Raw genomic sequence first — 57,671 nt, 5'->3', positions numbered from 1 at the left:
CGTATGGGCAATTATCCCAAAACATCTTTACTAAATAAATGGAATCAATTGCATCACTGTAAAAATGTGTTTGTAACTGACGGTGCAGAAATGACATCGACAGGAACTCAAAATCCATCACTTACTTTTATGGCATTGACGGCTCGTGCAGCAAATTACGCCATGGATGAGATGAAAAAGGGAAATCTTTAATTGGTCAAAAGTTTTAAAAAGTAAGCCTCTTAATTTTTAGATTAAGAGGCTTACTTTTTAAAGACTACCTAGGCAGTCTTTAAAACATTTCTATACGTATACTTTGGATATATATGACGTTTTGCATGACGCGCTGGCGAATCTGCATTTATCAGTTTTATGTATTCGTTTTTAGTAACATTAAAATATTCATATTTACTTCCATCAGCGAAAGTGATGCTCAAGATATGACCTTTCCAATCAAAGTCAGCGATTGAAGATGATTCAATTGTATTCTTATATATCGGAAGTTGGCTTTCAAGTGTCTCAGGACAGATACTTACTAAGAAATGATATGCTTCGATCATTTCTTTACTTTTTTCTTCTGCGGCTTTTAAACCTTCTTCGTCATTCACAAATCTATCAGGATGACATTCTTTCATTATTTGGCGGTAACGCGACTTTAAAGTGCTCAAATCTACTTTATTATCTACGTCCAAAAGTTTTCTATAATCCGCAATTTTTTTCATGGCGCAAAGGTAGTGATTATTATTTAGTTATGAAGTGAAAGTTGTAATAGTAATATGTATATTTTTCATATTTTTTCCAAAAATAAAAATGGCCTACAGGGGATGTAGGCCTTACTAAACAAAAACTACCAGTTTACTACGGGTATGTCGTTACGACTTTACTCACTTTCCAACCTTCGTCGGTTTTGTTTAAAGTGATATGGTCGACTCTTGTGAAATTTTTAAAAATACTTGTTGCTTTCGCAAAACAAGTCTTACCAGTTTCGTCCAAAATTTGATAATCTGTTTTAGCATCAAATTTTAAACCTTTATTAGTTTTTAAGAATTTCAAGTATGCTTTTTTATTGAACGAATCTTCATTCGCTGTATTGATATATTCAAAGTCTTCTGTTAACAAATATTTGTTGTAAATATCTGACCCTAATGTCGTTGCTTCGATGTAGGTTAGTACGATAGCTTTTGTATCCATGTTTTTTAATGGATTCACAGTTGGCAGAGCAAATGAGCTTAATGATATAATCATTATTAATGCTGTTGCGATGGTTGATAATGTCTTTTTCATTGTATTGGTTGTTAATATTTTTAAACTTAATTAGTTGTTTTAATTTCTTTTGATACTCCAAAATTATATGGTTTTGTTGCGCTGTAAAACACGATTTAGATTAGTGACATGGGTTTTTCGGTGAAAATGGAGATTAAATCGGTAAAAATAATTACAATGTTTTACCGATATAAATTATTTGATGAACACTCTTGTCGGCTTTCTGAAAAACAATAAAGTTTAAACAGAAAATGAAAAAAGGCTTACCATTCTGGGTAAGCCTAATATTCTTTATAGTATTTTAGTTTTAAGGATACGTGGTTACTACCTTGCTAACTTTCCAGCCATCAGAAGTTTTATTTAATGTTATATAATCTACACGTGTGAAATGAGCAAATTTCATAGTTGCTTTAGCTACACATGACTTTCCTGATTCATCTAACAATTGATAGTCTGTTTTGCAATCAAATTGACATCCTTTAGTATCTTTTAAAAATTTGAGGTATTGTTTTTTGTTAAACTTGTCTTTATTGGCTGTGTTGCTATACTCAAAATCATCGCAAAACAAATATTTGTTATAAATATCAGACCCTAATGTGATTGCCTCGACATAGGATGTGATGATTACTTTACTGTCCTTTTCTTTTAGAGGATTTGCGAATGAGCTTAATGATATAATCATTAATAACGCTGTAGCGATTGTTGATAATGTCTTTTTCATTTGAATATTTTTACTTTAGTTGTTATAAAATTGTTGATTCAAAGGTAAAAGGAGAGGCTCTAGGAAAGAATTGGAAATAGACAAATAATAGGAAAAAATCGGCTAGTGATTGATTGTGCTCGGTAAAAATATACCACTATGAAAGAATAACTTGTAGCGCAATATCCGCAAGGACAATTAAAATGCAAACAATTCAAATAATATATTGTTAATCATCTGTATGTTTATTTTTCTAAAGTTAAAAAACAAATATTATGAGATTAAGAAATGTCATTACTTCAATTGCATTATCAGGCTGTATAGCTTTTAGTGCAATTTCTTGTAAATCAAAAGTTTCAGATGCAGACTTAAAGGCTAAAGTTGAAAATGTAGTAAGCAACACCAATGGTGTAATCGTCGATGTAAAAGATGGAATTGTTACACTATCTGGGACAGTTAGCAGTCAGGCGGAGCGCGAAGCAATAGAAAATTCAGCAAAAGCTGTAGATGGTCAACATATAAAATCTGTTGTTAATAATATTGTGGTTCAAGTACCCCAAATAGATGTAAACACTGACGATGTTGATTTGTCAGCTAAAGTAGTGGATGCGACCAAAGATTTCCCCAATGTGCAGACTACTGTAAAAGATGGAATTATTACAGTAACTGGTACTGTGGAGCAATCTAGACTACAAGTGTTGAAACAATCTTTGGATGCACTTTCACCAAAGAAAGTTGATTTATCCGCAGTAGTTACAAAATAGTCTATTACTTTAAATCAGAAAAAAATGGCTTTAACAACAAAATATCAAGGTTTAATTGATGTTGCAAATAGTTCAGGAATTGAAAATTTGCAAATCGCTGAACAAGAAGGTGTCTTGCATATACGAGGTACTGCACCAAGCGCTGATGTGAAAAATAAATTGTGGGATGTATACAATCAATTAGATCCAAATTATTTATCGGGAGATGTGGTAATGAATGTAGATGTGTCTACAGCAATTGCCGGAAGTCAAGTGCGTGTAATTACGCAAAACTCAAATTTGAACATTAGAAAGGGGCCTGGAACCGATCAGCCTATAGTCGGCAAAGCTGCAAAAGATGAAATTATAACGCTGATAAGTCGAGCTAATGACCAATGGTGGTTAGTGCGCACAAATGATGGGGAAGAGGGATATTGTTATGCACAATACTTAGAACCTATTGCGTAAAATATAAGTTCTTATAATCGAAATCGGATCTTCTAAAAATAGAAGATCCGATTTTTTTTACGAGCGGTTAGAGTATAGTATTATTTAAGTCCCTCTAGTGTTTTCCTTTTTTGATCCAGCTGATGCTCCATTACTAAATCGTAATCTGATCTATTTTTGTCAGATTTACTCAACAAAACAAACAACTCTAAGGATATCAAAAATGCTAACAAGATGACGTAAAAAATTAATGCTACAGTACTTTCTTTTAAAATTTCCAACATCGCGTTTAATTCTTCTAAAAATCCTTTCTTAGATTTAAGTTCTGCGCGTAGACTTTCTTCCGCTTTTAATTTACTTTGACTATATTCTTCGTGCTGTTTTCTTAACTGTATTAAATTATTATTATTTAGATCAGCCTCTGATCCTGTATTCAATGAGTTGATATATGCTTATAAGTATGATGGTAGAAGAAGATTAATAGAGAAAAAGATACCAGGCAAAGGCTGGGAATGGATAGTTTACAATATCAATGACCAAGTTGTTTTAACGCAAGATGCTGTACAACGCGCAAAAACTAGCAAAGAATGGAGTTACACAAAATATGATGCCTTTGAACGAGTGACAGAGACAGGAATCTATAGCAACAATGCGCTCACGACGCTAGCCTTAGCTCAGTCAGCAGTAGATGCAGTTACGCAATATTGGGAAACCAGAGGACAGAATGCAAATTATAACAATGTTACTTTTCCTGTTAATAATAAAATATCTTTGACCACCAACTACTACGATGATTATACCTTTGATGGAGGAACTACAGCCTCATTACAAGCTGTAGGCATCACCAAATCAACTAAAACCAAAACATTACTCACGGGTACAAAAGTCTACAAGGACGATGGAACAGCACCATTGTTAACCATCAACTATTACGATGATAGAGCAAGGTTAATCCAATCAGCTAGTCAAAATCATCTTGGAGGTACGGATTATGTGACCAACACCTACAATTTTGTGGGGGAACTGTTAACTAGCAAAAGAGAGCATAAAGCCTCTCCAAGTGGTGCAGTGACTACTTTGTTTAGTAAGAATGAATACGATCATGTAGGAAGGCTGAAGGAAGTCAAACACAAGGTTAATACGCAGACTGAAGTTATTATAGCCAGAAATGAATATAACGAAATCGGTCAACTCAAATCCAAGAAACAACATGATGACATCGGTCAACAATGTAGAGATAGCCAATGGCTCAAGTAATAGAGCTGATGAGAATGGCAGCTATATTATTTGGAATCCTGCAGGACGGACCAGTGCGCCAGATCAAAATGGAAGTATTCAGCGCCCGTCTTATGTCGGACTTGGTCACGAAATGGCGCATATTCAAGATGTCTGGAACGGTACTTTTAATAATGGGACTTGGCAGACTGTCTCTTTGCAGAATGGTAGAACAAGAAATATAAAGAAAGCAGAAATTTATGCAACTCATATAGAAAATAGGATAAGAGCGGAAAATGGTTTGCCATTAAGGATTTCCTATGGAGTGGATGGTTCAGGGAATGCAGATCCTTCAACAAGAATTATAAGGTCGGGTACGAACCAAAGTTTATATTATAATAACCCGTTGTGCATTATGATTTAGGGATAAAAAAGGAGAAATAAGTTGCTCATTACGCTGATAATCAGTAAATTGTTTTAACTACAAAACGATTTAGAATGAACAACTTAAGAGCAAATTACGAAAGAATATTGGAAGTTTTAAGAAAAATATCAACAGAGCGGCAATTACCCATGCAACGCAGACGTCCAGCTATGAGCGACCTTGAGGTCATCAGCCTGAGTTTAACAGCTGAATATATGGGGATCGACAGTGAGAACGACCTTTTCCGAAATCTTCCTTCCTGTTTGCAGGGTAAAATAGAGCGCACTGTATACAATAGAAGAAAGCGGAGATTGATGCTTTACCAGAATGCTATCCGTCTGGAACTTGCAGAATCGTTTAATGAATGCGAAGACGTATTTATTGTGGATAGTATGCCTTTGGAAGTCTGTAAAATTGCTCGCAGTTCCCGCTCAAAAATATGCAGAGAGGAACTTTACAGCATGCCGGCCAAAGGGTACTGTGCCTCGCAAAAGATGTACTATTATGGTTATAAACTTCATGCGGTTTGTTCGTTAAAAGGTGTATTTCAGGCTATTGACCTTACTCCGGCAAATGTTCATGATATTCATTATCTGAATGATGTCAGCGATCAGCTCTCGGATTGCACGCTGCTGGGCGATAAGGGATATCTGTCCGCAGCGGTACAGCTAAGCCTTTTTGAACACGCCAATATCAGGCTGGATACGCCAAAAAGAAATAACCAAAAGGGATGCAAACCTCAATTCAGCTTGTTCAGAAAATCCAGAAAACGAATTGAAACCTTGTTTTCGCAAATGTGCGACCAGTTTATGGTAAGACGCAATTATGCCAAGTCCTTTGATGGTTTCAAGACCAGAATACTGACGAAAATTACAGCCATGACGATTGTTCAATACATCAACAAAAATATATTCAACAGGAATATCAACAATTTAAAAATTAGCATTATTTAAAATGCACAACGGGTTGATATAATAAAAAATTATTATCAGCATGAGTTGAAAGTTATAAACAGATTTTTTAAACGGTATGCACTGTACTACCAATATTATTTGGCTGACGACAACAGTAGAGATAGGGAATTTTTCTTAAGAAGGAATTTGAAATTCTTACCAGCAGAACTAAAACTCACTGTTATCCCAAATAGTTTTTCAAGTAGTTTAGACTACCTATTTGCCAAATTTAAAGCCTACGAAATGTTACGTGATTGTCTAGTACGAAAAGTAAAACATTTAGACAAAAGGAACGATATAGATAGAATGGAAAAAGAGTTATTATTACAAAGACGCTGGTGGTCTGGAAATAAAATTGAACTTGTAGAATTAGCATATGGATTATAACACTCTAAGAGAATAAATGGGGGAAATGCAGAACTTGGAGAAATTATATCCTGGTTAGAAAGTAGCTTAAATACGGATTTAGGTCAAGCATACCGTATGTTTATTGATATCAGTAGACGAAAATTAGTTAGTCACACAAAGTTTTTAGATGAAATGAAGGTGACTTTAATATCTCATATCCATAAAAGCTTTGGTGAAAAAGTAGGGTAAAATACTTTTAAAATTTTGAGATTAAAAAAATGGTTAAATATAGAATGTGATACTCCCATTTAGTTGGACAACTATTTTCAAACTTAATATATAATCTTCAATTTTTGACTGCACTTGCTGATATTTTTCCTTTTTCAAATCCCCTCCCCAAAGGGATCGAGGGTGTTTGAAAAAGAGGGAAATATTTCATTTATCACCGGCTCAATTTATTGCACCAGCCTTTTACGAGGCCTTTTTTGCAGCATAGAGACTATCTGGAGTCTCATTGTTAATGGAATCATGATGTCGCACCGTGTTATAGAATTGTATATATTCTTTCACTTTCTGATAAAGATCCATCCCTCCATTGGGTGGATTTAGATAGATTTTCTCTCTTTTGAGTGAGCCCCAGAATCTTTCGATATATACATTGTCCAGTGCACGGCCTTTGCCATCCATCGAGATCTGAACTTCAGTATCCTGTAGTGCTTTAACAAAGATACTGGAAGTAAACTGGGAACCCTGATCCGTGTTAAATATTTCTGGCTTTCCATGCGCTGCAATCGTATCAAGCATGATATCTCTGCACCACTCGGCATTCATCGTATTAGAAACTCCCCAGCCCATGATCTTGCGGCTGTAAACGTCGATGATGGCAAACATGTACATAAAACCCCGGAACATGGGGATATAGGTGATGTCAGCCTGCCAGACCTGATTTATTCGTTCTATCTCGAGATTCCTCAGTAGATATGGAAACTTATAATCGGCTTTGTTCGCCCAGCTCAGGTTCTTCTTGGGATATATCGTCTTTAGGTTCATGAGCTTATACAGCCTGCGCACCCATTGGGAGCTTACCAAATGTCCCAGGTCCTTACGCCGGTGGACTCGCATACGCTCTACGCCGTAAAAAGGACAATCCAGAAACTTGCGGTCTATAGCCTTCATCAATTGCTGGTTGAAGATAGATTCCCCTTTGGGCTTGAAATAATAACTACTATGTGGCAATCCAATCACCTTGCATTGCTGGTGCACACTCATATTCCTGTAGGAAGGGCAAATAAGCCCACGTTTCTCTGATGTGCTCATTTGCCCAAGACTTTTTTTAGGAAATCAACCTGTATCTGTAGCTCTCCGATCTTGGAGTATAATTCTTTCTCCTTGGAGTCATCTTTCCAGGAGGCCTTCTCGGACGTAAACGCAGCTTCTGCATTATTTAGAAATTCCCGCTTCCAAGTATTGATCTGGCTCGCCTGAACTTCGTATTTGGAGGCCAACTCGTGAATGGTTTCCCGTTCCTTAATCGCTTCGATAGCTACTTTTGCCTTGAAGCTTGCACTAAACTTTCTTCGTGATTGTTTCATTTCAAACTGCTAATTTAAACATTTATGCAGTTGTCCAGTATTTGGGAAGTATCATACAAGGGAGTTACTACCCTTCTGCAGTAAGACGTGTTGAAATTCCTAAAGACAATGGGTCAACGCGAATGCTGGGCATCCCAACAGTAGTTGATCGGCTCATCCAGCAGGGCATTAGTCAAATCCTGACACCAATCTACGAACCTGAATTCAGTGACCACAGCTATGGTTTTCGTCCGGGTCGCAACGCGCATCAAGCGCTTCTCAAATGCAAGGAGTACATTCAACAGGGGTATAATTATTCCGTAGACATGGACTTAGAGAAGTTCTTCGATACGATGAATCACAGTAAACTGATTGAATTATTATCACGCACGATCAAAGATGGAAGACTGATCTCACTTATCCATCGATACTTGAGAGCAGGTGTAGAAATAAACGGAAGGACTAAAGTAACTACAGAAGGTGTACCTCAAGGAGGCCCACTAAGCCCACTTTTGAGCAATATCATGCTTAATGAACTGGACAAAGAACTGGAATCTCGAGGACACAAATTTTTACGTTACGCTGATGACCTTATTATATTGTGCCGTAGTAAACGGAGCGCCTCACGAGTGATGGAATCCATCACAAAATTTGTTGAAGGTAAGCTGATGCTTAAGGTCAATAAAGAGAAAAGTGTTGTTAGTTATGTATCCAAGATTAAATTTCTAGGCTATAGTTTCTACAATTACAGAGGGGAGTCGCGCTTACGTATTCACCCTAAAAGTCTAGGGAAGATGAAAGCTAAGATTAAAGTATTAACTGGTCGTAGTCGGGGTTGGAGCGATGAACAGCGAATTCTCTACTTGAGGGAATATCTCACAGGCTGGATGCACTACTTTAAACTAGCGGACATGGGGACGAAACTGGGGCAACTGGATATGTGGTACCGTCGTAGGTTACGTATGGTCAAATGGAAACAATGGAAACATAGCAAGTCTAAAATTAGGAACTTGGTACAACTAGGCGTGAGTAAGTACAAGGCGTACGAATGGGCACATACAAGGAAAAGTTACTGGCACACAGCAAAAAGCTGGATACTGACAACAACCCTTTCCAACGACTATCTTAAACAACTGGGATACCCATCTTTACTGGCAGAATACAAGCGAGTTTGTGTTACAACTTAGGGAAGCGCCGTATACCGAACGGTACGTGCGGTGCTGTGGAAGGTCGGAACGGGAATTAATCCCGTTCCTCCTATCCGATTAATTTAATTTTACCAAAACGTGGTAGATTTGAATAATGTGTGGTCATTTTTACAATTTGCTAATCTCTTATATTTCAATAAACTATATTTGAGCTTAATCTAAAACAACCGTGAAAAAAGCTCATTTATTATTTTTATTTCTATTCAGTTTTTTAGTTGCTTCAGCTCAAGATATTACCTTGGTAGGAACTATCAAAGAATCTGTTTCAAAGGAACGTATTGCGCATACTAGTATTTCATTAATTGATGAAAACAAAAAGTTAATCGCTGGAGCGATGAGTAATAATACTGGTGAATTTGAAATAAAAAAATTAAAATTGGGTACTTATTCTTTAAGCATTAAGTTCATTGGGTATGCGCAAAAAGATACACTAATTCACCTATCAAAAACTGGCAAGCATAATTTGGGTGATATATTCCTAGTTGCTGGACATCAAGATATAGACGAGGTAAATGTCACAGCATCCAATTCAGTACAACAACATCAAAGTGATAGACAAGTTTATCAAGCGAATCTATATAAATCTGCAGTAGGAGGTACGGCATTGGATATCGTCAAAAATTTACCTTCCATTACTCTAGATGGGAACGGAGAACTTCTTGTTAGAGGTAATAAAGGTTTGATTGTGCTTATAAATGGAACGCCTACACTGCTCGATGCACAAACTATATTAACGCAAATAGCTGCGAATGATGTAAAAGAAGTTGAATTTATAAGTAGCCCTCGTGCACAATTTGATCCAGATGGGAAAGGAGGGTTGATAAATATTAAAACAAGTAAGCCTTCACGTGATGGTTTTGCATGGTTGATGAATTTTCAATATGGATTGCCAAGTATCGATGATTATGATAATGTGGAAAGACAGAAACGCTTCGGTTCAGACGTATCCTTTCAATACAGAATGAATAAATTGGATATTCAAGGTTCACTTAATTATTTGCGCAATGATAATGCGGGGTTTCGTGACGGCGATGTATATACGATAATAGGCGACAAAAAGACGATGTTTCCATCACAAGGTGAACGTAGTTTCAATAAATATAATTATGGTGTTCGTCTTAATACAACGTATAAACTGACAGAAAATCAGAAAATTCAATTAGGGCTTTTGGCATCTAAGAAATTTCAAGACCGATTGGCAGATATTTATTACGACAATCAATCCATTTCCACTGTAGATGGTTCTACAATTCATAGATTGCAATACTTCAATCCTAATTTGCAGAACAAACAGGGTAAATTCTATTTAATGGATTTGAGTTATCAATTGTCGTTGAATAAAAAGAACAGTCTAGATTTTGGCGTAGTGTATGAACATGCGGATATCTATGGTTCGACCAATAATGGAAATATCGAGAATGGGAATGATACCATTCAATGGACTCGAAATAACTATACCAATCCACTAAATGGTGTAAGAGCTTCAGCGCAACATCAAGTGAAGTTAACGGACAATTCTGAACTTATTTCAGGCTACCAGATTCGTAAGGATGGTCAGAAAGGCGATTTTAAATATAACAATAAAGAATTTGAACAGGGAGATTTTGATGTGATTCCAGAGTTTTCAGGGAAAATGAATGCCAATAATTTAGTGCATGCTTTATTTTCACAATATAACCGTACCTACACCAATACCAATATTGCTTTTGGACTTCGATACGAATTCTACAAGCGCGATGTGTTGTTGGTCGATACCAAAGAAGAATATCCGTATCAAACGCATCAACTTTATCCGAGTGTGGATTTAAAACATAAACTTGATAAAGGTTGGGAATTGAAAATGTCGGCTTCGCGAAGAGTGCAACGCAATAATAATTTTGAGTTGAATCCTATTCCAGAGCGCGAACACTCGGAAACATTGGAGCGTGGAGACGCTGAATTATTGCCTGAATTTGTAACTAATTTTGAAACTGGAGTAATAAAAAAGTTTACACAAGGCTTATTCTTTTCGAATGTGTATTACCAACATAGCAAAAATCCGATTCAGCGTGTGAATTCAGTCTATGCAGATACGATCCTTCATCGAGTATTTACCAATGCAGATTACGCTAGACGTTATGGGCTTGAAATTGGTGGAGAGTGGAAACCTAGATCATCTTTAAAACTATTATTTGGAGCGAATACGTATAACTACAAGATAGAAGGTGATGTATTAGATTATGTAAATACCTACAAAAATTCAGATTGGGTATACTCTTTCAATGCTTCGGGTATTGTTAATTTGCCTCGCCAATGGACTGCTGCGGTAGATGTAAACTATTTGGGTGAAAGACCGACATTACAAGGCGTAGATAGTCGTTTTATTACACCAAATTTTAGTTTGTCCAAATCCTTTTATCAAGGAGCGGTAACGGCACTGGTACAATGGAAAAATATTGAATTGGGGAATTGGGGAGTGAATGAACAACGTATTACGACCTTCGCAAATGATTTTTTTACGACAACAAATTATGTGTACGAAAAGAATATCATTTTGTTGAATTTGAATTTCAATATCAAAAAATTGAATAATATTCTTCGATTACCGAAAAGTGAATTTGGTGAAAAGGAGTTTTAGTTAATTGTTTGCTTAAAAGCTTTGGGCGTGTGTCCGGTGCGCTTTTTGAAGTATTTGGAAAAATTTGATTTATCCGAGAATCCAAGTTCATGCGCAATTTCGGACATACTTTTTTGGGTGTAATAGATTAGCCTTTTCGCTTCTTTAATGATTTGATTTGCAATAATTTCTGAAGCGGATAAATCAGTGTATTTCTTGCACGAGGCATTTAGGTTTTGTGGTGTTGTATGCAGAATATTTGCGTAATGAGCAACACTATTGATGATTTTTGGCTCATCTAAGAGTAAGTCCATAAAACTGTCATACAAAGACAAATTAACATTCTGCTTACTTTCTGTTGGAGAATTACTTTCTATTGTTTTGGCTAGCAAACTTTTGAAGAGACCTTCTATGACAATTGGATTCTGTTCTGTAGTTAATATTTCCAGAATCGATTTTAAAGTAGTGATGTTGTGCAATTTTAGGTGATCTATCTTCGCGATTTTTTCTATTAGTTTTGCTATTTCTAAGTCCAAACTATTAGCAATAAATTCATTTTTTAGAAGAATCACAAACCCTACTACTGGCGTTGTTAATGTCCATTGATGAACATCATTTTTCCGAATCACTAGCAAGCAAGGATTTTGAATTTCTCCTCTTTTTCCATCAATTTCGTGTGTTCCTATAGTAGAAAAAAGATATACTAATTCAAGGTAACCATTATGTTTGTGCGCTTTCGTGCTGTGTTTTGTGTTGTCAAACGGTACTATTTTGATAAGCTTGCTTTGTGTAAGCTTGTCTTTAATAGGAATGCTTTTCTTCGTAGTCATTAGGAAATATCTTTCCGCCAAATTAGCGATTATTTAACTAATCAAAAACGCCACTTTGTAACAAATGTAACTGTAGGCTTCCTCTCTCTTGCTGACCTTTGTATCAACAAATTAGAAAAGTCATGGAAATAATTGCATATGTAGCAGCCATTTTGATTGGAGTATTATTAGGGTTAATTGGAGGTGGAGGAAGCATCCTAACCGTACCTGTTTTGGTCTATATGTTTGCGGTATTGCCCGTTACTGCTACAGCTTATTCGCTATTTATTGTAGGTGCGACTAGTGTTGTCGGGTCAATTACTTATTTCAAAAAAGGATTAGTCAATATAAAGACGGCCACCGTTTTTGGTATACCATCTATCTTTGCGGTCTTCTTGCCAACGATACCATATAGATTATTTACACTGCCTGGATTCGAATTGACTAAAGATATTTTTCTGATGATCCTTTTTGCAGTATTGATGGTTGTGGCGGCTTATACGATGCTAAAAGGCAAAAAGTCAGATACTACAACTGTTGTACAACCACAAAAGTTTAATTACCCGATGATTTTATTAGAAGGTTCGTTCGTCGGGGTATTTACAGGATTGGTTGGAGCTGGAGGTGGTTTCTTAATTATCCCTGCTTTGGTATTATTTTCTAAGTTGCCGATGAAAGAGGCTGTGGGCACTTCACTAGCCATTATAGCGGCAAAATCATTAATAGGATATACAGGAGAATTGGGAAATGCAACATTAGATTGGACGTTTTTATTGACGTTAACTTCATTGTCCATTCTGGTAATATTTATAGGATCTTATCTAACAAGATTCTGATCATGTACAAGAGTTGTGGAGTAGCTAAAAAATAATCGGATATTTGGATAGTTATATTATTCAGATGCACGATTCATTTAAAGCTTTAATGCCTCTTATTATTCCAGAAGGGGTTTCCGATTATTTTGAAATGACCCATTATTCAAATTTTGTACATGATCCACTTTTAGGAGTATTTTTGAAAGTTATGGTGAGGTTTAAAATAAAAAAGCCTGCAAATACAATGATTTGCAGGCTTTTTAGAAGTTTTTTTGAGCTTTTTTAAAAGCTTTTAAAAGTCTTGGCGGAGAGAGTGGGATTCGAACCCACGGTACCGTTTCCAGTACGACAGTTTAGCAAACTGTTCCTTTCGGCCACTCAGGCATCTCTCCGGGTTTCGACACTGCAAACATAAATCAAAAAATCGATTCTACAAACTTTAAAACGACTTTTTTATATATTTTTTTGTTGTTTATTATTAACAATCTGAAAGTCAATAATAATAGTTTTTAGCTTGATTGCTCTTTTCGTTTTGTGATATCATAGTCAATGCGCACATGGTAAATACTCATAAGCATATTTTTGAAAATAGTGCTTACATCAGAGATATCCTTTAGTGTAATATCTGCATTGCTGAATTGCTTTTGAGACAATTTATGGTCAACAATTTTGTCTACAAGATTGCTAATTGATTCTTTAGTTGGTTCTTTTAGTGATCGGGCTGCAGCTTCAACAGAATCGGCCAACATTAACACGGCGGTTTCTTTTGAAGAAGGAATAGGTCCAGGGTAATGAAATAACGTTTCGTCGACTAATTTATCAGGATTATTTTGAATAAATTCATTGTAAAAATAATCCACGCGAGTGGTACCGTGATGCGTTTTGATAAAATCAATAATCACATCAGGCAATTGGTGACGTTTCGCAATCTCAATTCCTTTGAGTACATGCGAAATAATGATTTGTGCACTTTGTTCGGAAGTCAATTCCGTATGGGGATTCGTACCCGTTTTTTGGTTTTCAATAAAGTAAAGCGGATTTACAATTTTACCGATATCGTGGTATAGCGCACCTGCACGAACCAGTAATGAATTACCTCCGATTTTATAAATTGCAGCTTCCGCAAGATTAGCAACCTGCAAGGAATGTTGGAAAGTTCCAGGAGCTTTTAATGAAAGTTCGCGTAGTAATTTCGAATTGGAATTTGTTAATTCCATTAAGGTCAAATCTGAGACAATACCAAAAAGCTTTTCAAATGCATAAATCAAAGGATAAGCGAGCAATGTCAAACCGACACTGACAAAGAAGGGAAGGATATCTCCCCAATAAATACTGCCCAAGGAACCATTACGTGTCAAAACTAAGCCGATGTGCCCGATAATATAAGTCGCTAAAATCAGTAAGCTGGAAATCAAAAACTGCTCGCGTTTCACCATTGTCTTGATACTATAAATCGCAACTAACCCCGACATAAATTGCAAGAACACAAAGTCGTAACTATTTGGTACAAACAATGCAGTAATCAATACCATTAAGAGGTGAATGTTCAGTGCGACACGCGTGTCAAAAAGTATTCGAAATATGATAGGTACGCCACAATAGGGGATAAAATATAAACTAGAAACGCGCAAATGCAAAGCCCAAGAAAACACACCCAACATTCCGATTATGACAATGTAAATAATCGCTAGCAAACGGTTATTGTTGTAAATGTTTTTTCGGAAAAAGTATAAAAACACCATCAATAAGCTCATTGCCAGTCCGACGACTAAAAAATGTCCAAAAGCTACATAGGTTTTGTCACCTGAAATACGTGCTTCATCTTCAAATATTTTACGTAGTGATTCGAGTTTCTGGTAAGTGTCATTATTGACGATTTTATCCTTTTCGGCTATTAATTCACCTTTCTGCACCATTCCACGCGTGGTAGAAATATTGCTCAGCGCAGTTTGTTCTATTTTATTGGTTAATGACTCATTGAAAATATAATTGACCGTAATGTAATTTTTCAAAACCTCCTCGAGCCAACGCTTTTTGACAATAGTAACGTCTTTTGAAAGTGCATTGTGTGTATACTCGATAGCTGATTCAATGGTGAAACAATCTGCTGTATTTTTTTGCGTAGCAAGATTATTATCTATCAGTGTGAAATTATAGTTTGCTTCGGTATCGCTAACTTTCTCGGTATCCTCACCTTTATTTTGATACCTGTTATTTAGCGATAGCACACCACGATTGTAGATGTACGTTAAGAGCTCAACACCTTTTGCTTTATATTTTTGGATATCCAATGTTGGGACAGTATCCATCTGGCTACTTTGCCATTTTTCGGCGATGTCAGTTGTGAAAAGATCGATTTGTTCTTTCCTTGCAGTTTGATGTAGATTGTAGACAGGTTGAACTGTTTTCAGGATGTGTTGTCTATCGCGATCTAATTCTTCCTTGGTCTTATTAATCGCAAAATTATAAGGAGATACTAGATTGTCATGATTCCAGGCTTTTCCTTTTTGAAATTCGTATTCAAATCGAGGTTGTTTTGGTAAAAACAAACAAATTAGAAAAACAGTCAAAACGAGCATTCCATATTTTAGTATGGGGGAGTCGCTTTGTAATTTATTATCAATGTAGTTGATTTTGAGCTTTGCCACGTAGTATAAAATTTGATTATTATACGATTATATAAACAAAAGTAACTATTTCTGTCCTTAGTTTAAGTAATCCGAATGGATTATTAATCCAATGTCAATAAGTATATTTTGTTTGAAATAGGGAAATTTTAGGGCTATCTTTGTGCAAAATTTTAATAAAGATATTCATGTCAAATACTAAACATTTAATTGCTCCTTCAGTTTTAGCGGCAGACTTTGGGAATCTAGCGAGAGATGTTCAAATGGTCAATGCGAGTGAGGCAGATTGGTTTCACATCGATATTATGGATGGCGTTTTTGTGCCAAACATTTCTTTTGGTTTTCCGGTGATGAGTGCTATTGCCAAGCATGCGCAAAAACCTTTGGATGTACATTTGATGATTGTAGATCCAGATCGTTACTTAAAAACGTGTAAGGATAATGGTGCTGAGGTGATTACCGTTCATTATGAGGCATGTACACACTTGCACCGTACATTAGCGGCGATTAAAGAGTTGGGTTGTAAAGCAGGGGTGGCGTTGAATCCACACACATCAGTTCAGTTGTTGAAAGATGTAATTCAAGATATTGATTTAGTGTGTCTGATGTCTGTGAATCCGGGATTTGGTGGGCAGAAATTTATTCCACATACATACACCAAAATCAAAGAATTGAGAGCGTTAGCTTCAGGTGTGAATGATAATTTATTGATAGAAATTGATGGTGGGGTAACTACCGCAAATGCGTCACAACTTTTGGAGGCTGGTGCAGATGTGTTAGTAGCAGGTTCTTTTGTATTTACTGCCGAAAATCCTATTGCAACCATAGCTTCGCTGAAAGCTGTTGATATTGCATTAAAACAAGCATAAACAAAAAATAAAGGCGACTATTAAGTAATATGTCGCCTTCATTTTTAAAAGTAAAAAGTTACTATAAATTATTTTGTTTAGAATTATTCCAAATTGTATTTGTGCGTTTGTGTGGTTATTATTAGCAGTTGATTTTTAGTACTTTTGATCCCGAATTTATTTGCTGTTTAAGGATAAATTATTCAGTATTAGTGGGTAGTAGGAGCTATAAGTTGAAACGTAATGTTCAATATAGTTATAGCTTATTTTATTAAACTTACGGTAGCGACGGATAACCGAACCTACCTTTAATTAAGAAAATTATATATGAGTATTTACAACGAATACGTACAAGAGGTTGTAGAACGCGAAGGACAAGGATTAAATCCAAAGCCGATTGATGGAGCTGAGCTTTTGAGCGAAGTAATTGCGCAAATTAAAGATGTTAATAATGAACACAGAGTTGAATCTTTGCGTTTATTTATTTACAACACATTGCCTGGTACTACACCTGCGGCAGCTGTGAAAGCTCAATTCTTAAAAGAAATTATTTTAGGCCAAGAAGTAGTTGCGGAGATTACGCCAACTTTCGCATTTGAGTTATTGTCTCATATGAAAGGTGGTCCTTCAATTAAAGTTTTGTTGGATATCGCATTGGGTACTAATGAAACTATTGCAAAGCAAGCTGCTGAAGTTTTGAAAACACAAGTTTTCTTGTATGATGCAGATACAGCACGTTTAAAAGAAGCTTACGATGCAGGAAATGCAATTGCAAAGGATATTTTAGAGAGTTATGCAAAAGCTGAATTCTTTACAAAATTACCTGAAGTTCCGGAAGAAATTAAAGTTGTAACATATATAGCTGCAGAAGGTGATATTTCTACGGATTTATTGTCTCCAGGAAATCAAGCGCACTCGCGTTCGGATCGTGAATTGCACGGTAAATGTATGATTACGCCAGAAGCTCAAGAGGAAATTAAAGCTTTACAAGCACAATACCCTGATGCTAGCGTAATGTTGATCGCAGAAAAAGGTACAATGGGTGTTGGTTCTTCACGTATGTCAGGAGTGAATAACGTTGCACTTTGGACAGGTAAACAAGCTTCTCCATACATTCCATTCGTGAATATTGCTCCTATTGTAGCAGGTACAAATGGCATTTCACCAATTTTCTTGACGACAGTTGACGTAACTGGTGGTATCGGTATCGATTTGCAAAACTGGGTTAAGAAAACGGATGAGAATGGTAACGTAGTTCGTGATGAGAACGGTGATGTAGTTTTAGAACAAGCTTATTCGGTTGAGACAGGTACTGTATTAACTATTAATACTAAAACTAAAAAATTATACAACGGTGGAGTTGAACTGAAGGATATTTCTAAATCTTTCACACCACAAAAATTAGAATTTATCAAAGCTGGTGGTTCTTACGCTATCGTATTTGGTAAAAAGATACAAACATTTGCAGCACAAACTTTAGGTATCGAAGCACCTCAGGTATTTGCTCCAGCAAAAGAGGTTTCAGTAGAAGGTCAAGGCTTGACTGCTGTTGAGAAAATCTTCAACAAAAATGCAGTAGGTGTTGCTCTAGGTAAAACATTGCACGCTGGTTCTGATGTTCGTGTGAAAGTAAATATTGTAGGTTCGCAAGACACTACAGGTTTGATGACAGCACAGGAGTTAGAGTCTATGGCAGCGACTGTTATTTCTCCAAGTGTAGATGGTGCTTACCAATCTGGTTGTCATACTGCATCAGTATGGGATAAAAAAGCGCAAGCGAATATTCCTAAATTGATGAAATTCATGAATGAATTTGGAGTAATCACAGCACGTGACCCTAAAGGTGACTACCATGCGATGACGGACGTTATTCACAAAGTATTGAATGACATTACAGTTGACGAATGGGCTATCATCATCGGTGGTGACTCGCATACACGTATGTCTAAAGGTGTTGCTTTTGGTGCTGACTCTGGTACTGTAGCCTTAGCTTTAGCGACAGGTGAAGCGTCTATGCCAATTCCTGAATCTGTGAAAGTTACTTTCAAAGGTCAAATGAAAGAGCACATGGATTTCCGTGATGTGGTACATGCTACACAATTACAAATGTTGCAGCAATTCGATGGCGAAAACGTATTCCAAGGTCGTATCATCGAGGTGCACATCGGTACATTGTTAGCGGATCAAGCCTTTACATTCACTGACTGGACTGCAGAGATGAAAGCGAAAGCGTCTATCTGTATTTCTCAAGATGAAACATTAATCGAATCATTAGAAATCGCTAAATCACGTATCCAAATCATGATTGATAAGGGTATGGATAACCATAATCAAGTTTTACAAGGTTTAATTGATAAGGCAAACAAACGTATTGCTGAAATTCGTTCAGGTGAAAAACCAGCATTACAACCGGATTCTAATGCAAAATATTATGCTGAAGTTGTAATTGATTTGGATATCATCGACGAGCCAATGATTGCGGATCCAGATGTAAATAACGCCGACGTTTCTAAACGTTATACACACGATACTATTCGTGACTTATCGTTCTACGGTGGCGACAAGAAAGTTGATTTAGGTTTCGTAGGTTCTTGTATGGTGCACAAAGACGATTTAAAAATCGTTTCGCAAATGTTGAAAAATGTAGAAGCACAAAAAGGTTATGTATCATTCAATGCTCCATTAGTAGTTGCTGCTCCGACTTATAATATCATTGACGAATTGAAAGCTGAAGGTGATTGGGAATTTTTACAAAAATACTCAGGATTCGAATTTAACGATGCAATGCCAAAATCAGCAGCACGTACAGAATACGAGAATATTCTTTACTTAGAGCGTCCTGGATGTAACTTGTGTATGGGTAACCAAGAAAAAGCAGCAAAAGGTGATACAGTAATGGCTACTTCAACACGTCTTTTCCAAGGTCGTGTAGTAGAAGATAGAGATGGTAAAAAAGGTGAATCTTTATTAGCATCTACGCCAGTAGTTGTATTGTCAGCTATCTTAGGTCGTGTTCCAAGTATTGAAGAATACAAATCAGCAGTTGAAGGTATTAATTTGACTAAATTCCAACCGATCTCTACGAAGTAAGTATTTGATCTTTATATAATATAGTAATGAGGCTATTCTAATTTTAGAATAGCCTCATTTTTTATAACTAAAGTTTAATTTGATTGTTGTTTATCAAGGAGTGATTAGTACTAATTATGGTAAATATTAATTAATCTTGATACTTAGAATTATTTTAAATTAGGTATATGACATTCACACAACCTATTTTTTAGAAATAAATAGTAAATTGTAGTGTCAATTTTAGAATTAAATTATAATAATACAGATATGGCTTTTGATATAGACATGATCAAGAAAGTTTATTCCCAATATGATGAGCGCATTAATGCTGCACGTCAAGTTGTGAATAAACCGTTGACACTTTCAGAGAAAATTTTGTACGCTCACCTTTGGGATGGTAATGCGATAGAAGCTTACGAGCGTGGAAAATCTTATGTGGATTTTGCGCCAGACCGTGTTGCTATGCAAGATGCAACTGCTCAGATGGCATTGTTGCAATTCATGCAAGCCGGTCGTGCAAAAGTAGCAGTACCTTCTACCGTGCATTGTGATCACTTGATACAAGCAAAAGAAGGTGCGGAGAAAGATTTGTCACGTGCAAAGAACGAAAGTTCGGAAGTATTCAACTTTTTAAGTTCTGTTTCAAACAAATACGGTATTGGTTTTTGGAAACCTGGTGCGGGTATTATTCACCAAGTCGTATTAGAAAATTACGCTTTTCCGGGTGGTTTAATGATTGGTACGGATTCTCATACTGTAAATGCCGGTGGACTTGGCATGGTGGCTATTGGTGTCGGTGGTGCTGATGCGTGTGATGTGATGGCTGGATTACCTTGGGAACTTAAATTTCCGAAGCTTATCGGTGTAAAGTTGACGGGTAGATTATCAGGTTGGGCTGCACCCAAAGATGTTATCTTAAAAGTTGCAGGTATATTGACTGTTAAAGGTGGTACTGGCGCTATTGTAGAATATTTTGGTGATGGTGCGGAATCATTATCTTGTACTGGTAAAGGTACAATTTGTAATATGGGCGCAGAGATTGGCGCAACAACTTCAACTTTCGGTTACGATGAATCTATGGAACGTTATTTACGTGCTACAGGGCGTGCTGAAGTTGCTGACGCGGCAAATTCAATCAAACACCATCTAACAGCTGACGTTGAAGTTTATGCAAATCCAGAGCAATATTTTGATCAAATAATAGAAATCAATCTTTCGGAGTTAGAACCATCATTGAATGGGCCTTTTACACCAGATTTATATACGCCGGTTTCGCGTATGCGTGAAGAGGCATCTCGAAATGGGTGGCCTACGAGAGTAGAATGGGGCTTGATTGGTTCGTGTACTAACTCTTCTTACGAGGATTTGGCACGTGCTGCTTCCATCGCTAAACAAGCTATAGATAAAGGCTTGGTGACAAAGGCTGAATTTGGTATCAATCCCGGTTCAGAACAGGTGCGTTATACTGCAGATCGTGATGGTTTGTTGAAGACTTTCGAAGATTTGAATGCAACTATCTTTACGAATGCATGTGGTCCATGTATTGGTATGTGGGATCGTGCAGGAGCAGAGAAGCAAGAGAAAAACACAATTGTACACTCTTTCAATCGTAACTTTGCGAAGCGCGCCGATGGTAACCCAAACACGTATGCATTTGTTACTTCTCCAGAAATGGTTGCTGCTATTGCTATATCAGGAGATTTAGGTTTCAATCCTGTTACAGATACATTGACAAACTTAAATGGTGAACAAGTGAAATTGGATCCACCTACAGGCGATGAATTGCCTGCAAAAGGATTTGATGTAGAGGACGCAGGCTATCAAGCTCCAGCGGAAGATGGTTCTTCGATTTCGGTAGATGTATCACCAACTTCTGATCGCTTGCAATTGCTAGAGCCATTTGCAGCTTGGGAAGGTACAGACTTGACTGGTTTGAAATTATTAATCAAGACCAAAGGAAAAACTACTACAGATCATATTTCAATGGCAGGTCCTTGGTTAAAGTACCGCGGTCATTTGGATAATATTTCCAACAACTTATTAATCGGTGCTGTTAACTTTTTCAATGATAAAACAGATAATGTTAAAAATCAATTAACAGGTGAATACGGTGCAGTGCCTGCTACACAACGTGCGTACAAAGCTGCTGGCATAGGTTCAATCATTGTTGGTGATGAAAACTATGGTGAAGGTTCTTCACGTGAGCATGCTGCAATGGAGCCACGTCACTTAGGCGTCCGTGCTGTTTTGGTGAAATCATTTGCACGTATCCATGAGACAAACTTGAAGAAACAAGGTATGTTGGCGCTTACGTTTGTAAACAAAGATGATTACGACAAAATCTTAGAAAATGATTCTATCGATATTGTAGGATTAACATCTTTCACTCCCAATACACCATTGACACTTGTGCTTAATCATGAGAATGGTACGAAGGATGAAATCTTAGCTAACCATACGTACAATGCACAGCAAATCGAGTGGTTTAAAGCTGGTGGCGCATTAAATATTATACGTAGAAATCAAGGTTTATAAAACTTTTCTATATACACAAAAAAGCCCGATGGAAATTTTTCATCGGGCTTTTTTATTAATTTTGAATTTTTTAAGCTTCCTGCAGAATTTCGGAAGTTTTCAATTTGGGAGTTGAGTTTTTCAACTCTACTTTCACCAAAAATACATACGTTAGAATTGCGCCGATACTAGCCATGACAACACCAACTAAAGATGGATAATTATATGTAAAACCATAAATAATTGGAATTGCACCTAAATACGCACCAATAGAATTTCCAATATTAAATGCTGCTTGTCCTGCCGATGCAGCAAAAGTTTCAGCGCCTTTTGCATTATTAATAAGCATCATTTGTAAGGATGGCGCAATACTAAACGCAATCATACCTGTAATAAATGCCATTGGATAAGCAAGAATCGTGATATGTGCAATGAAGAATAGAACAAGTAAGCATGTAGCCATTGCTAAGAAACATGCAATAGCTGCTTTACTAGGTGAAAGTGTGTCAGCTACCTTACCACCTAAAAGATTTCCGACGCACATCCCAGCGCCTATCAATATCATAATAATTGAAACATTACCTTCGGCAAGGCCAGAAACAGTAGTCACTAATTTTGCAATATAACTTATCCAAGCAAATAAACCACCCGTTCCAATTGAAATAATAGCAATAATAAGCCAAGCATCCCAGCGTTTGAAGTAGTTGATTTGTTTCTTGATGTTACTGGTTTTATCTGCTGGAAAATTTGGCATCCATAAATAAATCGTTAAGAATGTAAGAAGACCAAGCAGACTAATCACCCCATAGGTGATTCGCCAGTCGTAATAATGACCAATATAAGTACCTAAGGGTACGCCCGCGAGATTAGCTAAAGTCATTCCTGTGAACATTATGGATATGGCTTGTGCTTCTTTTCCTGGTTTTGCTAATTTAGCAGCTACAACTGAACCAATTCCAAAAAAAGCTCCATGAGGTAATCCAGAGACAAATCGTGATACAAACAAGCTCCACTGATTTGGTGCAAAGGTGAATATTGCATTGAAAATGAAGAACAAAAGCATTAAAAAAAGCAAAACATTTTTAGCAGGATATTTTGAGGTAGCTGCCACAAGTGTAGGGGCGCCTACAACTACACCCAATGCATATAAACCTATTAAATTACTTGCTGTGGGGATATCGATATTGACATCTTTTGCAATATCCGGTAGAATACCCATCATGGTAAACTCTGTCATTCCGATGGCCAAGCCACCAAATGCTAGAGCTATTAACCCTTTGTTAATTGACATATAAACTATTTTAGACGCTACAAAGGTAGGGAATTAATCTGAAATAATTGTGTCACAAAGGTTTACTTATTGTAAAAAGTACACTTAGTAATTCTTGAATTAGATACCATGAAAAAGTCAATTCTATATTAAGAATTGACTTTCAATTAATATTTAATAATTACTTTCCAAACATTCCGGCTAAGGAATCCAAAATAGAACCTTTTTTACTGTTATCATTTCCTTGGTTGAAAAATTCTCCCGCCAAATCCGCTAAACCACCTAGATCTCCCGAAGAGGTTGATTGATCTTTATTGCTGCTGCCTCCCAATACACTTCCAATAATGGATCCTAAAATTCCACCACCACCAGAAGAGCTGGATTGGCCTCCACCTAATACATTACCTAACAAATCACCAATTCCGCCACCCGAAGATTCTTGTTGTTTTTGCTTACCCAAATAGCCCATTACGATAGGAGCGAGAATTGCTAAGGCTCCACCTATTTTATCTGTAGAAAGCCCTGTTTTGGTAGCTAAATTGTCTTTAACTACTTCTGTGTTTTTTCCAAACATGTGGTTCACAATTTTATTGTCATCCTCAGAAGGGCCATTTCCAAATAAGTTTCCAATCTGATCTAAAATGCCGCCGTTGTGTTTTTCAAGAGCTTGATTTATGCCCTGTTCTTTTTCTTTGCTTTTTTTAGAATTGTAATTCAATGCTGCAATCATTAATGGCACTGCTGCTGCTACAACCCATTTTGCCTTACTTTCGTCAATGTTTAGCGTTTTAGCAACAAGGTTAATAGCTTTTGATCCTATTCCTCCAGTAATCAAATCCGTAATATTCATGTTTTTAGTTTATAAAATTGTTTATACTTTTATTATTGTCATTAACACATAAATCTAACAAATGAAAATTCAAGTTGTTTCCGCTTTTGCCATTACCGTCTCATTATCTTTTTTCAGTTGTAGTCAAAATCCTGCAACATCAGTATATAATTCAGATTCGACGAGTGTTTTAACGCTGACACAAGAGCAGGCAAAAGGAATTTTTGAGTTGCCTATACATTGTCTAGAGGTAGAATATCCCAATAAATTAGGACAAGTATTAGGTTCTGATACTGATTTAAAATCTCCGAAGAAATTGCGCCCAATATTTTACGGTTGTTTTGATTGGCATTCGTCGGTTCATGGGTATTGGTCGATAGTTGAGTTGATGCAAAAATATCCTGCGTTAGATGCTGATGGTAAAGTTAGAAAAGTGCTTAATGCGCATATTAATCCTGAAAATGTTGCGATTGAAATGGCTTTTTTTAACGATTCAAATAATAAAAATTTTGAACGTACTTATGGTTGGGCATGGTTATTCAAATTACAAGAGAGTCTGTCGAAATGGAATGATGCTGATGCCCAACGATGGAAGTCTAACTTACAGCCACTTGTAGATTTATTAGTCCAACGTTATAAAGAATATTTACCAAAACTAGTTTATCCGATTCGCGCAGGACAACATGACAATTCAGCTTTTGGATTGTCTTTATCTTTGGATTATGCACGTTCGGTAGGAGATCGTGAATTTGAAAATGTAATCCTAGAACATGGAAAACGTTTATTCAAAAAAGATGTGAGTTGTGATTTAGCTTATGAACCAAGTGGGTATGATTTTCTTTCGCCATGTCTTGAAGAAGCCTATTTTATGTCAAAAGTGTTGGAAGGAGATATTTACAGAAATTGGTTGAAAAAATTTATGCCATCATTGTTTGCTAAAGATTTTGAGCTCAAGCCGGCAATCGTAAAAGATCGTTCGGACGGAAAATTGGTTCATTTGGATGGATTAAATTATAGTAGGGCAGCATGTCTATTTGGTATTAGTCAAAAAGTCGGGGAACTTGCTCATTTAAGAAAAATAGCAAATGAGCATATTAATTTTTCATTGCCGAATCTTTCTGCACAAGATGATTATATGGGTTCGCATTGGTTAGGAACTTTTGCGTTGTACGCTTTATCGCATGGGAATTAAAAAATAAAATTAAAAAGTAAAATTAAAAAAAGTATTGAGCAATGAGTGTTGAGTATTGAGGAATTTGAAATAGCATTTCAGAAGTAATGTCGTAATTTTTATTTCTCAATTAAAAATTCTCTATTGTCAACAAAAAAGAGACGAATTGCGTCTCTTTTTGCATAATCTTCTGGCAAAAGATTTTAAAATTATTAATGTAGAAATATTTAATAAGCTAATGGAACAAGTGTATTATCTTCCAAGCGTACAGGGACAGATTTCACGGTTGTGAAACCATCGTCTTTGGATATAATTTGTGATAAATCAATTCCTTTGCGCGAAAAGGCGGTGATAATAGCTGTTCTAAATGTTGCTTTTGCTGAACCCCAACCTTGACCTTTTACGGTTTCATTATTAAGCTGAATAAGTTCTTCAATCGAATAATTACTAAATTTTTCGATTAAGTGTTGATACAAGTGGACTGTTGTGTTTGACATACAATTTAAAATTTAAAGGGTTAAACCATAAATTGTATCCAGAAACTCTAAGGGTAAATAAGCGTTGTGAAAAACGTTTATTTTGGCACGAAAACCCGTATTATCTTACCACCGCGGTGACTGCACTCGGTTGGTATTGCACGCTGCAATTCTGAATACTCTACAAATATAGTAGACTTTATTTTGTTTTCAAAAAAATATTTAAATTTAAGAATGAAAAGTTTTCTTTTATTGGGTGTTATGTTATTCCTGTTCTTTAATGCTTTTGGACAAAGGATTAAAATTGATACGATTACAAAGATGAGTATGGAATTTCCTCCACAGCCGAAGGAGGGACTTGAAAATTTTAAAAATTACATGCTTAAAGAATTTAAGATATCAAAGGAAATGAATAAAAGAAGCCTTAAGGGACAGATAATCTGTTCTTTTATAGTAGAAAAGGATGGTAGTTTTTCAGATATTAAAGTTTTAGAAGATCCAGGTTGTGGTACAGCTAAAGAAGCTATTCGAGTATTACAAAAATATTCATCAAATTATAAATGGATTCCTAGGATACTAGGAGGTAGATACGTTAGAGATTTAAAGGAAATAGCAATTTTATTAGATTTAATAAGCAACTAATTTTATTCTGACATTTTTTCTGTCAAAATGTCTTAAAGAATTCTTTTGGAACGTGCATTGATAAATCTTCTGTGTAAATTTTAAACTGATAAATTAAAAATATATGAGCACAGAAAAAGGCACTATTTCGATTCACACCGAGAATATTTTTCCGGTTATCAAAAAATTCCTTTATTCAGATAATGAGATTTTCTTACGGGAGTTAGTTTCTAACGCGGTAGATGCTTCACAAAAAATCAAACGTCTTTCTTCATTAGGTCAATTCAATGGCGAAGTAGGCGATTTGGTTGTAGATGTGAACTTTGACGAAACGGCGAAGACTATTACCATTTCGGATAATGGTATTGGTATGACTGCTGATGAGATCAAAAAATACATCAACCAAATTGCATTCTCAGGCGCTACTGAATTTATGGAGAAATTCAAAGAGGCTAATGATGCAAATGAAATTATTGGTCGCTTTGGTTTAGGTTTCTACTCGGCATTTATGGTGGCGGACAAAGTAGAGATTGACTCTTTATCGTACCAAGATGGGGCTGAAGCTGCGCATTGGGTGTGTGATGGTAGTACATCATACGAAATCTCAGCAGGAACACGTACTAAGCGAGGTACAGATGTAATCTTGCACATCAACGAAGATTCAAAAGAGTTCTTAAGCAAATTCAGATTACAAGAAATCTTAGATAAATACGCTAAATTCTTACCTGTACAAGTTCGTTTCGGAACAAAAACATCTTCTGAACCAGATGGTGAAGACGAAGAAGGTAAACCAAAATACAAATCAGTAGAAGTTGATAATATTATCAATAATACCAATCCGGCATGGACAAAAGCGCCTTCGGAATTAAAAGACGAAGATTATTTGGCTTTCTACCGTGAATTGTATCCAAATACATTTGACGAGCCTTTATTCTGGATTCACTTGAATGTAGATTATCCGTTCAACTTAACAGGTATCTTATATTTCCCTAAAATAAAGAATGAATTAGAAATCCAACGCAATAAAATCAAATTGTACTCACGTCAGGTATTTATCACGGATGAGGTGAAGGATATCGTTCCTGAATATTTGATGTTGCTGCACGGTGTGATTGATTCACCAGATATTCCGTTGAACGTATCGCGTTCATTCTTGCAAGCGGATGGCAATGTAAAGAAAATCAGTAATTATATTACGAAGAAAGTAGCTGACAAATTGCAAGAAATCTTCAAAACAGATCGTAAAGGTTTTGAAGAAAAATGGAACGACATCGGTTTATTCATCAAATACGGTATGTTGAGCGAGGAGAAATTTGCGGAGAAAGCGAATGAATTCTGCTTGGTGAAAAATACCGAAGGTGAAAATTATACAATCAAAGAATACTACGAAAAGGTAAAAGATATCAATGCGGACAAAGACGGGAATATAGTTTATCTATACACTTCGGATGCCGCGCAACAAGATGGTTTTATCGCCAATGCGAAAGCTAAAGGGTATGATGTATTGGTATTGGATGGGCCTCTAGATACACACTTTGCAGCGTACTTAGAGCAAAAAGGTGGCGAGAAAGTTCAATTGAAGCGTGTAGATTCTGATGTTATCGATAAATTGATCCAAAAAGATGAAAAAATTGAGTTAACACTATCTGAAGAAGAAAGCAAAAAAGCTTCTGAACTATTTACAAAAGCAATCAGCCGTACGGATATGAATGTACAGGTAGAAGCTTTAGCAGCAGACGAATTGCCTGTGTCAGTGACTTTGGATGAGTTTATGCGTCGTATGAAAGATATGGCTAAAACAGGTGGCGGTATGGGCTTCTATGGCAATTTACCAGACAACTATAAAGTAACAGTGAATGGCAACCATCCATTAGTAAAACGCATCGTTGAAAGCTCAGAAGAAGAAGCTGAGAAATTTGCAAAACAAGCTTTCGATTTGGCTTTATTGTCCCGTGGATTGCTTACTGGAGCGGATTTAACTTCGTTTGTTAAGCGTAGTGTAGATATGATTTAATCAGCTCGTAAAAATAACGGCTTAATCCTCATTATGTTATTGCATAATGAGGATTTTTTGTATAGAAATATTTGCATAGAATAGGGTTTTATACTACTTTTGTAGGACAAACACGGTAGGTATAGCTCAGTTGGTTAGAGCACTAGATTGTGGTTCTAGGGGTCGTGGGTTCGAGCCCCATTACTTACCCGCTTCTAAAGGCTTCTCAGTAATGAGAGGCTTTTTTTATTAGTATTAGCGTTGATATTTTCTTAAGGGAGATTTAACTATATAATTTTATACTATCTTGTCAATCTCGTTGAAAATTGAGTCATTCATTTTATATGTGTTTACTACAAAGATGATTTCTTGGTAATAAATATTTGAATCCATATTTGCAATGAAACCATTTTTTACTATCTTTGCGACATCAAAATTTGGTAGGTATAGCTCAGTTGGTTAGAGCACTAGATTGTGGTTCTAGGGGTCGTGGGTTCGAGCCCCATTACTTACCCATAAAGCTTCAAGTTTTCTTGAAGCTTTTATTGTTTTATAAGTGTTAAACTAGTTTAGTTGGTTTATGTAATTCATATTTATGGATTTATCTCGCTGATTTTCTCACCAAATAGCAATTTTGTTCACGGTAAAAATCTTTTGTATTTTGAAAATAATAATAAAGTTTATCCGTTTTTTTCTCGTTGATTATAAAAAATATTAACTGACTTTCAGTAGTTTATATTTATTTTGGTTAATCTTTGAAAAAATATTTCATAAACTGAATTCTAAGTAAAAATATTTTATTAAATTTAATATAGTACAATATACATCGCCTATATTATCTGCTGCTAGTTATATTAATTTTGCCTAAAAAATTATTGCCGTAAAGTTTCATCTACCTTAATTTTTTGTTTAATAAGTTGACATCTATGGTTCAGCAAACTTTAATAAAGTCCGAATATCATCAACCAATGATATCACTTATGGCTTGTTATGTTGAAGATTCTATATGTAATGCTTCGGCTACTATCACAATTGGAGAACTTGGGCAGGAATATAGCCCTGAAATAGAAAATTGGAACGCAGGTTCATCAAGTCAGAAGTATTTAGAGTTTTAATCTTAACCAATTGTAGATCGTATGAAAAATCTTTTGACCCTTAAAATTATTTTTCTTTTTTTGTGTGTTTTGGGACTTACCTCTTGTTCCAAATCAAATGTTCATGAGAAAATAACTCAGACGAATGCTATAATCCAGTTTGCGGTTTCTGGTATCACAGATGGTGATCCTTCTGCAACTACAATGAAAAAAAGAGATAATGCTATTATTCAAAATCCTATACAACATGTCATATATAAGGATTTTGAAACTTTGAATTATTATAAGGAAGGTAATTCAACTCTTTCAGTAGGAAAGAAAATGGCTTCAACAACTATGGAATCTAGGGTAAAGTATAGAGTTGAGATTTTCGAGAAAAATGGTGCTACAGAGAAGCATTGGCGCACGTTAAATTTGACTTCTAACACATTAGTATCTCTTAATGATATTGTAGGTGTTGTATATGGAAAAACTTATAAATGGTATGCTTATTCCTATAATACGATTGATAATATTAGTGTACCCGTGAAAACTTTGGAAGTTGCGATGGGTGTTAATAAGGATTTTCTATATGCTAGTAGTGAACTAACCATAAGTCAGTATGGAAATACAAGTATAAATTTACTGTTCAAAAGAAGACAGCACGTATTGCTATAGATGTAGATGCAAGGGGCGCAATGGCAAATTCAATTACTGCCTTACAGGTTGTATTTCCAGCTGGATTGTTAAAGACTGGAAATTTTAATTTAAAAGATGAAGAGGTTGTTGCTTCATCTTTGACAAATTTTTCTGTTTCAGATAATACGCTAGATTTAAATGAGATTCATAATGTTTATAATCCTGAAACATATAGAAAAAGGTTTTATCTACATTCTGTTTCGACGGTTCCTAATCAGTCTATATTAAATCTCATAGTAAATTCTCTCACTATCAATGTAGATATTGGCTTAACTTCAGGTAATTCAATTGCAAATCGCAATTTTACGGGTTCAGGAGATTTGACATTCTCTTATTCTAATGTTGCTATGGCAATTGGAAGTAGTGGGATACTCAAAATTGATCCATTGGAATCAGGACTAGCTTATTTAGGGACGACCTGGGCTAGAACCAATTTGTATAGGCATACGGAAACAGGCTTTCATCGTTACAGGTTCTATCCTCAAAATATTCAGACAAATGATCCACGCAGTTATTTTTCTTTTAAAGGTTATATTCCATTAACATTAACTGAACGTACTAAGGCAAAAGGTGCTTGTGCTCTAGTGTATCCTGCAGGAAGATGGAAGACACGTATGAAGGCTAATTTTGATGGAGTAGTAGGTACTTATGGTATTTTATCCAATACTGTAATTGGAGTATTAAATGAACTTTTATCATTATCGACGTCGAATACCAGTCCTGTGTTTGGCCCCAATGTTAATAGTGGTAATTATATTAAATATACGATAACTCCAACTTCAACGGGTAATAACTCATTCTATGATGCTCCTTCAAATATTTTGCAATTTCCACTCAATGGATTTCATGTTGTAGCTGATCTCTTAAATATATCTGGTATCACAGTATTAAATTTAAATCTTGGAACTACTTATGGAAGAAATGCTGCTTTTTGGAGCTATGAAGACGGTATAGGATTATTGGGTTTGGCGGGTTTAGGTGCCTGGGGATATTTAGGTAGAATAAGAGAATCCGTAACTATAATTGGAATTTGGCCATTATTAGATATCACATATCCAGCAGGCAGTTACGCATATGGAACAGCATCACCTATTTCTGAAGTAAATTTGTTGCCACCATTAGTTAACGTATTGTCTACGGATTTTAAAAATATAAGATGTATTTGAAATACAGCATGGGAAACAGCATCAGCATCGTCTGGGTATAATCCGGAGCCTAATTATGATTAGATTTAGGTGAAAAATACTAACATTAATTTAAATTTGGGCTCTTTGGGAAATTTGCAACATGCGCATATTTAGGACCTAAACTTATCAAAGCTTGCTTCCAAATATCTTCACCATCAGTTATGAAGGTGAGTTCGGTGCTGAATTTGTTGTGCACTGCCCAAGAATTTAGGTTGATTTCATCGTTTAATTGTCCTTCTGCCCAGCCTGAATAACCTAGAAAAAACTTGATTTCATCAGTAGATAGTAGACCTTCATTGATGAGTGTAATAGCTAAATCAAAATCGCCACCCCAATAAACATCTTGGAAAATATGCATTCCATCTGTAATCTTATCGAAAGCGCGATGTAAAAAGAATATAGCATTATTTTGAACTGGACCGCCAATGTAAAGTGGGAAATCGACTACCTCAACATCCATTACATCTGATAATAAAAGCTGCGAACGGTGATTAAGAACCATTCCAACAGTGCCATCTTCATTGTGTTCACAGAGTAATACTACTGAACGTTCAAAGTTCGGGTCCAACATAAATGGTTCGGATAACAATAAACTGCCTTGTTTTGGGGTGTGCTCATTAAACATAGTGGCTTCCTGTCTTTGTTTTACTAAAACTACAAAAAAAATGATAAGCCAAAGATAAAAAAAACAGATATTTAATCGACTTTGTAGGTAGATATTTATAACGCTTTTAGTAAGTTTGTGCTAAAGTTAACGAAGGATTCATGGCGATAGAACATAAAGATATAGCAGCAATTCGGGAAGATTATTCTAAAGGTGTATTGACAGAAAAGGATACTTTAGAAAATCCATTTGGCCAGTTTCAACTGTGGTTTGATCAAGCTTTGGCTTCTGCTGTTTTAGAACCGAATGCCATGGTATTGGGGACGATTAACAAGTTGGGCTATCCATCTACGCGTGTTGTTTTGCTTAAAGATCTTAAAGCTGATGGTCTAAGTTTTTTTACGAATTATCGTAGTCAAAAAGGTCAAGATATTGAGCAAAATGCGAAAGTAAGCCTGTTGTTTTTTTGGGGAGAATTGCAGCGTCAGGTGCGGATTGAGGGAGAGGTTATTTTTTTAACAGATGAAGATTCTGACGAATACTTTGCTTCACGACCAAAAGGTAGTCAAATTGGCGCTTGGTCTTCACCGCAATCACAAGTTATTGCTGATCGATCTATACTGGAAAATCGTGTGGAAGAACTAGAACAGCATTTTAAGGAGTTGGATGAAATTCCAAGACCTAAATTTTGGGGTGGTTATTTGGTCAAACCAGTACGTTTTGAATTTTGGCAAGGCAGAAGCTCACGTTTGCATGACCGAATCGTATATAGTAAAGAAGGAGATACTTGGGTAAAAAATAGATTAGCACCATGATAGAAAATTTAGTTAAAGATTTACAACAAAGATTTGATGCAACTAAAATCCAATTCGTAGAAGGTACGAAGCAGCATACTATTGTGGTGGATGCATCGGTATTGGTGGAAGTATGTCTTTATTTACGAGACTCATCAACTTACTATTTTGATTTCTTGGCTAATATTACAGCTGTGGACTATTTTCCCGAAAATCGTTTCGCAGTGGTGTATCATTTGGCTTCATTACCGTACCAAACCCAGTTGACCCTGCGTGTAGAATTACCTGTAGCTAACCGTGACGCAGATAATTTGCCTGAGGTTCCTTCCGTGAGTGCTGTATGGCGTACAGCTGATTGGCATGAACGCGAAGCATTTGATTTAATGGGAATTTATTTTACGGATCACCCTGATTTACGACGCATTCTATTACCCGATGATTGGGAAGGTTTTCCATTGCGTAAAGATTATGAAGATGCTGAATATTATCACGGAATTCCAATAAAAGGACAATAATATGCTGGAAAAATATAACCAAGCCTATCAAAGATACATAGATAAAATTGCTAGTGTCGGTTCGACCGAAATGGTGATAAATATGGGACCTCAGCATCCCTCTACTCACGGTGTTCTACGACTGGAGCTGATCACAGATGGTGAAATAGTCAAAGATATTGTGCCACATTTGGGATATCTGCATCGTTGTTTTGACAAGCATGCCGAGTCTATGAATTATGGTAAATCTATTCCTTTCACCGATCGTTTGGATTATTTGGCATCGATGAATAACAGCCACAGTTTTGTGATGGGTGTAGAGCGAATGCTTGGAATCGAAGATAAATTGCCTAAGCGTGTAGAATACATTCGTGTCTTGGTTTGTGAATTGAATCGTATAGCTTCGCATTTAATTGCAATTGGAACTTACGGTATAGATATTGGTGCTTTTACTCCTTTCTTATGGTGTTTTCGCGATCGCGAACACATAATGAACATGTTGGAATGGGCTTCAGGGTCACGTATGCTATACAACTATATTTGGGTTGGTGGTTTGTTTTATGATTTACCTGTTGGTTTTGAAGAGCGTTGCAAGGATTTTGTGAAATATTTCAAACCGAAGTTGGATGAATTGGACGAGTTGCTTACAAACAATGAAATTTTTATTCAACGTACGGCAAATATTGGCGTTTTGCCTGCTGATGTAGCGATCAATTTTGGTTGTTCGGGGCCAATGTTGCGCGCAAGTGGTATCAAGTGGGATTTGAGGAGGGTAGATGGCTATTCTGTGTATCCTGAATTGGAATTTGATATTCCGGTAGGAAAAGGAAGCATGGGAACGCTCGGCGACTGTTGGGATCGCTATAAGGTTCGTGTTGACGAAGTGCGTGAATCGCTTAAAATAATTGAACAATGTATTGATCGACTAATGTCGGACTTTGCGCGTTTGCCGAATTTTGATCCGCGTGCGTTGGTTCCTAAAAAAGTCAATTTGAAATCCCAATCGTATTATGTACGTGCAGAAAATCCGAAAGGAGAGTTGGGTTTCTATTTCGAGACACAAGACAAAACAGACATTCCAAGGCGTGTGAAGGCGCGTGGACCAAGTTTTAATAATTTATCTGTTCTACCCGAATTGGGAAAAGGTGTTTTAATAGCAGATTTAATAGCCATATTAGGATCCATTGATATTGTTTTGGGTGAAGTGGATAGATAATCAATAAAAACGCAAAAAAACGCATAATAAATTTGCATAGTAAACTAAATTATGTATTTTTGTAGTCTCATAATTTAAGTTTATAATTGGTTAATAGGAGAGTCTATCGCAGCCCTGCGGTAGGCTCTTTCTTTTTTGCTAGATACTGTGGTCAATTTTTTTTATATTCAATTGTTTAAATGAGTGTAAATTTATGAGACCGCTGCTTATATTTCTTTTCTATATAGTGTATATGCAGTCGAACTATGCCCAACTCTGGCATTTGCCCGATGAGAAGAAAAAGGAAACAATTCCATTTGAATTAATTAATAATATGATCATTGTTTCTGTCAAACTGAATACTGAAACATTGTCATTTATTTTGGATAATGGGGTTAAGGAAACTCTTTTATTTGGAGAGGTTGACTCTTTGCGACTCAAAAATACTTCAGCTTTTTATTTTCAAGGATTTGGAGTAGGTCAACCCATAAAAGGATTGATGTCTCGACACAATGTATTGGAGGTAGGAAATATTGTAGACACAAGTCATCATCTGTATGTCATTACGGACACCGCTTTTAATCTTTCTAAAAATATCGGTGTTCATATTCACGGTATATTGGGGAGCTCATTTTTTAGAAATAGCGTATTAGCGTTAGATTTCATCAAAAAGAAAATTAGTTTTTCAAGGGATGTGAATGATTTGGATGTAAAACTTTCAAAATATAAATCTTATCCGATTTCTATTGAAAATGACCGTGCATACACATATGTCGCACTCAAAGCAGGCAATCAATCCTATGAACAACAAAAGCTATTGCTAGATCTAGGGAATTCGGATCCCATGATGCTTTTTGAGCGCGAAATGCATGATTACACTATTCATAAGCCCTTTATACGCGATTACCTAGGCTTTGGATTTAATGGCGCTGTCTTTGGTTTGAAGAATAGGATTGATGCAATGACGCTAGGCGATTATAAGGTGAGTCTTCCAATTGTTTCTTACCCGGATAGCTTAAGTTATGATTCCAATAAATTAGCTAAGAATAGAGTTGGTTCTGTGGGTAATCAGATATTGAGTAGATTCTACGTCATATTTGACTATCCCAATAACAGAATTTACCTACGTACAAATAGAAATTTTCGAAAGCCCTATACAATTGATATGAGTGGATTAGAAGTTGTACATGAAGGTTTTGAGTTTGTAAAACATCGAATAACAAATTTTTCGAGAGGTACAGAGCAAGGCGGTACAACCATTAATTTCAGCACTGAAGTTAATTATTTGATTGAATTGCATGCGAATTATGTGATTGATCAGGTTCGTCCTAATTCTCCTGCCGAACGAGCAGGCGTAAGAGTTGGAGACAAGTTACTTCGCATAAACGGTCGTAAGGTCGGTAAAATGAAATTGCAGGATATTAAACAAAAATTGCAAGCTGGACAGGACAAGTCAGTACGAATTGAAATTGAACGAGCCGACCATAAAAAAATATTAGAATTTAGATTGGAAGATCCGTTGGCGATTATAAACAACTAATTAGGAAAATCAGTTCTCCTAATTAGTTGCAAAATATAAAGGTTAATTAAGTGGTTTCATAAACTGCATTAATGCTTTATCGTGATTGTTTACTATTCTAGATTCGGTATCAAAATACATAGTAACGCCATTTTCTGCTGTATATGGATCCCATTTAGGTAATACACCATCTACATTTGGATTCCCATGTTTTGCGAAATTGATCCAAGCTGAACTCATTTTATCCGATAGTTTCCAAGCTTCATCTGTATTGCCAGTCCAGTCTGGTCTTAAATCTACATTATAAAATGCTAATGGAATATCAAGACCGTGGAAAGAACCTTTAGTCGAATCTTCAACGCCACTTTTCCATGCTAAGAAGTATGCGTACACAGGAGCAGTAGTTTCTTTGGATCTTGCATCCGCTGTACGAATGGTGTAAGGTCTAAATACTACATCAACAGATAATAAATCTTGTGGAGTGAAGTCCGGATAAGCAGCTTTATAAAATTCGACAAATTCATCTGTTTTTTCACCGTATGTTTTTTCAAGACGTTTTTTCGCTTCCTCTAATGTCAAATTCTTTTCAGCATATGCTACAGGCATCATTTCATTCAATGTAGAACCAATCAATACAGGTATATCTTTTGAAATATCTGCAAATCCAGGACTAAACGGTTGTTGTAATAACACATCACCATCTGCTGAAGGAGCAAAGCCAAACATCATGGATGACCCAGGTATGCGTGGTCCACCATTTAATTGTTGTATTGCTTCATTACCTGCTTTAACAAGTCTAAAATAGTCGACAGTATCCAGTTTGTTAAGCTCATTGTTTCTGATTCCTAGTTTTTCTAAAACAGCTTTGCCAAGCGCTTGTGATTTTTCTTTATTCATCGTATTCACGATCGTACCACTTTGGATAATTGCTTTGTGAAATAAGCCTTTTGCTGAAGGCATACACATTAATGTGCCCACTTTACCGCCACCACCTGATTCACCTACAATAGTGACATCATCTGGATTTCCACCGAATTCAGCAATGTTATTTTTTACCCATTCCAATGCTTTTACAATATCTAACATGCCCGCATTTGCAGAATGTGCGTATTTGTTGTCAGCAGCAGATAAGTCTAAAAATCCTAAAATATTAAGACGGTGGTTTACTGATACAAATACGATATCGCCTTTTTTTGCCATTGCCTCACCATAGGTCATTGGGTCATTACTACTTCCGACGAAAAATCCGCCACCGTGCAACCATACCATTACAGGTCTTTTTTTCTTGTCTTTAAGACCTTGCGTCCACACATTTACACTGAATAAATTCTTTTCATCCATTGTAGAATCTGGAATCCAGGCAACAATTTGTTTAGCCACGGGTCCAAAATTTTCACATGCTAATGTGTCATTCCATTTCTCTGGATCTTGAGGTGTTTGAAAACGTTCTGCTTTGGCATAAGGAATTCCCTTAAATGCAAAAACTGTGTCTTGATAAGTTCCTTTTACGATTCCATGTGTCGTTTTGACTACGGGCTCAGTTGTACTCGTATTAGAACCACATGCTGACACCAAACAAGTGGTAAAAAGTACAAGCAAACCAAATAAATAATATGATTTTTTCATAGAAATAAGTTTATGTTTTTCAATTGGTTATTGAGCAGCAAGAAATGAAAAAATAAATATTAAGAATAGCCTTTTTTAATAAAAAATGGGTAAGAATGTAAAATATAGAGTGAATGGGAGTATTAAAGAAAATACCCCAAAATTATTTTGAGGTATTTGTAATTTTTGTTTCTGTTCATCTAACCTTTTGATGGTTTAATGCTAGTAAGGTCACCAATTTTAATTGGTTTATTTTGCTCAATACTTTTACGTGCGGCGATTCCTACTAATATGGACATTACACCGTCTTTTAATCCTGCGGTATGACGATAAGGGTCTGCAGTATTAGGTGTTTTGAATAAGTAGTCATGCATGCGTTTGTCGCCACCTCCGTGGCCTCCTCGTTCTGCAATAACATTTATGACACTGTAATCTTCCCAATTTTTATACAATATAACAGGATCAGACGTTTGATCATCGGCTAAATTTTGGTTCATTTCTTTTGCGTGCAAATCTTGCTGATTGACTTGCTCATTTTTTAGAAAAGGAATATCCAACCATGCTTCAATACGCCCTTTATGACCATTAAATGCAATTTTCCAACCTTCATAAGGAGAATAGGTAGTCAATGAATAATTCACTACAGCATTGTTCGCATATTTTATCTGAGCAGACATTTTATCATAAATATCAATCTCATTTCTGTATACACATCCGTCTCTGAAATAACCGTCATGTTTTTCATTATCCACGTACAATCTCATATCTTGATTGGACTTCGTAATATCCCAATAATATTTACATGAAGTTTTGTGTGCACAGGATCGACAGTTTGTACCTCTAAAAGGTCCGTTTTTTCCATAATGTTCTAATGAACCATACGCAAAAACTTCTTCAGGATCAGAATCCAGCCACCAGTTCAATAAGTCGAAGTGATGTGTTGCTTTGTGCACCCACAATGAGCCTCCTTCATTCATCAATCCGTGCCATCTTCGGAAATAGGATGCCCCATGATGTACATTGAGATACCAATTAAAATCAACGGATGTGATATCGCCAATAGCGCCATTTTGAATGAGTTCCTTTATTTTTGTCATATAAGGTCCCCATCTGTAGTTGAAGCCTACGATCAATTTTTTATTGGACCTTTTTTCCGCATCAATTATTCTTTGGCATTTTTTTTCATCAGTAGTCAATGGTTTTTCGGTAAGCACATCGCAACCAAAATCTAACCCTTTGACAATGAATTCATCGTGATTGGAATCTTTTGTACACACAATTACTAAGTCTGGCTTCTGATCAAGTAACATTTTGTCAAAATCAGTATACGTATTGCAACTTACACCCATATACGATTTAGCATACTTTAATCGGCCAGGATTCGAATCGGACAAACTGACAAATTCTAATTTATCCTTGTATTGCTCAATTAATCTTTTGCCCCAAAATGTAATTCCTCGGATTCCAGTTCCGACCAATGCGACTTTAAGTTTTTTAGATTGTGAAAATCCAATTAAAGGGCTCGTCATCGCTGCACCAGCTGCTAACATACTCAAAGAGTACAGAAAATCTTTACGTGAATGTCTCATAAGATAGGTTTTTATAAAAATATAATATTAACATCTAATAAGTCAATGCTTTAATGTAAAATTAATGTCTCATTTGCATGTAGGGAAATAACACTATTTGATTTAAGAATGAATTATCAGAAGATTTTTTGAGCTTTTTTAAAATAAAAATCCCTCAAAAGCATCAAGCTTATGAGGGATTTTTGATTGAATCATGTATATAATTCTTACTCGAAGTATTCTTTTATTCTTTCGAAGAATGATTTTTCACTCTTACCTGGCTGTGGTTTGAAATTAGAAGAACCTTTAAGTTTTTCTAAGATCTCACGTTCTTCTGAAGATACCGCTTTTGGTGTCCAAATATTCACATAAATCAATTGATCACCTTTGTGGTAAGAATTGACTTCTGGAATACCTTTTCCTTTTAGACGTAATATTTTACCACCCTGTGTTCCTGGATCGATTTTAATTTTAGCCTTACCATCGATAGTCGGAACTTCAACACTTGTACCTAATGCTGCATCAGCGAAATTGATGTATAGATCATAAATCACGTTAACACCATCACGTTTTAGTGATTCGTGAGGCACTTCTTCAACTAATATAATCAAGTCACCCGCAATACCACCACGAGGAGCTGCATTACCTTTACCACTCATCGACAATTGCATGCCTTCGCTCACACCAGCAGGAATGTTGATAGAAATTGTTTCTTCGCCTCTTTCTAAACCATCACCATGACAAGTTGTACATTTTCCTGTGATTTCAACACCTTCACCGTTACAAGTAGGACAAGTGCTTGTTGTTTGCATTTGACCTAAGATTGTATTGGTTACGCGTCTTACAGATCCTGCACCGCCACATGTTTTACACGTGTGGAATGAAGATTTGTCTTTTGCACCAGAGCCATCACAAGTTTTACAAACGATTTGCTTATTTACTTTAACTTTTTTCTCGACGCCTTTGGCAATTTCTTCTAAAGTCAATTTGACTTTAATACGAAGATTCGTGCCTTTTTGCACACGACGACCACCACGTGATCCGCCACCACCTCCGCCAAAGAAACTTTCGAATGGATTACCACCACCAAAAATATCACCAAATTGGCTGAATATGTCATCCATATTCATGCCACCACCAGCACCTCCAAATCCAGCAGAATTACCCGCATGACCGAATTGATCATAACGCGCTTTTTTATCCGCATTACTTAATACTTCGTAAGCTTCAGCCGCCTCTTTAAATTTTTCCTCTGCTTCCGCATTATCCGGATTTTTGTCCGGGTGATACTTAATGGCTAACTTACGGTATGCCGATTTTATTTCTGCAGCGTCAGCTTGGCGTGAGACACCAAGTACGTCATAATAATCTCTCTTTGACATCGAATTTTATATTATTGTCCGATTACCACTTTCGCGAAACGGATTACTTTATCATTTAACGTATAACCTTTTTCCACCACATCAATAACTTTATTTTTCATGTCTTCCGATGGGGAAGGAATAGCCGTTATTGCTTCTTGAAAATCTGCATCGAACGTTTCACCAACTACATTCATTTCTTTCAAACCTTCGTTTTCCAAGATTTTTCTGAACTTACTGTTAACTAATTCAACACCTTGTTTTACAGATTCCACATCTTGCGCTGTAGACATCGCATTCAGTGCTCTATCAAAATCATCTAAAACAGTTAATAATTTTGAAATCACTTTTTCACCTGCTGTTGAAATCAATTCTACGCGCTCTTTAGAAGTACGCTTTTTATAATTATCAAATTCAGCAAACAAACGCGCAAATCTGTCATTTGTCTCTGCTAATTGATTCGTTAGAATCTCTTCTTGTGATAATTCAGCAACTTCTTCCTGCGTCTCTTGCTCTTGATTGTTTTCGTTTTGTTCTAAATTCTCGTCTTGAATGTTCTCTTTTTCGTTCATCATCACACTATTTTTTAGATATTTGAATAGCTCAAATACTTTTACCAATAATTTTGCCATTATAAAAATATCCGACACCTTGTCAGTGTTTGCTGTGTCAACACTTCCAAAATGTCGGATTACATTAGTTTTGTCAGTTTATTTATATACTTACGTTGTCGTGCAGGGCGCCATCTGCCGTTTTTATTATACGGGATGGCATGTTGCGAATGATTTGGTAATCGTGTGTCGCCATCAATACAGCAGTGCCCGATGCAGCAATGTCACGTAACAACAATACAATTTCTTCGGAAGTAGATGGGTCTAAGTTTCCTGTAGGCTCATCCGCAAGAATAATCTCAGGGTCATTCAACAAGGCTCTGGCGATTACGATACGCTGCTGTTCACCACCCGAAAGTTCGTGTGGCATCTTATGCAATTTAGAACGTAAACCTACTTTTTCCAAAACATCAATCATCTTGTTTTGGATCAATTTTTTGTCTGTCCAACCCGTTGCTTTCAAAGCAAATTCTAAATTCTTCTCGATGCTACGGTCATTCAATAAGTGAAAATCTTGGAATACGATTCCTAACTTACGACGTAAGAAAGGAACGTCATTTTCTTTTAATTTTTTCAAATCAAAACCTGCCACCAATCCTTCGCCATCGGCGATATGAAGTTCGCCATAGATGATTTTCAATAATGAACTTTTACCCGATCCCGATTGACCGATTAAGTAAAGGAATTCACCATTTCCAATTTCTAAATTGACATTCGAAAGGACTAAATGTTTTTGTTGGTATATATCTACGTTTTTAAGACGTATAACTGTATTGCTTGCCATTTATATTAAAGTTCAATTTTTTTAATTTGACCAAAAGGTAACTCTTGAACAATTTTCATGATTTCTTCAGCTTTGTCTTCCAGACCAATTTTAACTAAAGATTTGTCAGGTCTATCAACTCTGAAATATGCCAATAAAGTAAATGCATCATCACGCAATTGCACATAATCAGGGATTTTAGCTACACCTTTTACTTTTATTACATACATAGATAACAAAGTTAGAATTTTTTACCAATTGCGTATCACTCAAACGCTAATATTTAACTTTTATTGATTATCTGCCAAAAATTCTAATGTATTGACACCATCCGCATACTCATCTAGCGCTGGACACTGGCTGCCACCTAATGAAAATAGGGGAGTTTCAATATTTAATGAAGCGATGGAAGTCACGCATTGAATATTTTCTTGACGTGAATTGATGTAATCCTCTACCTCAGAAAGGCTTTCATATTCTTGATAAAAAATTACCGCCAAAGGTGAAGCTATGTTTTCATCTTTCTTCAATAACAAAAATCCATTATCGTAATGCTTGTCTCCATTTACCAAATAGATTGATTTATTGTAGTCGTAATTGTTGTTGTATTTGTAATGATCTCGTATAGGGCTATATTGTTCGATTGCTTCGAAGAATGTAGCTATAGGGTATTCTTTCGGGATAAATATTTTGGAAACCGAACGACAACCTAATCCGAAATAATCGAATATATCATCGCCTAACTTGGATAATTGTTCACTATTTTCTTCGCCAGTTAATACCGCAATGGAGTTTCTGTTTTTGCGAATAATATGAGGTTTTTTACCAAAATAGTATTCAAAATAACGCGCGGTATTATTAGAGCCAGTCGCAATAACCAAATCAAAATTCGCTAAACGTTCAACGATCTGAATTTGATTTTGGAAGCGAGGTTCGATTTCCATAAGCTTATTCAAAACAAGTGTACTTAAGCCTGCATCATCCGAAGAAAGTTTGATTTGTGCTGTAAAACCTAGAATTAATGTAGAAAGTACATCGTGAAAGCCAACCAACGGAATATTTCCTGCTAATATTAATCCTACAACTTTTGAAGTATTTGTTACGTTATAAGGAGCAGTCCAAGCCTCTAGTTTATCCGTATTAAGATTTTGTCCCAATGCTTGAAACTGTTTTAATACGTTTTCTTTTGTATACCAAGGGTTACGATTCTGAATGCTTTCGATGCGCCAAATAGTGTCTTGATCCAATTGGAGCATCCATTCTCCCAACTTTTCAAATGCCTTAATTCTATCGTTCTTTGTCAAAATATGTTATTTAGAATAATTCTGATAATTTTTTGCTTTATCTTTGTTTTGTCAAATAAGTAGAAAGCCTACTAGATTTGTATACTTTTATTATGAAAGTTCAAATTCGATTTTTACTTTTGACGTTACAAAATTAGTTTATTTATTATAATTGTGAGGTTATAAATGGCGATAAAAATTACTGACGAATGCATTAATTGTGGGGCTTGTGAGCCTGAATGTCCAAATAATGCGATATATGATGCTGGTGTTCCTTGGAAATTTTCAGATGGAACGTCTTTGGATGGTGTGATTGACTTCGGTGACGGTGTTACGATTGATGCTTCTGCATCTCAAGATGCTGTATCTGACGAGGTTTACTATATTGTTTCTGACAAATGTACAGAGTGTGTTGGTTTCCATGATGAGCCACAATGTGCAGCTGTATGTCCTGTAGATTGTTGTGTAGAGGATGAGGATGTGGTAGAATCAGAAGAAGAATTATTAGCTAAGAAAGCTTGGTTACACTCTGAGTAGCATGTATATAAGTATTTTATTTAAAGGCACGATTAACTAATCGTGCCTTTTTTGTTTGTGTTACTTAGGTATTTTTATATTTTTGTTGAACATTAAAATTCTACTAAATGTCAAAAAAGAACGTAGGTTATGTAATGCTGATTACGATAACCATTGCCATTATTATCACCTTATTGTACGAATTTAATCTAGTTGCGTTTTCTCCAGATGTTATGGTAGCGGTTCGATGGATTTCAGCTGCTGTGTTGACATTGAATGCTTTAGTTCGTCGCAATTTGACAACTTGGATATTGACCTGTTTGGTGTTAGGAGTGTTTGTGGGCTTGGATTTTCCTAATTTGGCAATCTCAATGCAGCCCCTTAGTCAGGGATTCATTAAGTTGGTAAAGACCATTGTAGGGCCAATCTTATTTGCAACATTAGTTTTTGGTATTGCGGGACATTCTGACTTAAAGTCAGTTGGACGTATGGCTTGGAAATCAATGTTGTATTTTTTCTGCGCTACGACCTGTGCGATTTTTATTGGACTTGCGGTTATTAATATCACAGAAGCAGGTGTTGGCATAGATGTAGCAAATATGCCGCATGAAGAACTGCCAACTACCTCGGCGGTATCAGCTGCTGACGAAAAAGCACTTACACATATAAGTGAAAATGTGCATTGGGTGTATAAATTTAATGCGTTTGTGCGTGATACATTTCCGGAGAACATTGTTAAATCTGTGTATGAAAACAAGGTTTTGCAGATTGTAATTTTCGGTGTGTTATTTGGTATTGGATTGGCTATGGTAGAGGAAAAAAAGCGGAAACCTTTAGTTGATTTTACCGAAAGTCTTTCTGAAGCCATGTTTAAGTTCACGAATTTGGTCATGCTTTTTGCGCCAATCGGCGTTGGAGCAGCGATGGCTTATACCGTAGGTCATCTCGGGGTAGACATACTCAAGAACTTATTTATGCTGTTAATGAGTTTGTATATCGCGCTGTTAGCTTTCTTGTTTTTAATTTTATTGCCAATTGCTTTATACTTGAAGGTTCCTCTAAAGAAGTTTATTGAAGCTATAAAAGAACCAGTGTCAATTGCATTTGCAACGACAAGTTCGGATGCTGCATTACCAAAGGCAATGGAAAATATGGAACGTTTTGGTGTGCCGCGGAAAGTTGTGTCTTTTGTAATTCCGACAGGATATAGTTTCAATTTGGATGGAACATCGTTGTATCTTTCATTGGCATCAATATTCGTTGCACAAGCGGCAGGAATTGATCTTAGCATTGGTCAGCAATTAATGATTGCATTTACCTTAATGATTACATCCAAAGGTGTAGCTGCTGTACCTCGTGCATCATTGATCGTATTGATTGCTACTGCAGATCAGTTTGGTTTGCCGACATTCGTTATTGCTGCGATATTGGGTATTGATGAATTAATGGATATGGCACGAACTTCAGTAAATGTGATTGGTAACTGTTTGGCTACTGTTGTAGTGTCCAAATGGGAAGGCGAATTTGACGAGATGGCTTCGCAAGATCCTGAGTTTTTGACTAAACCTATGGACTAAAACTATTTAATCTTCCTGAAACGTGTTTAATTCGTAGATATATAGTATAAAAATACCAGCTAAGCACTTAGCTGGTATTTTTGTTGTGCGCCCGGCATGGGCGATAACTCTAGGGTGCAAGTCCCGAACACGCCATTACAGTTGGAAGTGTTAGCCGAAGGCAAGGGTGTCCATCGTGAGGTGGAATCTGAAGGAAGCATTAGGCAAACTCTCGGTCTGACGGACAGAAACTACATATAAGGCCTAAGCTGCTGGATGAGGTTGCCAAACAAACTAAAGTCCTATACTGTACAGAAGCATCAAGGTAAATGTAGCAGACACATGAGAGGAAAGTTATCGTTCTTACCCGGGGAGATCTCACAGACTTGTGGAAGTTTTTTTTTCAGAAGCAAGGATTAAAGCTAGCTGTGAGAAGTCAGCCGATTTCGTAGTACTTGCTTACGGCAAAGCAAGGAAGGAATGAACCTTAAGTTAGTGATCAATACATTGAGAATTACCTAATGAAGGACAGAATGCAGAAAATTGATAACGTTTATCAACCTGATCACAAAAGAATAGGCCGGAACCCGAATGCTATGTGGGAGGGCAGACTTTTATTAGGATGATTGAAAAGAGCCTCACAGACACAAACACACGAGTAGATGAACTGTTAGAACAACTTCTTGACCGTCAGAACTTAAATGCTGTCTATGTACAAGTTGTCGGTAATGGTGGTGCTGGAGGTATCGATAAGATGGGCGTCGAATCCCTTGTGGATTATCTTAGAGAGCATAAGGAGAAACTTTTAACATCCATCAAGCAAGGGAGTTACTACCCTTCTGCAGTAAGACGTGTTGAAATTCTTAAAGACAATGGGTCAACGCGAATGCTGGGCATCCCCACAGTAGTTGATCGGCTCATCCAGCAGGGCATTAGTCAAATCCTGACACCAATCTACGAACCTGAATTCAGTGACCACAGCTATGGTTTTCGTCCGGGTCGCAACGCGCATCAAGCGCTTCTCAAATGCAAGTCATACATTCAACAGGGGTATAATTATTCCGTAGACATGGACTTAGAGAAGTTCTTCGATACTGTGAATCACAGTAAACTGATTGAATTATTATCACGCACGATCAAAGATGGAAGACTGATCTCACTTATCCATCGATACTTGAGAGCAGGTGTAGAAATAAACGGAAGGACTAAAGTAACTACAGAAGGTGTACCTCAAGGAGGCCCACTAAGCCCACTTTTGAGCAATATTATGCTTGATGAACTGGATAAAGAACTGGAATCTCGAGGACACAAATTTGTACGTTACGCTGATGACCTTATGATACTTTGTCGTAGTAAACGGAGTGCCTCACGGGTTATGGAATCGATCACAAAATTTGTTGAAGGTAAGCTGATACTTAAAGTCAATAAAGAGAAAAGCGTCGTTCGTCATGTATCCAAGATTAAATTTCTAGGCTATAGTTTCTACAATTACAGAGGGGAGTCGCGCTTACGTATTCACCCTAAAAGTCTAGGGAAGATGAAAGCGAAGATTAAAGTATTAACCGGCCGTAGTCGGGGTTGGAGCGACGAACAGCGAATTCTCTACCTTAGGGAATACCTCACAGGCTGGATGCACTACTTTAAACTCGCGGACATGGGTAGTTAGTCTCCGGGATATGGATAAATGGTACCGTCGCCGTCTACGTATGGTCAAATGGAAACAATGGAAACGAACCAAGACTAAAATCTTGAACCTGGTGCAACTAGGTGTAAGTAAGTACAAGGCGTATGAATGGGCTAACACAAGGAAAAGTTACTGGCATACAGCAAAAAGTTGGATACTGTCAACCACTCTTTCCAACGATTATCTTAAACACCTGGGATACCCGTCTTTACTAGCAGAATACAAGCGAGTTTGTGTTACAACTTAGGGAAGCGCCGTATACCGAACGGTACGTACGGTGCTGTGGAAGGTCGGAACGGGAATTAATCCCGTTCCTCCTATCCGATTGTCAATTCCCTGAAAATAATACAATCTATTTTATGTAACTTTGTGCCTTATATTTCATTTTGAAATGAGTTGCCGGGATGGTAACGCGCGAGATTAATTTATTTAGAAAAATATGGCAAACATTGTTGCAATTGTAGGTCGCCCGAATGTGGGAAAATCGACTTTATTTAACCGCCTTACGGAAAGTAGAAAGGCAATCGTTGATGATTTTAGTGGTGTAACGCGAGATCGTCATTACGAGGTAGCCGAGTGGATCGGTAAGAAATTCACCGTAATAGATACGGGTGGTTTTGTACACGGTTCGGATGATATCTTCGAAGAAGCTATCCGTGATCAAGTACATATCGCTATTGAAGAAGCGTCTGTAATCATCTTTATGGTGGACGTGAAAACTGGTATTACAGATTTGGATGATGAGATTGCAGATTTACTGCGTCGTACGTCAAAGCCGGTATATGTAGTTGCCAACAAAGTAGATCATGCTAAATTGCACCATGATTCTTCCGAGTTTTATGCGTTTGGATTAGGTGAAGTATACAATGTATCTTCAGCGACAGGTTCGGGTACAGGAGAATTATTGGATGCGGTAGTATCACATTTTCCAGAGCCAGAAGAAGAGGAAGAAGAAGATTATTTGCCAAAAGTAACAATTGTGGGGCGTCCGAATGTAGGTAAATCTTCATTAACGAATGCTTTATTAGGTACAGATCGTAATATTGTAACGGATATCGCAGGTACGACACGTGATACCATCAAAATACATTACAACCAATTTGGTCACGAATTCTTGCTAGTGGATACTGCAGGTCTTCGTCGTAAAAGTAAAGTAAACGAAGATATCGAGTTTTACTCGGTGATGCGTACAATTCGCGCATTAGAGGATTCGGATGTCGTAGTGTTGATGTTGGATGCGAATGACGGTATCGAAGCACAAGATATCAATATCTTCCATTTGGCGGAGAAAAATAAAAAAGGAATTGTAATTGTGATCAACAAATGGGATACCATTGAGAAAGACCATAAAACAATGAAAGAATTCGAAGCGCGTATCAGAGAAAAAATTGCACCTTTCACAGATGTTCCCATTATTTTCACGTCAGTGACAGAGAAACAACGTATTTTCAAAGTAGTGGAAGTTGCAATGGAAGTACACAAAAACAAAACGAAAAAAATTCCTACTTCGAAATTAAATGAGGTAATGTTGGGGGTAATTGAAAATTACCCGCCGCCAGCTATCAAAGGGAAATACATCAAAGTGAAATACGCCACGCAATTGCCAGGAAAAGCACCAATGTTTGCTTTCTTCTGTAATTTGCCACAGTATATCAAAGATCCGTACAAACGTTATGTAGAGAACAAATTACGTGAGAATTTTGATTTCACGGGTGTTCCTATTCAAGTATATTTCAGACAAAAATAATTTAATAAATCAAGCAAGCTAGAGTTCTATATGCAACACAATCTGGTACTTTATAATACATTAACACGTAAAAAAGAAAAGTTTGAGCCGATACACCCAAATCTTGTAGGGATGTATGTATGTGGTCCTACCGTTTATAGTGATGTACATTTAGGAAATTGTAGAACTTTCGTTTCATTTGATTTAATATTCCGATACTTACTTCACTTAGGGTATAAAGTGCGCTACGTTCGTAATATTACGGACGCTGGTCACTTGGAAGGTGATAATGATGAGGGCGATGACAAATTCGCTAAAAAAGCGAAATTAGAGCAGTTGGAGCCAATGGAAATCGTGCAGAAATATACGATTGGTTTCCACGATATGTTACGCCTGTTCAACACTTTGCCGCCAAGCATTGAACCTACTGCCACGGGTCATATTTCCGAGCAAATCGAAATGGTGAAGCAAATCATTGCAAATGGTTATGCTTATGAGGTAAACGGTACGGTTTATTTTGATGTTGACAAATACACCAAAGAGCACAATTATACAATTTTGACCAATCGCAATCTTGAAGATTTATTAAATAATACAAGAGAATTAGGTGGTCAGGATGAGAAGAGAGGTCGATTAGACTTTGCACTGTGGATTAAAGCAAAGCCAGAGCATATTATGCGTTGGCCAGCTCCTTGGAGTGTAGGATTTCCAGGCTGGCATATCGAATGTTCGGCGATGAGTCGCAAATATTTGGGTGACCAATTTGATATCCACGGTGGTGGAATGGATTTGGCTGCTACGCACCATACGAATGAGATTGCACAATCGCAAGCTTGTAATCATACCACGCCTTCAAAATACTGGATGCATACGAATATGCTAACTGTAAATGGAGCGCGTATGTCCAAGTCAGCAGGTAATGGTTTCTTGCCGGGTGAATTGTTCACGGGGAATCATCCATTATTGAATAAGGGTTATTCGCCAATGGCGGTGCGTTTCTTTATGTTGCAGGCGCATTACAGAAGTACATTGGATTTTTCTAATGATGCTTTAGATGCAGCGGAGAAGGGATACAAGCGTCTGATGAATGCTATTGCGTTATTAGAAAAGATTGTTCCTTCATCTAAGTCAAATATTGATGTGGATTTGGATGCTTTGACAGCGCGCTGTTATGCAGCAATGGATGATGATTTTAATTCGCCTGTATTAATTGCAGAATTATTTGATTTGGTGCGTTTGATTAATTCGATCTACGATGGAAAACAGCAAGTAGATGAAGCGACTTTATCGAAAATAAAATCTTTATTAAATGACTTCGTTTTTGATATCATGGGATTAAAGGACGATCAATTGGGTGCTGATAATGAAAGTGTCGACAAGTTGATGGAATTAGTTATCTCATTACGCAATGAAGCCAAGACAAATAAAGATTACGCTACCTCGGATAAAATTCGTAATGAGCTAAACGCTATTGGTATTCAATTAAAAGATAGCAAAGACGGAACACTTTGGAATAAGATTTGATTAGGAGATTGCAAATGATTTTTGATGAAGTATTCTACAATTCTTAAAACCGTATCTTTTGCATGTGCTTTGATCCCTGGGCAAGTATTATTTGCTCAACTGCCTGAAAAAGTAGGCGGATTAATCACTGCAGATCGCAATGCTGCTATTATAGCAAAAGCTGAAGGGCCTCATGCTGCGTTTTCATCTATTATTGATAAGACTTCATCTTTCTATGTGCCTTCGGAGGTCAATGCTTTTAATTATTTAAATAATAGACCCAATATACCTGATGTATTGAGTTGGGAGCCAAATTTTGCTTTGGTTTCCAAAAGTTTGGAATTTGGTGTGACTTCTGGAAATTTAGAATTCCAAAAAGTTGGCGCTATTAAACGTTATGGTCAGTATTTAACGATTTGGAAACGTGATAAGAAAGGCGTGTGGAAAGTTGATCTTCGCGCAGAAGTAGAGAATTACGGAAAACAGAAAGCTAAAGATTTAACCTATCAAGAGCCTGATGATTCTTGGTATTTGAAGCATCGTTCACAAGTTCGATTAAAACAACGAGAAGATATTATATCATCAACAGATCAATTGTTTTCAACTATATCAAAACGTGATACTGAGGCTGCATATAAAGAATTTATGGCGGATGAGGTTCGCTTTTATTATCCGTGGCAAAACGAAATTGAAGGTAAGACTAATGTCGTTAACTTCATCAAAAAGCAGCGTATAGACATCGTAACTGAGCCTTTAAAAGTTGGTCGTGCGTATAGCGGTGAGTATGCGTATTCACAAGGAACTGCGACAATACACACGAAGGATAAAGCAGTCAAATTTAACTACATTCGTGTTTGGCAATTGAAAGATGATTTCCAATGGCGAGTGATTCTCGAAATGATGTTTGAACGTTAATATTTTTTGATATATAAAAAAGATGAGGCTTGAAAATATATTCAAGCCTCATCTTTTTTTGTTATTTACTCGCTAATTCTTTAGTCGGTTTTGTCCAAATTTTTAACTCTTCACATGACATGAATTCTGGATTCACGTCTATATAAGTTGTTTCTCTTCGTGTTTCAAACCACTCGCTCAGCGTTCGGTTTACTTTATCTTGTCTTGCAGCTTCTTTGATTTTGGCAAAATCTTGTTCCATATTCGCTTTATGTGGAGGGATTCTCGAACGTAAGTAATAAATACGGTATGATTTTTCGCCTAATCTTTTATCTGTATAAACAATTGGTTTCGATATTTCACCTTCTTTCAATGGGTCAATAGCATTAAATACTTCGACATCGTCCAATTGATCTACAGGGATTAATGTAGAACGGTCCTCCATATTAGATACTATACCTCCTGCATATTTTGTATTTTGATCATCAGAATAGATGGAAGCAGCCTGATTAAAACTCAATTTTTTAGTAGCAATTAAATTAGCTATACTATCAATTTTTGCTTTAGCACGATTTAGGGATTCTATGGTAGCTTGTTTTTTGATCAATATGTGTCTCACGTTTACCTCTTCACCTCTACGCTCAAGCACTTGTAAAAAGTGAAAACCAAATTGTGTTTCAAACACTGGAGAAATTTCACCTTTTTTTAATCTAAATGCATTTGCAGAAAATTCTTTCACCCAATTTTCACGGGTATTAAAACCTAATTCTCCACCATATGGTGCTGAGCCGTCTTCAGAATATAGTCTTGCAATCGTTCCGAAGTCAGATCCATTTAATACTTGTTGACGGTAACCTTCAGCTTTCTTTCTAAATTGATCTTTTTCTTCTTTGGTCAAAACAGGATCAATAACCAATTGTGCGTACTCAATCTCAGTATTGAAATAAGGAAGACTGTCAGGATTTAAACCGTTGAAATATCTCTTAACCTCTTCTGGTGTTACATCTATTTTTGAGACGATCTGACCTTGCATTTTGTTTCCTTTTAACTGTTCAGCAACTGCAGGACGCATCTCTTCTTTATGCTGGAGAATAGAACGGTTTAAAAATTCTTCTAAGCGTTCTTTTCCACCTGCACGTTGCACCATAGATCTTATACGCATATTCAGCTGATCGTCCACTTCCGTTTCTGAAACTTCAATAGAGTCAATTACAGCTTGTTGAGCCAAAAGTTTTTGTGTCAGTAATTGTTGCAGAATATAACACTTTACTTTGTCATCAGGTTTGTTGCCCTGTGCCAAAAATTGTGTGTATTCCATTTCTAAATCGGATTGCAAGATACTTGCATTACCTACTGTGGCAATTATGCGATCTACTAATTTTTCTTGTGCCGATAAAGTATTTAAATATACCGTTAGAATAAAAAGTATTCCAAAAAGTTTTTTCATTAAATTGTTTGTCAAATTTTATGGTACAAAAATATTAGAATAATTTATAAAAGCATTATTTATTCAAATGAATAATACTATCTTACTTATATATTAAGCTTAATATATCAATACCTGCGAATATACTGTTTTGAATTAAGCTAATAATCTATTTAACGAAATTTAACGAGTCTATGAAAAGTTCTTCGCCACTCTTAATCCTTTTGTGTGTATTAACTGTTTTACTTGATATGAATAATCTAAATGCTCAAACACACAAAATGTATGTAGGAACTTATACTAGTGGAAGTGAGAGTAAGGGGGTATACGTATATGATTTCGAAGAAAAATCTGGTAATGCCAAGTTTGTAAAAACTATTCCCATGAGTAATCCATCCTTTCTTGCAAGAAATGGCGATATACTATATGCAGTAAATGAAGATACAAATGGCATGTTAACATCTTACGACTTGAAAAATGATACTATCTTGAATCAATCCTCAACTGCTGGTATGCATCCTTGTCATTTATCTTTAAGTCCAGATAAACCGTTAGCAGTTGTGTCAAATTATTCAAGTGGTTCTTTAGCATTACTCTCGCTGAATGCAAATGGAAGTATCAAGCAGATGGAAGATTTGGTAGAATTCAAAGGTTCGAGTATCAATAAAGAGCGTCAGAAGCAATCACATGTACATTCTGCATTTTTTACAAAGGATGGAGCGCAAGTTTTTGTGTCCGATCTTGGTGCAGATTTGATTTATGTTTTTGGAATTGAGCATGTAGATGGCAATTATTCACTAAAGAAAATAAGTGAGATTAAGACTAAGCTTGGTGGTGGACCTCGGCATTTGACATTCTCAAAGGATGAAAATACAATATACAGTGTGTTGGAATTAACTGGTGAAATTGAGGTGTTTCAATTTTCAAATTCTAATTGGATTTCTAAGCAAATAGTTCCAATGTTTCCTAAAGCGTTTGAGGGTGAACATGGAGGAGCGGATATAAAAATGAGTAGTAATGGGAAATACATTTATGCTACCAATAGAGGGTCAGCAAACTTTATTTACAAGTTTAAAGTCGAAGAGAATAATCTTCTGAAATTTGAAAAATATTCTTCCGTACACGGAAATTCCCCTAGAAACTTAAATTTTTCTCCAAAAGAAAATAAAATACTTATATCTAACCAAAATTCAAATTATATTGCTATTTTAGATGTAGGAAAAAATTTTTCTAAAGAAAACTACAAAATGATAGAAATTCCTAAGTCTGTGTGTGTTATATTTTAACAAATCGTTATGTTTGTGTAAATGTTAAAAATAAATCTATCGATGTCTACAGCCAAATCTGTTAAACAATAATTCGATAAGCATTACCAAAATCTTTGCTTCTTTGCTTATACACTTTTAGGCGATCACATAATGGCTGAAGATTTTGTGCAAGAAGCTTTTTTGACCTTGTTTACCAAATTTGATACAATTACTCCAAATGAAAATGTCTACAAATCATTTCTGTATACTTCTGTGAAGAATAGCATATTGAATTGGCATAGACGTGCAAAAGTAGAATCAAAATATCATGAACTGACACCTTTTGAAGATATTGTTGATTTGGATTTTGATAATGCAATGATTAAAACGGAGGCTATTGCCGAGGTGAATAAATTAATCTCTAACCTTCCTAGCGCCTGTCAACAAATTTTTAGGCTATACTATCTTGATGGATTATCATCTAAAGAAATCGCATCAAAATTAAACATTAGTATTAATACGATAAAGACTCAAAAACTTCGTGGTCTTAAATACATTCAATCGAAGTTAGATCCAGAATATTTCTTGGTGTTTCTTTTTTTACTAAAATAGTTTTTTTTTGTCACCCCTTTTATTGTGTTAGGTTTCTTATTTATATATGAACCAAGAAGAAACTAACCTGTCCAAAATATTAGCTAAATATTTAAATAATGAATGCAATGTTTCTGAGTTAAAAATATTGCATTTCTGGTTGTCAGAATCTAAAGAAAATCAAAAAGTTTTAGATGATTTAATGAATTCTAAAACTCTTGAAGGAGATTTGATATGATACTACACCATCAGTAAACGGAGGAAGTTCTGGTAATGGGTTACAAAGTGACGTTGAATTTGAATTAGTATCCATAGAAGATAATTCTATACTTTTAAAAGGAAAGCGATATTCTAATCTTCTAAAATTAGTAAAATTATCAGAGGCAGAGCAAAAGCAATATTTAGAAGGCGGCTATACGAACTCAGTGAATTCTGTTAATAATTACTTTTCAAGTCATCAAAATAATTATTTGAATGTTAATGGAGTAAGTAATTTAATGGAATTTGTATTGACTACTACTAAAGGTGTGGTATTTCAATACGTACACACTGATGGTTCGGTTGTAAGTGTTACAGGGAAATTTAATTATGAATTGGGGGGGTGAATTTTAACGTACCCATTACAGTTGGAGATCAAGTTTTTATCAAAGGAGTACTAGAGGGACAGGACTTTTACGTTTATGATATTAATAATGAAAAATTCAAAATTAGTCAACACACGCAACCAATCCTTCCAATAGAAACACTTTTTGCATACAATAAAACCTATAATGCGATTCATATTAATCGTGTGCTACCTCTTGGAATCACAAGCGATTTCAATGCAACATATGAAAGATCGTTGGGATTATTTGATGCTATGAATCCTGCTCGTCATATTCTTCAATGTTATTTTAAATTAACAAGCGCAACAAAAGCGGAGGTTGGTATTCAAAATCAAGTGAAGCCAAATTGAACAACTTATGCTACTGGACTCGCAACATATGATTACAAAATGAGTGAAGAGGGGGAAATAGTATTGTCGAATCCAATTTACGATTCTAATTTCTCAGCGCGGGCTACTCAGCTCGCTCCAATTCGAGACTTTTTTATAACTCCTGGTAGTACAAGTAAAAAATTTAAATTGAGTTATATACAAAGTAATGACCCATTGGTAAGTAATATAGGGGGATTAGTAGAAGTTGATAAACCTACAAATTTCTATTATGGAAGTTTAAGAAAAATGTAAGTTAATGAAATAGAGATTATATAAAGTATAAAGAGGGAGTCTAAAAAGCTCCCTTTTTGTTTACTCTGGTACCGTATAATGATTTAAATACCTCACGATGCTATTAGCTCTTGAGTTAACGTAGCGAGAAGGTCTACGTGCATCCCATTTGCGTGGATTTGGCAAAATTGCGATTATCAATGCCGCTTCCTTTTTGGATAAGCTTTTGCCAGATTTATTAAAATAATATTGTGCTGCAGCCTCTGCTCCATAAACACCTTGCCCCATTTCGATAACATTCAGATATACTTCTAATATTCTTTTTTTAGACCAAAAAATTTCGATCAATGCAGTGAAATAGGTTTCCAAACCTTTGCGTACCCAAGATCTTTCGGGCCATAAAAATACATTTTTAGCTGTTTGTTGTGATATGGTAGAACCACCTCGCAGTGGTTTGCCATCTTGATTTTTTTCAAATGCTTCCATGATTGCTTTCGTGTCAAATCCATTATGAGTCATAAAATGTGCATCTTCTCCCGCAATAGCAGCCTTTTTGAGATTCGTTGACAATTCTTCATAATCCAGCCAATCCTTTTCAATTTTGAATCCTTTGCCAACAGCTTTCCATTCAAATCCGCGTTTGATCATCAAATAAGTCACTGGTGGATTTATAAATCGAAGAGCAATAACCCAAAATATAGTGAGCGCGAAAAATCCTAAAATGATTCTTAAAGTCCATTTGACAGTATTCTGCCACCAATTTTTAACTGGTGATTTTCTGCTGTTCGATTTTTTACGTACTGTGGTGGAGTTTGTTCTTTTGATAGCCATGACTATGCGATACGGTATTTTTCATGCAAACCTAAAGAAAAAATGTACAATTTGCATGAAGAATTGTACCTTGTATAGTAATAAATTTCTTATTAGTAATTTGTTGATTTCAATAATACAAAGCCTATGAAAGATACGAGCCATCATGATGAACGCATAGCTAAAATGACTTTTGCTTCTGTTTATCCACATTATGTCACTAAAGTCGAAAAAAAAGATAGATCAATTGCTGAGCTGCACGAAGTAATATGTTGGTTGACTGGTTTTTCTGAACAAGAATTACAACAACATATAGCAGATAAATCAACTTTTGAACAATTTTTTGAATCTGCAAAGCTAAATGAAAATGCACATTTAATAACTGGAAGTATCTGTGGCTATAAGATTCAAGATATAGTAAATCCATTGACACAAAAAGTACGTTATTTGGATAAGGTAGTCGATGAATTGGCAAAGGGAAAAAATTGGAAAAAATATTAAGAAAATAGAAGAATTAATAATTTTTTCAGGGTTTTTAGCTTAAATTAAAGCTTTATTAGCGCTTGTCAAATCACCGCATTTATCTTAATTTTACGCTTCAACTAAAATTTATTTTCCATTGGCAAAGGCAAAGAAAGAAACTCCTCTAATGCAGCAATATAATAGCATCAAAGCTAAATATCCAGGTGCATTATTGTTATTTCGTGTAGGCGATTTTTACGAAACTTTTGGTGAAGATGCGATCAAAGCTGCCGGAATTTTGGGTATTGTCCAAACCAAAAGGGGAAATGGTACCGAGTCTGAAACTGCACTTGCTGGTTTTCCACATCACTCGTTGGAGACTTATTTGCCAAAATTGGTGCGTGCAGGTTGTCGCGTAGCAATCTGTGATCAATTGGAAGATCCCAAGCAAACTAAAACTATTGTGAAACGTGGAGTCACCGAATTGGTTACACCAGGTGTTTCGTACAGTGATAATATCGTTCAGCAAAAATCCAACAATTATTTAGCATCTATTTATTTTGATAAGACTATTGTCGGCGTTTCATTTTTAGATATCTCAACTGGCGAATTTTTAGTTGCGCAAGGGTCAGTGAATTATGTGGATAAATTACTTCAAGGTTTTAAACCTACCGAAGTGATTATGTCAAGAAAGCAATCAAAAGAATTCTTAGAGCAATTCGGCTCTTCTTATTATACCTATTATTTAGACGAATGGCCATATTCAGGTGATTATGCTACCGAAACTTTATTAAAACACTT

The 57,671-nt window shown here is 36.2% G+C and carries 56 protein-coding genes, 3 tRNA genes, 3 pseudogenes and 1 riboswitch (2 of these 63 cut by a window edge); of the genes and pseudogenes, 40 read left to right on the top strand and 22 right to left on the bottom strand.

The window, feature by feature from the left end; translation table 11 throughout:
• A protein-coding gene (locus FLS47_RS05190) for a GMC family oxidoreductase (protein WP_317131678.1) crosses the window boundary here: on the top strand, positions 1-192 show its 3' portion. It extends 1,155 nt beyond the left edge of the window; only the last 192 of its 1,347 coding nucleotides appear in the window; the start codon falls outside the window, past its left edge; it ends in the stop codon at positions 190-192.
• Positions 193-260: 68 nt separating this feature from the next.
• Here the strand turns inward: FLS47_RS05190 and FLS47_RS05185 are convergent, their stop codons facing one another.
• From FLS47_RS05185 to FLS47_RS05175, 3 genes are all read right to left on the bottom strand, one after another.
• Complete coding sequence (locus tag FLS47_RS05185) at positions 261-701, bottom strand: KTSC domain-containing protein (RefSeq protein WP_149913318.1); 441 nt, start codon at positions 699-701, stop codon at positions 261-263.
• Positions 702-837: 136 nt separating this feature from the next.
• On the bottom strand, positions 838-1,263 hold the full coding sequence (locus tag FLS47_RS05180; RefSeq protein ID WP_149913317.1) for a hypothetical protein: 426 nt from the start codon (positions 1,261-1,263) through the stop codon (positions 838-840).
• 286 nt (positions 1,264-1,549) lie between these two features.
• A complete protein-coding gene (locus FLS47_RS05175; protein ID WP_149913316.1) occupies positions 1,550-1,963 on the bottom strand; it encodes a hypothetical protein in 414 nt (137 codons plus the stop codon).
• Between the two features lie 254 nt (positions 1,964-2,217).
• On the opposite strand from FLS47_RS05175, the gene FLS47_RS05170 reads away from it, so the two are divergent.
• Together FLS47_RS05170 and FLS47_RS05165 are read left to right on the top strand one after the other, a co-directional pair.
• Positions 2,218-2,706, top strand: coding sequence for a BON domain-containing protein (locus tag FLS47_RS05170; RefSeq protein ID WP_149913315.1), 489 nt, complete (start codon positions 2,218-2,220; stop codon positions 2,704-2,706).
• A 24-nt stretch (positions 2,707-2,730) separates the two neighbouring features.
• Positions 2,731-3,153 (top strand): SH3 domain-containing protein, encoded by a 423-nt coding sequence (locus FLS47_RS05165; RefSeq protein ID WP_149913314.1) that lies wholly within the window; start codon positions 2,731-2,733, stop codon positions 3,151-3,153.
• A gap of 80 nt (positions 3,154-3,233) precedes the next feature.
• On the opposite strand, the gene FLS47_RS05160 is transcribed toward FLS47_RS05165, so the two are convergent.
• The gene (locus FLS47_RS05160; protein WP_223225134.1) at positions 3,234-3,569 is read right to left on the bottom strand and encodes a DUF4407 domain-containing protein; all 336 of its coding nucleotides are present in this window, start codon (positions 3,567-3,569) and stop codon (positions 3,234-3,236) included.
• A gap of 4 nt (positions 3,570-3,573) precedes the next feature.
• On the opposite strand from FLS47_RS05160, the gene FLS47_RS05155 reads away from it, so the two are divergent.
• From FLS47_RS05155 to FLS47_RS18405, 4 genes and pseudogenes are all read left to right on the top strand, one after another.
• A complete protein-coding gene (locus FLS47_RS05155) occupies positions 3,574-4,389 on the top strand; it encodes a hypothetical protein (RefSeq protein WP_149913312.1) in 816 nt (271 codons plus the stop codon).
• Positions 4,343-4,771, top strand: a complete 429-nt coding sequence (locus tag FLS47_RS05150) for a M91 family zinc metallopeptidase (protein WP_188347358.1) — start codon at positions 4,343-4,345, stop codon at positions 4,769-4,771. The genes FLS47_RS05155 and FLS47_RS05150 overlap by 47 nt, the downstream gene beginning before the upstream one ends.
• Positions 4,772-4,845: 74 nt before the next feature.
• A complete protein-coding gene (locus FLS47_RS05145; protein ID WP_149913310.1) occupies positions 4,846-5,724 on the top strand; it encodes an IS982 family transposase in 879 nt (292 codons plus the stop codon).
• 18 nt (positions 5,725-5,742) lie between these two features.
• Positions 5,743-6,321, top strand: a pseudogene (locus tag FLS47_RS18405) (RteC domain-containing protein).
• Between the two features lie 222 nt (positions 6,322-6,543).
• Here FLS47_RS18405 and FLS47_RS05130 read toward each other — a convergent pair.
• Together FLS47_RS05130 and FLS47_RS05125 are read right to left on the bottom strand one after the other, a co-directional pair.
• A complete protein-coding gene (locus FLS47_RS05130; protein ID WP_149913308.1) occupies positions 6,544-7,389 on the bottom strand; it encodes an IS3 family transposase in 846 nt (281 codons plus the stop codon).
• Positions 7,386-7,664 carry a transposase gene (locus tag FLS47_RS05125; protein WP_149913307.1) on the bottom strand — a complete coding sequence of 93 codons (279 nt, stop codon included), beginning with the start codon at positions 7,662-7,664 and terminating at the stop codon, positions 7,386-7,388. The genes FLS47_RS05130 and FLS47_RS05125 overlap by 4 nt, the downstream gene beginning before the upstream one ends.
• Here FLS47_RS05125 and ltrA (FLS47_RS05120) point away from each other — a divergent pair.
• On the top strand, positions 7,652-8,830 hold the full coding sequence (ltrA, locus tag FLS47_RS05120) for a group II intron reverse transcriptase/maturase (RefSeq protein ID WP_149913306.1): 1,179 nt from the start codon (positions 7,652-7,654) through the stop codon (positions 8,828-8,830). The genes FLS47_RS05125 and ltrA (FLS47_RS05120) overlap by 13 nt on opposite strands.
• Positions 8,831-9,020: 190 nt before the next feature.
• On the top strand, positions 9,021-11,468 hold the full coding sequence (locus FLS47_RS05115) for an outer membrane beta-barrel family protein (protein WP_149913305.1): 2,448 nt from the start codon (positions 9,021-9,023) through the stop codon (positions 11,466-11,468).
• Here FLS47_RS05115 and FLS47_RS05110 read toward each other — a convergent pair.
• Entirely contained in the window at positions 11,465-12,277 is an 813-nt protein-coding gene (locus FLS47_RS05110; protein WP_149913304.1) for an AraC family transcriptional regulator, read from the bottom strand. The genes FLS47_RS05115 and FLS47_RS05110 overlap by 4 nt on opposite strands.
• Positions 12,278-12,399: 122 nt before the next feature.
• Here FLS47_RS05110 and FLS47_RS05105 point away from each other — a divergent pair, with 122 nt between their 5' ends.
• Positions 12,400-13,092, top strand: coding sequence for a sulfite exporter TauE/SafE family protein (locus FLS47_RS05105; protein WP_149913303.1), 693 nt, complete (start codon positions 12,400-12,402; stop codon positions 13,090-13,092).
• A gap of 64 nt (positions 13,093-13,156) precedes the next feature.
• Entirely contained in the window at positions 13,157-13,357 is a 201-nt protein-coding gene (locus tag FLS47_RS05100) for a hypothetical protein (protein WP_149913302.1), read from the top strand.
• A 16-nt stretch (positions 13,358-13,373) separates the two neighbouring features.
• Here FLS47_RS05100 and FLS47_RS05095 read toward each other — a convergent pair.
• Positions 13,374-13,463 (bottom strand) — tRNA-Ser (locus FLS47_RS05095).
• 117 nt (positions 13,464-13,580) lie between these two features.
• Positions 13,581-15,719 carry an HD family phosphohydrolase gene (locus FLS47_RS05090; RefSeq protein ID WP_149913301.1) on the bottom strand — a complete coding sequence of 713 codons (2,139 nt, stop codon included), beginning with the start codon at positions 15,717-15,719 and terminating at the stop codon, positions 13,581-13,583.
• Between the two features lie 167 nt (positions 15,720-15,886).
• Between FLS47_RS05090 and rpe the strand changes: the two genes are divergently transcribed.
• The 3 genes from rpe to FLS47_RS05075 all read left to right on the top strand — a co-directional run bounded on the left by rpe (position 15,887) and on the right by FLS47_RS05075 (position 22,153).
• Positions 15,887-16,567 (top strand): ribulose-phosphate 3-epimerase, encoded by a 681-nt coding sequence (gene rpe, locus FLS47_RS05085; protein ID WP_149913300.1) that lies wholly within the window; start codon positions 15,887-15,889, stop codon positions 16,565-16,567.
• Between the two features lie 306 nt (positions 16,568-16,873).
• A complete protein-coding gene (locus FLS47_RS05080; protein WP_149913299.1) occupies positions 16,874-19,636 on the top strand; it encodes a bifunctional aconitate hydratase 2/2-methylisocitrate dehydratase in 2,763 nt (920 codons plus the stop codon).
• A 249-nt stretch (positions 19,637-19,885) separates the two neighbouring features.
• Entirely contained in the window at positions 19,886-22,153 is a 2,268-nt protein-coding gene (locus FLS47_RS05075) for an aconitate hydratase (protein ID WP_149913298.1), read from the top strand.
• Positions 22,154-22,223: 70 nt separating this feature from the next.
• Here the strand turns inward: FLS47_RS05075 and FLS47_RS05070 are convergent, their stop codons facing one another.
• Positions 22,224-23,423: an MFS transporter gene (locus FLS47_RS05070; RefSeq protein WP_317131677.1), complete on the bottom strand. Its 1,200-nt coding sequence runs from the start codon at positions 23,421-23,423 to the stop codon at positions 22,224-22,226.
• Positions 23,424-23,583: 160 nt separating this feature from the next.
• Positions 23,584-24,252: a DUF937 domain-containing protein gene (locus FLS47_RS05065; protein ID WP_149913297.1), complete on the bottom strand. Its 669-nt coding sequence runs from the start codon at positions 24,250-24,252 to the stop codon at positions 23,584-23,586.
• Positions 24,253-24,313: 61 nt separating this feature from the next.
• Between FLS47_RS05065 and FLS47_RS05060 the strand changes: the two genes are divergently transcribed.
• Positions 24,314-25,423: a DUF2891 domain-containing protein gene (locus tag FLS47_RS05060; RefSeq protein ID WP_149913296.1), complete on the top strand. Its 1,110-nt coding sequence runs from the start codon at positions 24,314-24,316 to the stop codon at positions 25,421-25,423.
• A gap of 206 nt (positions 25,424-25,629) precedes the next feature.
• On the opposite strand, the gene FLS47_RS05055 is transcribed toward FLS47_RS05060, so the two are convergent.
• On the bottom strand, positions 25,630-25,899 hold the full coding sequence (locus tag FLS47_RS05055; RefSeq protein WP_149913295.1) for a 5-oxoprolinase: 270 nt from the start codon (positions 25,897-25,899) through the stop codon (positions 25,630-25,632).
• 68 nt (positions 25,900-25,967) lie between these two features.
• Positions 25,968-26,063: riboswitch (SAM-I-IV-variant riboswitch) on the bottom strand.
• A 49-nt stretch (positions 26,064-26,112) separates the two neighbouring features.
• On the opposite strand from FLS47_RS05055, the gene FLS47_RS05050 reads away from it, so the two are divergent.
• The 7 genes from FLS47_RS05050 (at position 26,113) to FLS47_RS05025 (ending at position 31,430) form a co-directional block, all read left to right on the top strand.
• Positions 26,113-26,520 (top strand): energy transducer TonB, encoded by a 408-nt coding sequence (locus FLS47_RS05050; protein WP_149913294.1) that lies wholly within the window; start codon positions 26,113-26,115, stop codon positions 26,518-26,520.
• A gap of 103 nt (positions 26,521-26,623) precedes the next feature.
• The gene (htpG, locus tag FLS47_RS05045) at positions 26,624-28,513 is read left to right on the top strand and encodes a molecular chaperone HtpG (RefSeq protein WP_149913293.1); all 1,890 of its coding nucleotides are present in this window, start codon (positions 26,624-26,626) and stop codon (positions 28,511-28,513) included.
• A 115-nt stretch (positions 28,514-28,628) separates the two neighbouring features.
• A tRNA-His gene (locus FLS47_RS05040) sits at positions 28,629-28,702 on the top strand.
• Positions 28,703-28,932: 230 nt separating this feature from the next.
• A tRNA-His gene (locus FLS47_RS05035) sits at positions 28,933-29,006 on the top strand.
• 466 nt (positions 29,007-29,472) lie between these two features.
• A complete protein-coding gene (locus tag FLS47_RS18750; RefSeq protein WP_262713853.1) occupies positions 29,473-29,607 on the top strand; it encodes a hypothetical protein in 135 nt (44 codons plus the stop codon).
• A gap of 21 nt (positions 29,608-29,628) precedes the next feature.
• Positions 29,629-30,243 carry a hypothetical protein gene (locus FLS47_RS05030; protein ID WP_149913292.1) on the top strand — a complete coding sequence of 205 codons (615 nt, stop codon included), beginning with the start codon at positions 29,629-29,631 and terminating at the stop codon, positions 30,241-30,243.
• A gap of 20 nt (positions 30,244-30,263) precedes the next feature.
• A complete protein-coding gene (locus tag FLS47_RS05025) occupies positions 30,264-31,430 on the top strand; it encodes a hypothetical protein (RefSeq protein WP_149913291.1) in 1,167 nt (388 codons plus the stop codon).
• An 85-nt stretch (positions 31,431-31,515) separates the two neighbouring features.
• On the opposite strand, the gene FLS47_RS05020 is transcribed toward FLS47_RS05025, so the two are convergent.
• The gene (locus tag FLS47_RS05020; RefSeq protein WP_149913290.1) at positions 31,516-32,076 is read right to left on the bottom strand and encodes a YqgE/AlgH family protein; all 561 of its coding nucleotides are present in this window, start codon (positions 32,074-32,076) and stop codon (positions 31,516-31,518) included.
• A gap of 140 nt (positions 32,077-32,216) precedes the next feature.
• On the opposite strand from FLS47_RS05020, the gene pdxH reads away from it, so the two are divergent.
• The 4 genes from pdxH to FLS47_RS05000 all read left to right on the top strand — a co-directional run bounded on the left by pdxH (position 32,217) and on the right by FLS47_RS05000 (position 36,078).
• Positions 32,217-32,870, top strand: coding sequence for a pyridoxamine 5'-phosphate oxidase (pdxH, locus tag FLS47_RS05015; RefSeq protein ID WP_149913289.1), 654 nt, complete (start codon positions 32,217-32,219; stop codon positions 32,868-32,870).
• Positions 32,867-33,364, top strand: coding sequence for an NADH-quinone oxidoreductase subunit C (locus FLS47_RS05010; protein WP_149913288.1), 498 nt, complete (start codon positions 32,867-32,869; stop codon positions 33,362-33,364). Before pdxH ends, FLS47_RS05010 begins: the two co-directional genes overlap by 4 nt.
• A 1-nt stretch (position 33,365) precedes the next feature.
• Positions 33,366-34,559: an NADH-quinone oxidoreductase subunit D gene (locus tag FLS47_RS05005; protein WP_149913287.1), complete on the top strand. Its 1,194-nt coding sequence runs from the start codon at positions 33,366-33,368 to the stop codon at positions 34,557-34,559.
• A gap of 232 nt (positions 34,560-34,791) precedes the next feature.
• The gene (locus FLS47_RS05000) at positions 34,792-36,078 is read left to right on the top strand and encodes a PDZ domain-containing protein (RefSeq protein WP_188347356.1); all 1,287 of its coding nucleotides are present in this window, start codon (positions 34,792-34,794) and stop codon (positions 36,076-36,078) included.
• A gap of 42 nt (positions 36,079-36,120) precedes the next feature.
• Here the strand turns inward: FLS47_RS05000 and FLS47_RS04995 are convergent, their stop codons facing one another.
• From FLS47_RS04995 to FLS47_RS04965, 7 genes are all read right to left on the bottom strand, one after another.
• A complete protein-coding gene (locus FLS47_RS04995; protein ID WP_149913285.1) occupies positions 36,121-37,683 on the bottom strand; it encodes a carboxylesterase/lipase family protein in 1,563 nt (520 codons plus the stop codon).
• A 179-nt stretch (positions 37,684-37,862) separates the two neighbouring features.
• Complete coding sequence (locus tag FLS47_RS04990; RefSeq protein ID WP_149913284.1) at positions 37,863-39,251, bottom strand: Gfo/Idh/MocA family protein; 1,389 nt, start codon at positions 39,249-39,251, stop codon at positions 37,863-37,865.
• Positions 39,252-39,457: 206 nt separating this feature from the next.
• Positions 39,458-40,612, bottom strand: a complete 1,155-nt coding sequence (gene dnaJ / locus FLS47_RS04985; protein ID WP_149913283.1) for a molecular chaperone DnaJ — start codon at positions 40,610-40,612, stop codon at positions 39,458-39,460.
• Positions 40,613-40,623: 11 nt separating this feature from the next.
• Positions 40,624-41,223, bottom strand: coding sequence for a nucleotide exchange factor GrpE (locus tag FLS47_RS04980; RefSeq protein ID WP_223225132.1), 600 nt, complete (start codon positions 41,221-41,223; stop codon positions 40,624-40,626).
• An 82-nt stretch (positions 41,224-41,305) separates the two neighbouring features.
• Positions 41,306-41,986 (bottom strand): cell division ATP-binding protein FtsE, encoded by a 681-nt coding sequence (locus tag FLS47_RS04975; RefSeq protein WP_149913282.1) that lies wholly within the window; start codon positions 41,984-41,986, stop codon positions 41,306-41,308.
• A gap of 5 nt (positions 41,987-41,991) precedes the next feature.
• Positions 41,992-42,195, bottom strand: coding sequence for a fructose-6-phosphate aldolase (locus FLS47_RS04970; RefSeq protein WP_149913281.1), 204 nt, complete (start codon positions 42,193-42,195; stop codon positions 41,992-41,994).
• Positions 42,196-42,255: 60 nt separating this feature from the next.
• Positions 42,256-43,269, bottom strand: a complete 1,014-nt coding sequence (locus FLS47_RS04965) for an acyl-CoA reductase (RefSeq protein WP_149913280.1) — start codon at positions 43,267-43,269, stop codon at positions 42,256-42,258.
• 165 nt (positions 43,270-43,434) lie between these two features.
• Between FLS47_RS04965 and FLS47_RS04960 the strand changes: the two genes are divergently transcribed.
• The 6 genes from FLS47_RS04960 (at position 43,435) to FLS47_RS04935 (ending at position 51,148) form a co-directional block, all read left to right on the top strand.
• Positions 43,435-43,785 (top strand): 4Fe-4S dicluster domain-containing protein, encoded by a 351-nt coding sequence (locus FLS47_RS04960; RefSeq protein WP_149913279.1) that lies wholly within the window; start codon positions 43,435-43,437, stop codon positions 43,783-43,785.
• 107 nt (positions 43,786-43,892) lie between these two features.
• Positions 43,893-45,341 (top strand): dicarboxylate/amino acid:cation symporter, encoded by a 1,449-nt coding sequence (locus FLS47_RS04955; RefSeq protein ID WP_149913278.1) that lies wholly within the window; start codon positions 43,893-43,895, stop codon positions 45,339-45,341.
• Between the two features lie 601 nt (positions 45,342-45,942).
• Positions 45,943-46,986: a group II intron reverse transcriptase/maturase gene (gene ltrA / locus FLS47_RS04950; RefSeq protein ID WP_223225131.1), complete on the top strand. Its 1,044-nt coding sequence runs from the start codon at positions 45,943-45,945 to the stop codon at positions 46,984-46,986.
• Between the two features lie 457 nt (positions 46,987-47,443).
• Positions 47,444-48,751: a ribosome biogenesis GTPase Der gene (der, locus tag FLS47_RS04945; protein WP_149913277.1), complete on the top strand. Its 1,308-nt coding sequence runs from the start codon at positions 47,444-47,446 to the stop codon at positions 48,749-48,751.
• Positions 48,752-48,781: 30 nt separating this feature from the next.
• Entirely contained in the window at positions 48,782-50,254 is a 1,473-nt protein-coding gene (gene cysS / locus FLS47_RS04940) for a cysteine--tRNA ligase (protein WP_149913276.1), read from the top strand.
• 24 nt (positions 50,255-50,278) lie between these two features.
• A complete protein-coding gene (locus FLS47_RS04935) occupies positions 50,279-51,148 on the top strand; it encodes a DUF4440 domain-containing protein (protein ID WP_149913275.1) in 870 nt (289 codons plus the stop codon).
• 61 nt (positions 51,149-51,209) lie between these two features.
• On the opposite strand, the gene FLS47_RS04930 is transcribed toward FLS47_RS04935, so the two are convergent.
• Positions 51,210-52,574 carry a peptidylprolyl isomerase gene (locus FLS47_RS04930; protein ID WP_149913274.1) on the bottom strand — a complete coding sequence of 455 codons (1,365 nt, stop codon included), beginning with the start codon at positions 52,572-52,574 and terminating at the stop codon, positions 51,210-51,212.
• Positions 52,575-52,804: 230 nt separating this feature from the next.
• On the opposite strand from FLS47_RS04930, the gene FLS47_RS04925 reads away from it, so the two are divergent.
• From FLS47_RS04925 to FLS47_RS04905, 6 genes and pseudogenes are all read left to right on the top strand, one after another.
• Positions 52,805-53,839 (top strand): lactonase family protein, encoded by a 1,035-nt coding sequence (locus tag FLS47_RS04925; protein WP_188347355.1) that lies wholly within the window; start codon positions 52,805-52,807, stop codon positions 53,837-53,839.
• 84 nt (positions 53,840-53,923) lie between these two features.
• A pseudogene (locus FLS47_RS04920) lies at positions 53,924-54,412 on the top strand (RNA polymerase sigma factor); the annotation flags it as partial.
• A gap of 46 nt (positions 54,413-54,458) precedes the next feature.
• Positions 54,459-54,629, top strand: coding sequence for a hypothetical protein (locus tag FLS47_RS18225; protein ID WP_188347354.1), 171 nt, complete (start codon positions 54,459-54,461; stop codon positions 54,627-54,629).
• A gap of 16 nt (positions 54,630-54,645) precedes the next feature.
• A pseudogene (locus tag FLS47_RS18935) lies at positions 54,646-54,996 on the top strand (DUF4302 domain-containing protein); the annotation flags it as partial.
• Positions 54,993-55,346 (top strand): hypothetical protein, encoded by a 354-nt coding sequence (locus FLS47_RS04910; protein WP_149913270.1) that lies wholly within the window; start codon positions 54,993-54,995, stop codon positions 55,344-55,346. The pseudogene FLS47_RS18935 and the gene FLS47_RS04910, both read left to right, overlap by 4 nt.
• A 39-nt stretch (positions 55,347-55,385) precedes the next feature.
• Positions 55,386-55,619, top strand: a complete 234-nt coding sequence (locus FLS47_RS04905) for a hypothetical protein (protein WP_149913269.1) — start codon at positions 55,386-55,388, stop codon at positions 55,617-55,619.
• Positions 55,620-55,679: 60 nt separating this feature from the next.
• Here the strand turns inward: FLS47_RS04905 and mtgA are convergent, their stop codons facing one another.
• Positions 55,680-56,429: a monofunctional biosynthetic peptidoglycan transglycosylase gene (mtgA, locus tag FLS47_RS04900; protein ID WP_149913268.1), complete on the bottom strand. Its 750-nt coding sequence runs from the start codon at positions 56,427-56,429 to the stop codon at positions 55,680-55,682.
• A 126-nt stretch (positions 56,430-56,555) separates the two neighbouring features.
• On the opposite strand from mtgA, the gene FLS47_RS04895 reads away from it, so the two are divergent.
• Positions 56,556-56,909 carry a DUF2200 domain-containing protein gene (locus FLS47_RS04895; RefSeq protein WP_149913267.1) on the top strand — a complete coding sequence of 118 codons (354 nt, stop codon included), beginning with the start codon at positions 56,556-56,558 and terminating at the stop codon, positions 56,907-56,909.
• A gap of 118 nt (positions 56,910-57,027) precedes the next feature.
• A protein-coding gene (gene mutS / locus FLS47_RS04890; RefSeq protein WP_149913266.1) for a DNA mismatch repair protein MutS crosses the window boundary here: on the top strand, positions 57,028-57,671 show its 5' end (the start). It continues 1,963 nt past the right edge of the window; 644 of the gene's 2,607 nt are visible here — the first part of the coding sequence; its start codon is at positions 57,028-57,030; the stop codon falls past the right edge of the window.

It is taken from the genome of Sphingobacterium cavernae, from assembly GCF_008520265.1.
GTDB classification, from domain to species: domain Bacteria; phylum Bacteroidota; class Bacteroidia; order Sphingobacteriales; family Sphingobacteriaceae; genus Sphingobacterium; species Sphingobacterium cavernae.
The sequence above is the reverse complement of the archived record's forward strand: the minus strand, read 5'-3'. Positions and strand labels throughout refer to the sequence as shown.

What these genes read in the sequence shown, in the direction of transcription:
- FLS47_RS05185 (WP_149913318.1), bottom strand. Translation starts at nt 701, where the DNA reads ATGAAAAAAATTGCGGATTATAGAAAACTTTTGGACGTAGATAATAAA.
- FLS47_RS05180 (WP_149913317.1), bottom strand. Translation starts at nt 1,263, where the DNA reads ATGAAAAAGACATTATCAACCATCGCAACAGCATTAATAATGATTATA.
- FLS47_RS05175 (WP_149913316.1), bottom strand. Translation starts at nt 1,963, where the DNA reads ATGAAAAAGACATTATCAACAATCGCTACAGCGTTATTAATGATTATA.
- FLS47_RS05170 (WP_149913315.1), top strand. Translation starts at nt 2,218, where the DNA reads ATGAGATTAAGAAATGTCATTACTTCAATTGCATTATCAGGCTGTATA.
- FLS47_RS05165 (WP_149913314.1), top strand. Translation starts at nt 2,731, where the DNA reads ATGGCTTTAACAACAAAATATCAAGGTTTAATTGATGTTGCAAATAGT.
- FLS47_RS05150 (WP_188347358.1), top strand. Translation starts at nt 4,343, where the DNA reads ATGATGACATCGGTCAACAATGTAGAGATAGCCAATGGCTCAAGTAAT.
- FLS47_RS05145 (WP_149913310.1), top strand. Translation starts at nt 4,846, where the DNA reads ATGAACAACTTAAGAGCAAATTACGAAAGAATATTGGAAGTTTTAAGA.
- FLS47_RS05130 (WP_149913308.1), bottom strand. Translation starts at nt 7,389, where the DNA reads ATGAGCACATCAGAGAAACGTGGGCTTATTTGCCCTTCCTACAGGAAT.
- FLS47_RS05125 (WP_149913307.1), bottom strand. Translation starts at nt 7,664, where the DNA reads ATGAAACAATCACGAAGAAAGTTTAGTGCAAGCTTCAAGGCAAAAGTA.
- FLS47_RS05110 (WP_149913304.1), bottom strand. Translation starts at nt 12,277, where the DNA reads ATGACTACGAAGAAAAGCATTCCTATTAAAGACAAGCTTACACAAAGC.
- FLS47_RS05105 (WP_149913303.1), top strand. Translation starts at nt 12,400, where the DNA reads ATGGAAATAATTGCATATGTAGCAGCCATTTTGATTGGAGTATTATTA.
- FLS47_RS05100 (WP_149913302.1), top strand. Translation starts at nt 13,157, where the DNA reads ATGCACGATTCATTTAAAGCTTTAATGCCTCTTATTATTCCAGAAGGG.
- rpe (WP_149913300.1), top strand. Translation starts at nt 15,887, where the DNA reads ATGTCAAATACTAAACATTTAATTGCTCCTTCAGTTTTAGCGGCAGAC.
- FLS47_RS05080 (WP_149913299.1), top strand. Translation starts at nt 16,874, where the DNA reads ATGAGTATTTACAACGAATACGTACAAGAGGTTGTAGAACGCGAAGGA.
- FLS47_RS05075 (WP_149913298.1), top strand. Translation starts at nt 19,886, where the DNA reads ATGGCTTTTGATATAGACATGATCAAGAAAGTTTATTCCCAATATGAT.
- FLS47_RS05070 (WP_317131677.1), bottom strand. Translation starts at nt 23,423, where the DNA reads ATGTCAATTAACAAAGGGTTAATAGCTCTAGCATTTGGTGGCTTGGCC.
- FLS47_RS05065 (WP_149913297.1), bottom strand. Translation starts at nt 24,252, where the DNA reads ATGAATATTACGGATTTGATTACTGGAGGAATAGGATCAAAAGCTATT.
- FLS47_RS05060 (WP_149913296.1), top strand. Translation starts at nt 24,314, where the DNA reads ATGAAAATTCAAGTTGTTTCCGCTTTTGCCATTACCGTCTCATTATCT.
- FLS47_RS05055 (WP_149913295.1), bottom strand. Translation starts at nt 25,899, where the DNA reads ATGTCAAACACAACAGTCCACTTGTATCAACACTTAATCGAAAAATTT.
- FLS47_RS05050 (WP_149913294.1), top strand. Translation starts at nt 26,113, where the DNA reads ATGAAAAGTTTTCTTTTATTGGGTGTTATGTTATTCCTGTTCTTTAAT.
- htpG (WP_149913293.1), top strand. Translation starts at nt 26,624, where the DNA reads ATGAGCACAGAAAAAGGCACTATTTCGATTCACACCGAGAATATTTTT.
- FLS47_RS18750 (WP_262713853.1), top strand. Translation starts at nt 29,473, where the DNA reads ATGGCTTGTTATGTTGAAGATTCTATATGTAATGCTTCGGCTACTATC.
- FLS47_RS05030 (WP_149913292.1), top strand. Translation starts at nt 29,629, where the DNA reads ATGAAAAATCTTTTGACCCTTAAAATTATTTTTCTTTTTTTGTGTGTT.
- FLS47_RS05025 (WP_149913291.1), top strand. Translation starts at nt 30,264, where the DNA reads ATGGCAAATTCAATTACTGCCTTACAGGTTGTATTTCCAGCTGGATTG.
- FLS47_RS05020 (WP_149913290.1), bottom strand. Translation starts at nt 32,076, where the DNA reads ATGTTTAATGAGCACACCCCAAAACAAGGCAGTTTATTGTTATCCGAA.
- pdxH (WP_149913289.1), top strand. Translation starts at nt 32,217, where the DNA reads ATGGCGATAGAACATAAAGATATAGCAGCAATTCGGGAAGATTATTCT.
- FLS47_RS05010 (WP_149913288.1), top strand. Translation starts at nt 32,867, where the DNA reads ATGATAGAAAATTTAGTTAAAGATTTACAACAAAGATTTGATGCAACT.
- FLS47_RS05005 (WP_149913287.1), top strand. Translation starts at nt 33,366, where the DNA reads ATGCTGGAAAAATATAACCAAGCCTATCAAAGATACATAGATAAAATT.
- FLS47_RS05000 (WP_188347356.1), top strand. Translation starts at nt 34,792, where the DNA reads ATGCAGTCGAACTATGCCCAACTCTGGCATTTGCCCGATGAGAAGAAA.
- FLS47_RS04995 (WP_149913285.1), bottom strand. Translation starts at nt 37,683, where the DNA reads ATGAAAAAATCATATTATTTATTTGGTTTGCTTGTACTTTTTACCACT.
- FLS47_RS04990 (WP_149913284.1), bottom strand. Translation starts at nt 39,251, where the DNA reads ATGAGACATTCACGTAAAGATTTTCTGTACTCTTTGAGTATGTTAGCA.
- dnaJ (WP_149913283.1), bottom strand. Translation starts at nt 40,612, where the DNA reads ATGTCAAAGAGAGATTATTATGACGTACTTGGTGTCTCACGCCAAGCT.
- FLS47_RS04980 (WP_223225132.1), bottom strand. Translation starts at nt 41,223, where the DNA reads ATGGCAAAATTATTGGTAAAAGTATTTGAGCTATTCAAATATCTAAAA.
- FLS47_RS04975 (WP_149913282.1), bottom strand. Translation starts at nt 41,986, where the DNA reads ATGGCAAGCAATACAGTTATACGTCTTAAAAACGTAGATATATACCAA.
- FLS47_RS04970 (WP_149913281.1), bottom strand. Translation starts at nt 42,195, where the DNA reads ATGTATGTAATAAAAGTAAAAGGTGTAGCTAAAATCCCTGATTATGTG.
- FLS47_RS04960 (WP_149913279.1), top strand. Translation starts at nt 43,435, where the DNA reads ATGGCGATAAAAATTACTGACGAATGCATTAATTGTGGGGCTTGTGAG.
- FLS47_RS04955 (WP_149913278.1), top strand. Translation starts at nt 43,893, where the DNA reads ATGTCAAAAAAGAACGTAGGTTATGTAATGCTGATTACGATAACCATT.
- ltrA (WP_223225131.1), top strand. Translation starts at nt 45,943, where the DNA reads ATGATTGAAAAGAGCCTCACAGACACAAACACACGAGTAGATGAACTG.
- der (WP_149913277.1), top strand. Translation starts at nt 47,444, where the DNA reads ATGGCAAACATTGTTGCAATTGTAGGTCGCCCGAATGTGGGAAAATCG.
- cysS (WP_149913276.1), top strand. Translation starts at nt 48,782, where the DNA reads ATGCAACACAATCTGGTACTTTATAATACATTAACACGTAAAAAAGAA.
- FLS47_RS04935 (WP_149913275.1), top strand. Translation starts at nt 50,279, where the DNA reads ATGAAGTATTCTACAATTCTTAAAACCGTATCTTTTGCATGTGCTTTG.
- FLS47_RS04930 (WP_149913274.1), bottom strand. Translation starts at nt 52,574, where the DNA reads ATGAAAAAACTTTTTGGAATACTTTTTATTCTAACGGTATATTTAAAT.
- FLS47_RS04925 (WP_188347355.1), top strand. Translation starts at nt 52,805, where the DNA reads ATGAATAATCTAAATGCTCAAACACACAAAATGTATGTAGGAACTTAT.
- FLS47_RS18225 (WP_188347354.1), top strand. Translation starts at nt 54,459, where the DNA reads ATGAACCAAGAAGAAACTAACCTGTCCAAAATATTAGCTAAATATTTA.
- FLS47_RS04905 (WP_149913269.1), top strand. Translation starts at nt 55,386, where the DNA reads ATGAGTGAAGAGGGGGAAATAGTATTGTCGAATCCAATTTACGATTCT.
- mtgA (WP_149913268.1), bottom strand. Translation starts at nt 56,429, where the DNA reads ATGGCTATCAAAAGAACAAACTCCACCACAGTACGTAAAAAATCGAAC.
- FLS47_RS04895 (WP_149913267.1), top strand. Translation starts at nt 56,556, where the DNA reads ATGAAAGATACGAGCCATCATGATGAACGCATAGCTAAAATGACTTTT.